The organism is Novosphingobium sp. ZW T3_23 (assembly GCF_044987305.1).
In the GTDB taxonomy this organism is placed as follows: domain Bacteria; phylum Pseudomonadota; class Alphaproteobacteria; order Sphingomonadales; family Sphingomonadaceae; genus Novosphingobium.
Genome location: NZ_JBJDRF010000032.1, coordinates 1 through 57,671, shown reverse-complemented (window position 1 = coordinate 57,671; position 57,671 = coordinate 1). Strand labels below are relative to the sequence as shown.

General features: G+C 65.8%; 36 protein-coding genes and 1 riboswitch. Of the genes, 17 read left to right on the top strand and 19 right to left on the bottom strand.

Annotation, left to right across the window (positions count from 1 at the left end; translation table 11 throughout):
- Nucleotides 1-22: 22 nt before the first annotated feature.
- Together ACI3K3_RS16340 and ACI3K3_RS16335 are read right to left on the bottom strand one after the other, a co-directional pair.
- On the bottom strand, nucleotides 23-2,308 hold the full coding sequence (locus ACI3K3_RS16340) for a DPP IV N-terminal domain-containing protein (protein WP_404915508.1): 2,286 nt from the start codon (nucleotides 2,306-2,308) through the stop codon (nucleotides 23-25).
- Between the two features lie 125 nt (nucleotides 2,309-2,433).
- Nucleotides 2,434-2,730: a hypothetical protein gene (locus tag ACI3K3_RS16335; RefSeq protein WP_404915506.1), complete on the bottom strand. Its 297-nt coding sequence runs from the start codon at nucleotides 2,728-2,730 to the stop codon at nucleotides 2,434-2,436.
- Here ACI3K3_RS16335 and fumC point away from each other — a divergent pair.
- Entirely contained in the window at nucleotides 2,729-4,108 is a 1,380-nt protein-coding gene (fumC, locus tag ACI3K3_RS16330) for a class II fumarate hydratase (protein WP_404915504.1), read from the top strand. The genes ACI3K3_RS16335 and fumC overlap by 2 nt on opposite strands.
- Nucleotides 4,109-4,174: 66 nt before the next feature.
- Here fumC and ACI3K3_RS16325 read toward each other — a convergent pair whose 3' ends face one another.
- On the bottom strand, nucleotides 4,175-5,287 hold the full coding sequence (locus tag ACI3K3_RS16325) for an ROK family protein (protein ID WP_404915502.1): 1,113 nt from the start codon (nucleotides 5,285-5,287) through the stop codon (nucleotides 4,175-4,177).
- A 153-nt stretch (nucleotides 5,288-5,440) separates the two neighbouring features.
- Between ACI3K3_RS16325 and ACI3K3_RS16320 the strand changes: the two genes are divergently transcribed.
- The 3 genes from ACI3K3_RS16320 to ACI3K3_RS16310 are packed head-to-tail and all read left to right on the top strand — an operon-like array spanning nucleotide 5,441 to nucleotide 10,136.
- Nucleotides 5,441-7,930: a TonB-dependent receptor gene (locus ACI3K3_RS16320; protein WP_404915500.1), complete on the top strand. Its 2,490-nt coding sequence runs from the start codon at nucleotides 5,441-5,443 to the stop codon at nucleotides 7,928-7,930.
- Nucleotides 7,930-9,108: a YdcF family protein gene (locus ACI3K3_RS16315; protein WP_404915498.1), complete on the top strand. Its 1,179-nt coding sequence runs from the start codon at nucleotides 7,930-7,932 to the stop codon at nucleotides 9,106-9,108. Before ACI3K3_RS16320 ends, ACI3K3_RS16315 begins: the two co-directional genes overlap by 1 nt.
- A gap of 23 nt (nucleotides 9,109-9,131) precedes the next feature.
- Nucleotides 9,132-10,136 carry a nuclease gene (locus tag ACI3K3_RS16310; protein ID WP_404915496.1) on the top strand — a complete coding sequence of 335 codons (1,005 nt, stop codon included), beginning with the start codon at nucleotides 9,132-9,134 and terminating at the stop codon, nucleotides 10,134-10,136.
- On the opposite strand, the gene ACI3K3_RS16305 is transcribed toward ACI3K3_RS16310, so the two are convergent.
- Both ACI3K3_RS16305 and ACI3K3_RS16300 read right to left on the bottom strand, forming a co-directional pair.
- Nucleotides 10,057-11,577, bottom strand: a complete 1,521-nt coding sequence (locus tag ACI3K3_RS16305; RefSeq protein ID WP_404915494.1) for an MFS transporter — start codon at nucleotides 11,575-11,577, stop codon at nucleotides 10,057-10,059. The two genes, ACI3K3_RS16310 and ACI3K3_RS16305, sit on opposite strands and share 80 nt — an antisense overlap.
- 105 nt (nucleotides 11,578-11,682) lie before the next feature.
- Complete coding sequence (locus ACI3K3_RS16300) at nucleotides 11,683-13,473, bottom strand: ABC transporter ATP-binding protein (RefSeq protein WP_404915492.1); 1,791 nt, start codon at nucleotides 13,471-13,473, stop codon at nucleotides 11,683-11,685.
- A gap of 597 nt (nucleotides 13,474-14,070) precedes the next feature.
- Here ACI3K3_RS16300 and ACI3K3_RS16295 point away from each other — a divergent pair.
- Nucleotides 14,071-15,378, top strand: a complete 1,308-nt coding sequence (locus ACI3K3_RS16295) for an MFS transporter (protein WP_404915490.1) — start codon at nucleotides 14,071-14,073, stop codon at nucleotides 15,376-15,378.
- A gap of 77 nt (nucleotides 15,379-15,455) precedes the next feature.
- Nucleotides 15,456-16,967, top strand: coding sequence for an alginate export family protein (locus ACI3K3_RS16290; protein WP_404915488.1), 1,512 nt, complete (start codon nucleotides 15,456-15,458; stop codon nucleotides 16,965-16,967).
- A 54-nt stretch (nucleotides 16,968-17,021) separates the two neighbouring features.
- On the opposite strand, the gene ACI3K3_RS16285 is transcribed toward ACI3K3_RS16290, so the two are convergent.
- The 4 genes from ACI3K3_RS16285 to ACI3K3_RS16270 form a co-directional block, all read right to left on the bottom strand.
- The gene (locus tag ACI3K3_RS16285) at nucleotides 17,022-18,425 is read right to left on the bottom strand and encodes an aldehyde dehydrogenase family protein (RefSeq protein ID WP_404915486.1); all 1,404 of its coding nucleotides are present in this window, start codon (nucleotides 18,423-18,425) and stop codon (nucleotides 17,022-17,024) included.
- An 83-nt stretch (nucleotides 18,426-18,508) separates the two neighbouring features.
- Nucleotides 18,509-19,090, bottom strand: coding sequence for a cysteine hydrolase family protein (locus ACI3K3_RS16280; protein ID WP_404915484.1), 582 nt, complete (start codon nucleotides 19,088-19,090; stop codon nucleotides 18,509-18,511).
- A gap of 35 nt (nucleotides 19,091-19,125) precedes the next feature.
- Entirely contained in the window at nucleotides 19,126-19,764 is a 639-nt protein-coding gene (locus ACI3K3_RS16275) for a GntR family transcriptional regulator (protein WP_313436691.1), read from the bottom strand.
- A 43-nt stretch (nucleotides 19,765-19,807) separates the two neighbouring features.
- Nucleotides 19,808-21,049, bottom strand: a complete 1,242-nt coding sequence (locus ACI3K3_RS16270) for a CaiB/BaiF CoA transferase family protein (RefSeq protein ID WP_404915482.1) — start codon at nucleotides 21,047-21,049, stop codon at nucleotides 19,808-19,810.
- A gap of 186 nt (nucleotides 21,050-21,235) precedes the next feature.
- Here ACI3K3_RS16270 and ACI3K3_RS16265 point away from each other — a divergent pair, with 186 nt between their 5' ends.
- Nucleotides 21,236-21,361 (top strand): hypothetical protein, encoded by a 126-nt coding sequence (locus ACI3K3_RS16265; RefSeq protein ID WP_404915480.1) that lies wholly within the window; start codon nucleotides 21,236-21,238, stop codon nucleotides 21,359-21,361.
- 5 nt (nucleotides 21,362-21,366) lie between these two features.
- Here ACI3K3_RS16265 and ACI3K3_RS16260 read toward each other — a convergent pair whose 3' ends face one another.
- Both ACI3K3_RS16260 and ACI3K3_RS16255 read right to left on the bottom strand, forming a co-directional pair.
- Nucleotides 21,367-22,065: a glutathione S-transferase gene (locus ACI3K3_RS16260; protein WP_404915478.1), complete on the bottom strand. Its 699-nt coding sequence runs from the start codon at nucleotides 22,063-22,065 to the stop codon at nucleotides 21,367-21,369.
- A gap of 80 nt (nucleotides 22,066-22,145) precedes the next feature.
- The gene (locus tag ACI3K3_RS16255; protein WP_404915476.1) at nucleotides 22,146-24,260 is read right to left on the bottom strand and encodes a transglycosylase domain-containing protein; all 2,115 of its coding nucleotides are present in this window, start codon (nucleotides 24,258-24,260) and stop codon (nucleotides 22,146-22,148) included.
- Between the two features lie 338 nt (nucleotides 24,261-24,598).
- Here ACI3K3_RS16255 and ACI3K3_RS16250 point away from each other — a divergent pair, with 338 nt between their 5' ends.
- From ACI3K3_RS16250 to ACI3K3_RS16225, 6 genes are read left to right on the top strand one after another with little or no spacing between them, the layout of a single operon-like run.
- Nucleotides 24,599-26,086 (top strand): aspartate aminotransferase family protein, encoded by a 1,488-nt coding sequence (locus tag ACI3K3_RS16250; RefSeq protein ID WP_404915474.1) that lies wholly within the window; start codon nucleotides 24,599-24,601, stop codon nucleotides 26,084-26,086.
- Between the two features lie 2 nt (nucleotides 26,087-26,088).
- A complete protein-coding gene (locus ACI3K3_RS16245) occupies nucleotides 26,089-27,675 on the top strand; it encodes a glycosyltransferase family 39 protein (protein WP_404915472.1) in 1,587 nt (528 codons plus the stop codon).
- Nucleotides 27,676-27,710: 35 nt separating this feature from the next.
- Entirely contained in the window at nucleotides 27,711-28,736 is a 1,026-nt protein-coding gene (locus tag ACI3K3_RS16240) for a UbiA family prenyltransferase (RefSeq protein WP_404915470.1), read from the top strand.
- Nucleotides 28,726-29,445, top strand: a complete 720-nt coding sequence (locus tag ACI3K3_RS16235) for an HAD family hydrolase (RefSeq protein WP_404915468.1) — start codon at nucleotides 28,726-28,728, stop codon at nucleotides 29,443-29,445. Before ACI3K3_RS16240 ends, ACI3K3_RS16235 begins: the two co-directional genes overlap by 11 nt.
- Nucleotides 29,438-29,866: a hypothetical protein gene (locus ACI3K3_RS16230; RefSeq protein WP_404915466.1), complete on the top strand. Its 429-nt coding sequence runs from the start codon at nucleotides 29,438-29,440 to the stop codon at nucleotides 29,864-29,866. Before ACI3K3_RS16235 ends, ACI3K3_RS16230 begins: the two co-directional genes overlap by 8 nt.
- Nucleotides 29,863-31,305 carry a GMC family oxidoreductase N-terminal domain-containing protein gene (locus ACI3K3_RS16225; RefSeq protein ID WP_404915464.1) on the top strand — a complete coding sequence of 481 codons (1,443 nt, stop codon included), beginning with the start codon at nucleotides 29,863-29,865 and terminating at the stop codon, nucleotides 31,303-31,305. Before ACI3K3_RS16230 ends, ACI3K3_RS16225 begins: the two co-directional genes overlap by 4 nt.
- A 22-nt stretch (nucleotides 31,306-31,327) precedes the next feature.
- Here ACI3K3_RS16225 and ACI3K3_RS16220 read toward each other — a convergent pair whose 3' ends face one another.
- The 4 genes from ACI3K3_RS16220 to ACI3K3_RS16205 all read right to left on the bottom strand — a co-directional run bounded on the left by ACI3K3_RS16220 (nucleotide 31,328) and on the right by ACI3K3_RS16205 (nucleotide 35,276).
- The gene (locus ACI3K3_RS16220; protein WP_404915462.1) at nucleotides 31,328-31,840 is read right to left on the bottom strand and encodes a hypothetical protein; all 513 of its coding nucleotides are present in this window, start codon (nucleotides 31,838-31,840) and stop codon (nucleotides 31,328-31,330) included.
- Nucleotides 31,841-31,981: 141 nt separating this feature from the next.
- On the bottom strand, nucleotides 31,982-32,995 hold the full coding sequence (locus ACI3K3_RS16215; protein WP_404915460.1) for a lysylphosphatidylglycerol synthase transmembrane domain-containing protein: 1,014 nt from the start codon (nucleotides 32,993-32,995) through the stop codon (nucleotides 31,982-31,984).
- Nucleotides 32,995-33,657, bottom strand: coding sequence for a response regulator (locus tag ACI3K3_RS16210; protein ID WP_404915458.1), 663 nt, complete (start codon nucleotides 33,655-33,657; stop codon nucleotides 32,995-32,997). Before ACI3K3_RS16210 ends, ACI3K3_RS16215 begins: the two co-directional genes overlap by 1 nt.
- Nucleotides 33,654-35,276: a sensor histidine kinase gene (locus ACI3K3_RS16205; RefSeq protein ID WP_404915456.1), complete on the bottom strand. Its 1,623-nt coding sequence runs from the start codon at nucleotides 35,274-35,276 to the stop codon at nucleotides 33,654-33,656. Before ACI3K3_RS16205 ends, ACI3K3_RS16210 begins: the two co-directional genes overlap by 4 nt.
- A gap of 473 nt (nucleotides 35,277-35,749) precedes the next feature.
- Nucleotides 35,750-35,861, top strand: a riboswitch (SAM-I-IV-variant riboswitch).
- A gap of 69 nt (nucleotides 35,862-35,930) precedes the next feature.
- On the opposite strand from ACI3K3_RS16205, the gene ACI3K3_RS16200 reads away from it, so the two are divergent.
- The 4 genes from ACI3K3_RS16200 (at nucleotide 35,931) to ACI3K3_RS16185 (ending at nucleotide 42,329) form a co-directional block, all read left to right on the top strand.
- On the top strand, nucleotides 35,931-36,992 hold the full coding sequence (locus ACI3K3_RS16200) for a threonine aldolase family protein (protein ID WP_404915454.1): 1,062 nt from the start codon (nucleotides 35,931-35,933) through the stop codon (nucleotides 36,990-36,992).
- A 160-nt stretch (nucleotides 36,993-37,152) separates the two neighbouring features.
- On the top strand, nucleotides 37,153-39,708 hold the full coding sequence (locus tag ACI3K3_RS16195; RefSeq protein ID WP_404915452.1) for a PepSY domain-containing protein: 2,556 nt from the start codon (nucleotides 37,153-37,155) through the stop codon (nucleotides 39,706-39,708).
- 251 nt (nucleotides 39,709-39,959) lie between these two features.
- Nucleotides 39,960-41,606 carry a YbaL family putative K(+) efflux transporter gene (ybaL, locus tag ACI3K3_RS16190; RefSeq protein ID WP_404915450.1) on the top strand — a complete coding sequence of 549 codons (1,647 nt, stop codon included), beginning with the start codon at nucleotides 39,960-39,962 and terminating at the stop codon, nucleotides 41,604-41,606.
- 213 nt (nucleotides 41,607-41,819) lie between these two features.
- Nucleotides 41,820-42,329 (top strand): hypothetical protein, encoded by a 510-nt coding sequence (locus tag ACI3K3_RS16185; RefSeq protein WP_404915448.1) that lies wholly within the window; start codon nucleotides 41,820-41,822, stop codon nucleotides 42,327-42,329.
- A gap of 47 nt (nucleotides 42,330-42,376) precedes the next feature.
- Here ACI3K3_RS16185 and ACI3K3_RS16180 read toward each other — a convergent pair whose 3' ends face one another.
- The 4 genes from ACI3K3_RS16180 to ACI3K3_RS16165 all read right to left on the bottom strand — a co-directional run.
- The gene (locus ACI3K3_RS16180; protein WP_404915446.1) at nucleotides 42,377-43,588 is read right to left on the bottom strand and encodes an HlyD family type I secretion periplasmic adaptor subunit; all 1,212 of its coding nucleotides are present in this window, start codon (nucleotides 43,586-43,588) and stop codon (nucleotides 42,377-42,379) included.
- Nucleotides 43,585-45,741 (bottom strand): type I secretion system permease/ATPase, encoded by a 2,157-nt coding sequence (locus ACI3K3_RS16175; RefSeq protein ID WP_404915444.1) that lies wholly within the window; start codon nucleotides 45,739-45,741, stop codon nucleotides 43,585-43,587. The genes ACI3K3_RS16180 and ACI3K3_RS16175 overlap by 4 nt, the downstream gene beginning before the upstream one ends.
- The gene (locus tag ACI3K3_RS16170; protein ID WP_404915442.1) at nucleotides 45,734-47,215 is read right to left on the bottom strand and encodes a TolC family protein; all 1,482 of its coding nucleotides are present in this window, start codon (nucleotides 47,213-47,215) and stop codon (nucleotides 45,734-45,736) included. The genes ACI3K3_RS16175 and ACI3K3_RS16170 overlap by 8 nt, the downstream gene beginning before the upstream one ends.
- A gap of 39 nt (nucleotides 47,216-47,254) precedes the next feature.
- Nucleotides 47,255-57,671 (bottom strand): Ig-like domain-containing protein (locus ACI3K3_RS16165; RefSeq protein WP_404915440.1); only part of this gene is annotated, 10,417 nt, incomplete at its 5' end.

Here is a 57,671-nt window from a genome sequence, read left to right as displayed (position 1 = left end):
GAGTGGACTTACAACACGCCCCTCATTGCAGGCTGCGGATGAAGAATTCCGACAGGCGGCGCGTCACATAGTCGATCGGCCCCGTCGATCGGCCAACGCTGTGTTCGCCGCCGGGCACGACCAGAAGGTCGAAGTCCTTGTCCGCCTTGATCAGCGCATCGGCTACCTGCATCGTGGAGGCAGGATCGACGTTGCTGTCCTGCTCGCCTACGATCATGAACAGCTTGCCCTGGAGCCGCGCGGCATTGGCCACGCCCGAGGCATCGGCATAGCTCTTGTCGACCGGCCAGCCCAGCCACTGCTCGTTCCAGCTGATCTTGTCCATGCGATTGTCGTAGCAGCCGGCCATGGCCACGCCCGCCTTGTAGAAGTCGCCATGGAACAGCAGCGCGTTGAGCGTGCTCTGCCCTCCTGCCGAGGCGCCGTAGATGCCGACGCGGCTGATGTCATAGGCCCTGTCCTTCGCCGCCAGCGCCTTGTGCCAGAGGATACGGTCGGGGAAACCGGAATCCTGGAGGTTCTTCCACGCCACGTCCTGGAACGCCTTGGAGCGGTTGGCCGTGCCCATGCCGTCGATCTGGACGACGATGAAGCCGAGATCGGCCAGCGCCTGCATGCCGATCACCTTGTCGCCGCCGGAGTGGTAGCCGAAGGGCCAGAAACTCTTGGGCACGAAGCTGTCGTGCGGCCCGGCGTAGATGTTCTCGATCACGGGATACTTCTTCGCCGGATCGTAGTCACGCGGACGGACCACCAGCCCCCAGATGTCCGTCTTGCCGTCCCGGGCCTTGGCGGTGAAGACTTCCGGCGCGCGGAAACCCGCCGCGGCAAGGCGCGTGATATCACCCTTGGCGATGGTTTGTACCAGCGCCCGGTCGCTCGTCCGATGGAGTTCGCTGACATTGGGCATGTCCACCCGCGAATAAGTATCCACGTAGAACTGCATGTCCGGCGAGAAGCTCACGCTGTGATCGGCACGCTCGGGAGTCAGGGGCGTCAGGTTCCGGCCATCGAAATCGACGCGGTAGTAGTGGCGGAAATAAGGGTCTTCCCCGGAGTTCACACCGCTGGCGGCGAACCAGATCTGGCGCTTGTCGTCATCGACCTTCACGACGTCGCGCACCACCCACTGCCCGCTGGTGATGCGGTTCTTCACCTTTCCGGTCCGTCCGTCGATCAGGTAGAGATGGTTCCAGCCATCGCGCTCGGAAGCCCAGACGATCTCGTTCCCAAGGCCCTTAACCTCGTGCGAGAAGCGGCGATCGGCATAGACGAAAGTCTTCGCATCCTCGGTGACGGCGGCATGGGCAGCGCCGCTCGCGGCATCGACCGAGACGATCCGCGCCTGCCCGAAGCCGCGCCGTACATAATCGAAAGCCACGCTCTTTCCGTCCGCGCGCCAACGCGGGGCGGACAATTCGTAGGCGTTGGGGAAAAGCGTGGGCTCCACCACGGTTTGACGGCGCGCCGCCACGTCGAACAGGACCGGCTGCTCCTGATCGATGGCATCGCCTGGCTTGGGATAGAGCTGCGTGCGCAGGCCCGGCTGGCCCTTGCCTGCCGGGGCCGCCTCCACGCGCAGCACTTGCCGCGCATAGCCGGGGCGGACGCGATAGATCATCAGGTGGCGGCTGTCCGGCGACCAGGCAATGGTTTCGGGATCGTAGAAGTTGCCCGACGAGCCATCGGTGCTGAGGCGGATCGCTTCCTTGCTCCCGACACTGCTCTCGGCCGGGCGGACGATCAGGTTGTCATCCTCGACCAGCGCCTCCCACTTGCCGTCCGGCGATAGGCGCGGGTGATTGTCGGCGGCGACCGAAAGATCGCGAACGACCCCGAAGCCGCGCGGACGGCGCGGGTCTTGCTGCTTTTCGCAGACGTAGTCCGTCAGCGTGCAGCGCCAGCCATCTTCGTCGAGCCAGAACTGGATGGTCTGCCGGTCTCCCGCATAGTCGAACTCCGCGAAAGGAAGGCGCAGCGGTGCGACCGGACGGCCCAGCGCCTGCGTCAGCGTCGCTGCCAGACGCTGCTGGTCGAACGCCGCACTGCGCGCCAGCGACCGGGCTTCGACGGTCTCGAAAGCGAAGCCGCCTTCCACGGTCTTGCGATAAGAGAACGCCTGCCCGTCCGGAGTCCAGTGAGCCGGCCAGGCGACGTCGCGGGTGAGGTATTGCCAGCTTTCCCGCAATGCGAGCGAACGGTCGATATCCGCCCGGCTCGGAGCCGCACTCGCCGCGACCGAAGCCAGGGCCGCTGCGCCTGCCATCAACAGTCCGCAGATACGTGCACGGCGAGCGATAAGCGACATGGGAACCGACCTCGATATAACTGAACGACAGGATCGTATACGGTATTACCTGTCACACGCAACCAGTGCGTCCGCCGATTCCGTCATCCTGAACTCGTTTCAGGATCCATTTCTGACCATCGACGTCAGTCTGCTCGGCAAAATGGATCCTGAAACAAGTTCAGGATGACGGCTTGGGGGACCACGACGATCCAGCGGTGATGATAGCCAGGGCAGACCCACAATATCCAATCGGACGATGCGAAAAGCGCGAAGCTCAAGGCAATATTTGCTAATGCGTCGCATATGCTTTTACTCGATCGCAAGCCATACAGGCGCTCAAAGCGGCACGATGATTCGCCGCCATTGAACCCTTCCGGGGGAGATCCTAGGTTCAACATCGGGCCAGCGTGGCCCGCCAACGAGGAGACGGTCACGGCCATGGAAATTCGTCGCGAAACCGACAGCATCGGTGAAATCGAAGTTCCCGCAACCGCGTACTGGGGCGCCCAGACCCAGCGGAGCATCGAGAACTTTCCTTTCGCCGCCAGCGAACGCATGCCCTTGCCGATCGTCCGCGCCCTTGCCCGCGTGAAGCTGGCCGCTGCCCGCGCAAATCGCGCTCACGGCCTGGAAGCGAACCTGGCCGACGCCATCGAGAGCGCCGCGACCGAGGTGGTGGAAGGCAAGCTGGACGATCAGTTCCCGCTCGTGATCTGGCAGACCGGCAGCGGCACCCAGAGCAACATGAACGTCAACGAGGTCATCGCCGGCCGCGCCAACGAGATCCTGTCCGGCCAGCGCGGCGGCAAAAACCCGGTCCATCCCAACGATCACGTCAATCGCGGGCAGTCCTCCAACGACAGCTTCCCCACTGCCCTTCACGTAGCGGCAGTCGTTTCCATCGAGGAAGTGCTGGTCCCGGCGCTCGATCGCCTCACTGCGTCGTTGGATGCCAAGGCCAAGGCCTGGACGGACATCGTGAAGATCGGCCGCACGCACCTTCAGGACGCGACGCCGCTGACCCTCGGCCAGGAGTTCTCCGGCTACGTTCAGCAGCTTCGCGACGCCTACCAGCGCTTGCGCGACGCCGAAAAAGGCGTGCTGCGGCTGGCGCAGGGCGGCACGGCCGTCGGCACCGGGCTTAATGCGCCCGAAGGCTTCGGAGAAGCGGTCGCCGCCGACCTTGCCGAGCAGACCGGCAAGGCTTTCGTCCAGGCACCGAACACTTTCGAGGCGCTGGCCAGCAACGACGGGCTGGTCCAGCTGTCGGGCACGCTTTCCACCCTTGCCGTGGCGCTGACCAAGATCGCCAACGATGTCCGCCTGCTCGGTTCCGGCCCTCGCTCGGGCCTTGGAGAGCTTGACCTGCCGGCGAACGAGCCCGGCAGCTCGATCATGCCCGGCAAAGTCAATCCCACCCAGTGCGAGATGCTGACCATGGTTGCCGCCCAGGTTATCGGCAACCACCAGGCGGTCACCGTGGGCGGGCTTCAGGGCGCCTTCGAACTCAACGTGTTCAAGCCGATGATCGGCGCGGCGGTAATCCGCTCCATCGAACTGCTCGCCACCGGCATGACCAGTTTCGCGGAACGCTGCGTCGATGGTATCGAGCCCAACCGCACCCGCATCGCCGAACTGGTGGAGCGCTCGCTGATGCTGGTCACGGCCCTGGCACCGGAAATCGGCTACGACAATGCCGCCAAGATCGCCAAGCACGCCCACGGCAAGGGCCAGACCCTGCGCGAAGCGGCGCTGGAACTGGGACTGGTGGACGATGCCACTTTCGATCGGCTCGTCCGCCCTGAGACGATGATCTGATGAGCCCGACCTTGCGGCAAGCCATTGGCCATGCCGCAAGGTCGATCGGTCGGCGGTTGATCCGCCCTAACCCTCCATCGCCAGCGCATGGATCGGCAAGAGCGCGGCCCCTAGCGTGATCGGCGATCCGCCGAGGCCCGATACGCGCACCGGCGGTCGGCGGCTCTCGACGGTGGTGACCAGGGGCGCGCGCGTCAGTCGATGCTCCAGGCCCCGCAGCACCTCTGCCGGCAGCGGCCCCGCCAGCACTATGGCGCCGGGATCGATCCAGGCGAAGGCCGTGTTGCACACCGCCTCCAGTTGCCCGGCGGCCCGGTCCATCCATGTTTCGATCGTGGCCCGCTGCTCCGGCGCGGCGTAGTCAATTTCCGCAACGGACGTGATCGCACAGCCGTCCGCCCGCAGGCACGAAAGCAGGTCGAGAGGGCTTGGCCGGGGACGATCTATCGGGAACAGGCACCCCACTTCCCCCGCAACGCCGTACTCCCCGCGCATGAGCCGCCCGTCGACGATCACGCCGGCGCCGATCCCGTATCCCAGCAGAAGAACCACGACAGTGGAGAAATCCCCCATCAGCCCGCCGAGGTAGAACTCGGCCAGAGCCGCCGCGTTTGCATCGTTCTCCAGCCATAGCGGCCATCCCAGTTCCTGCGAAAGGAAGGCGTGCAGCGGAGCGCCCCGCCATCCGGGCAGGGCATCGACCACACTCCACTGCTCCCCATCCATCGACAGTGCCGGGCCGGGAACCGCCACGCCCATGCCCAGCATTCTCCTTCCCAGCAGGTTGTGCCCATCCACCAGTTCATGCGTCAGCACGCGCACCTTGCGGGCGAACTGGCGCGGATCGATGGCTTCGATGGTTTCATGATGGGTGGCGATGGTACCACCGGCAAAATCGACCAGCGCGATGTCCAGCATCCCCTTGTGCGCGGTGGCGCCAACGGCATAGCCGCCCCCCGACGCCAGGCGCAGCGGCACGGCCGGCCGCCCGCGCGCGGCATGCGTGGAATCGTCCGCTTCCTCCACTACCCCCAGCGACAGCAGCGAGCGGGACAGCTTGGTCAGGGCGGCCGGACTGATCTCCAGCCGGGCCGCCAGCGACGAGCGCGACAAGGCGCCCGACTTGCGCAGTTCCTGGATGATCCGGCGCTGGTCCTTCTCGAAAACGGGCAGATGCATCGCCGGGTCTCCACGAATTCACAGGCGTTCGGACTGCCTTTGAACCGTCATAATTAATTATTTTATGAATAATAATTAAAATCGTCATGTAAGACCGTCAAGGGCCTCCCCGTCGCTCCGCGGAACGACGCACAACGAAATGAGGGTCCCCCAATGCTCAAGAGCTTCCTTGCTTCCGGCACGGCGCTTGCCGCCGTCTGCACCGTTTTCATCGCACCCGCCGCCGCCCAAACCGCTGCGCCTGCTCCCGCCGACGCCGGTGAGCAAGCCTCCGGGCCGGACGATATCATCGTCACCGGCTCGACCCGCGCGCAGCGCCGCTTCGACGTTTCCTATGCGATCAACACCGTGTCGCAGGAAGACATGCAGAAGATCGCCCCGGTCAACTTCGCAGACCTGATCGGCCAGCTTCCCGGCTTCCAGACGGAAATCACCGGCGGCGAAGTGCAGAACATCTACCGCATCCGCGGTCTGCCCAACGACGGCGGCTTCGTGAGCTTCCAGCAGGACGGCCTGCCGCTGTTCCATGAGAACGACGGCGTGTTCTTCCGCGGTGACGCGATCCTGAAGCCCGACCTCATGACCGAACGCGTCGAAGTGGTGCGCGGCGGCCCGGCGCCGGTCTACGCCAGCTATTCGGGCGCGATCATCAACAACATCACGGTCGAAGGCCGTGAACAGGCACGCGGCAAGGTGCAGGTGACCCTTGGCGACACCGGCCTCTACCGCCTGGACGCCTACCAGGCCGGCAAGCTGGCCCAGAACACCTATTACGCAGTCGGCGGCTTCCTGCGCCATCACGACGGCTATCGCGACAACGGTTTCCCGAACGACAAGGGCGGCCAGATCCGTGCCAACATCAAGCACGAGCTGGACAACGGCTTCATCAAGTTCAACGTCAACTACGTCAACGATCACAACGTCTTCTACCTGCCGATCCCGACGAACGATCCGCGCGATCCCAGCAAGTCGCTGAACCAGTACATCGACTATTTCACCGGCACGATGAACTCGCCGGCGTTCCGTCACGTCAATCTCAAGTACCGGGACGGCAACGGCGTGATCCAGAGCCGCAACAGCGACCTGTCCGATGGCCGCCACATGCGGATGCTGAACTTCGGCGCGCACTACGAAGGCGATTTCGACGGCTGGCTGGTCACCGCAGCAGCGGGCTATACCCAGGGCAAGAACGACTTCACTGCGTTCTATTCGACCACCAACCCGGTGGACGGCAACGTCTTCGCCAACGGCTATCTCAACCGCCAGGGCGGCGCCCCGTTCGGCGCGACGCGCTTCGGCTATGTCCTGGCCGGCACCAACACCGTCTACGACCCGTATTCCGCTTCCGGGCTGGTGATGCAGGGCCAGTACCGCGACATCCACTCGAAGTTCTATTCCGGACAGGCCAATCTCTCGGTCGCCAAGGAATTCAACACCGGCATCGGCACCCACGACGTAAAGGTTGGCCTTTACGGCAGCCTCTACGGTGAAGACAGCCGCACGCTTTACCAGAACTACCTGATCGAGGTGGCGGGCACGCCGCGCACGCTGGATCTCGTCGGCTACAACGCCGCCGGTGCGGTGGTCGGCCGCGTGACCGACAACGGCGTCCTCAACTACGCCGCCACGCTCAACCAAGGCGACAGCGACGCCAAGATGTTCGCGATCTACGCGAACGACACCTGGGAAATCGTGCCCGGCCTGCGCATCGACGCGGGCATCCGCCACGAGCGCTACAGCTACAAGGGCTGGGCCGCGCTCACCACCAGCGCCAACCTGGGCGACGCCACCACGCTGGCAGACGACTCCACACGCGCGTTCACCGGCGTGATCCTGAACCAGAAGCTCAAGCCCACCGCCACCAACTGGACGGTCGGCGCGAACTACGACTTCTCTAGCCATGTCGGTGTCTACGGCCGCGCCTCGCACCTGGAGACGCCGCCCAACGTGCAGACGGTGATGAGCATCAATCCCACGATCATCAAGACGGTAGCGGACCAGTACGAAGTGGGCCTCAAGCTAGCCTCGGGCCGCTCGTACCTTTATGTCACGGGCTTCTACACCAACTTCGACCCGCTCAACGCCTCGTTCCTGGCGTTCGATCCGTCCACCGGTCGCAACGACGTGAACGTGCCCTTCATCGGCGAAGCGCAGGTCAAGGGCGTCGAGTTCGATGGCGCCTGGGCCGTCACCCCTTGGTTCACGCTGAACGGCGCCCTCACCGTCAGCGATCCCAAGTACAAGAACTTCCAAAGCTCCACCGGCGCCGATCCGGAACAGGCCGAAGGCAACCAGATCGTCCGCCAGCCCAAGGTCTACGGCAACATCCGCCCGAGCTTCAACTTCACGACCAGCGACACCGACATCTCGGTCTATGGTCGCTACACCTACATGGGCAAGCGCTTCGTCGATCTCTACAACAATACTGCGCTTCCGGCTTACGGCACTATCGGCGCGGGCATCACCGCCACGCACGGCACCTGGCAGCTGCAGGTGGTGGGCGACAACCTGTTTAACGCCCATGGCCTGACCGAGGGCAATACGCGCACGGACTCCCTGGCCGGACAGGGCAGCGCCGAGGCGATCTACGGCCGCCCGATCTTCGGCCGCAACTTCCGCCTCGTCGTGAGCAAGTCCTGGTAATGCGCCGAAAAGCGTACCGGATGGCGGCACCGCTGCTTGCTGCCGCCATGCTCTCGCTCGCTTCCGTCCCGGCTTCGGCCGGGGCGGTTCGCGACCATCGCAGCGAGGCGCTTTCCGCCCGCCTCTTCCCGCTGTTCGACGCGCTGGGCCGAAACCCATCCGCGTTGGAGGCATTGAAGGCGCAGCCGGACGTAGCCGCCATGCTTCGCGCCCGGCAGGAGCGCAGGAACGCCTGCGCCTCCGATCTCGGCTGCCTGGCCCAGGCGATGATCTGGACTTCGAGCGAAACGAGCCTCATCGCCGGCAAGGCCGTCCAGCCCTCGGGCCATCGTGATGCCGACGACGGCACGGCCGCACAAGCCACGCGCGAGATCGAGGGCGTCAATGCCATAGTCCGCACTTTCGGTCTGGGGCAGGTTCCGCCCTACCCGCAGATCGACGGCGCGGGCACGATCGACCCGCAGGAAACCCGCGCGCGTCTCCAGGCCGCCGCATGGCTCGCGCAGACCCCGCGCACGGCGTCGGCGCAGGCGCTCGATCCCGGCTTCGACTTCGCCCTGGCCCTGCTCGACGGCAGCGACCGTGCCGACGCCATCGGCTTCGAACCGCTGACCGGCAGGCTCAACGCGCCTGCCATGAAGCGCGCGAAGGGGATCGACTGGAAGCGGTTCCGCTACAGCGCGATGATCGTCACCGGCGTCGGTCCCGAAGTGCCGGACATGGCGATCAGCCCTTTCGGCAAGTATCACTTGCGCCTTGCCGCCAGTCGCTTCGCGGCCGGGGACGTGCCTTTCATCATCGTCACCGGCGGTCGCGCCCATCCCCGCGCCACGCCCTTCACCGAGGCTGAAGAGATGCGCAAGGCGCTGATCGAGCGCTATGGCGTCCCCGCCGAGGCCATCGTCATCGAGCCTTATGCCCGCCACACCACCACCAACTTGCGCAATGCCACGCGCCTGCTGATGGCCATGGGCGCGCCGCTCGACAAGGACACGGTGATCGTCTGCAATCCGGGGCAAAGCGCCGCTATCGCAAGCCCCGCCTTCGTGCAGCGCAACATCACGGAGCTGGGCTACGAGCCGGGCAAGGTCGGCCGCCGTATCTCCCCCACAGAGCTGGAATTCCGTCCCTCTGCGCAGTCCGCCAGGGTCGATCCCAGAGATCCCCTCGATCCCTGATGCGTCTTTTCAAGGAACCCGCCATGCGCCTCCTCCTGTTGGCCGCCGCCGCGCTTCCCACGCTGGCCGCGCTCGCTCCCACAACCGCTCTCGCCTGGGGCGGCACCGCCCATGCCGTGATAGACCGCGCCGCCATCGAGGCCATCCCCGATAGCGGCCCCACCTTCCTGCGTCGTCATGTCGACTACATCGCCGGATCCGCCTCGCTCCCGGACGGCTGGCGCGGTGACAGCGAACCGTTCTCGAAGATGGAGGAAGACCCCAATCACGGCTGGTTCAAGGAACAGTTCGCCTTCCTCAAGCCGATCCCGCGTTCCCGCCACGAATTCGTACTGGCGCTCTACAAGCATTACGAGGCGATCAAGGACAAGGATCCCGCAACCGCCGCACGCACCAATGTACGCTGGACCGGCACGCTTCCGTATGCGGCCATGGAATCCTACGAACGCCTGATCGCCTGCATGCGCCAGTTCCGCGCACTCCAGACTGCGGGCAAGGACACCAGCTTCTCCGAGCAGCATTGCGCGTTCCAGGTCATACGCCTGGGCCATTACATCGGCGACGGCGCGCAGCCTCTGCACGATTCCGTCAACAGCGATGGCTGGCGCGGCGACAACCCCAATGGTTACACGCGCGATCGCACGATCCACGGCCGGTTCGAGAGCGAGTTCGTCGACGGCATCGGACTGACCGTGAAGGACATCGCTCCCCGCATCGGCGCCCCCGGCCACCGCGACGGCGACATGTTCTCGGCGGTGCTGGCCTTCCTCGACGATGCCTCCAGCCGGATGGAGCAGGTCTATGTCCTCGAAAAGCGCGACGGTTTCGCCAACTTCAAGGACAAGGACGTGCGCGAGATGGTCTATGCGCAGACGGCAGGCGGGGCCGAAATGCTGCGCGACATGATCTGCCGGGCCTGGGCCGAAAGCGCCAGCAAGCCCCAGCCGCTCACGCCTTCGCCGCTAGATCCCGCCAACCCCGCCTACAATCCGGAGACCGGCTCCGCCCCGGCACAAGTCGGCGCCTGACCGACTGCTCCGAACCGCCCGCCTGCTGTCCGCGCTTTCGCCCACCGGCGAGCGCCGCGAGCAGGCGGGCGTGGCGGGCATGGCCGATGTCGAAGCGGCGCAGCATGACGATCGCGGCCAAGTTTCCGGCAATCGGCACGCCCAGTCCCAACACGACGATGCCGATCCGCACGGCCGCCGTCTGCTCCACTCCGGCCACGTATCCAAGCGCGCCGAGACACGATCCGATCGCGACGTTCGCCGCCGCGCCGCTGGCCTTCACGATCACCAGATAGAAGGCGAAGAGCCCGGTCTCGTAACGTCGACCGTGCCTCCAGGCGACGAAATCGACGCTATCCGCCAGCAGCCCCCAGGGCAGCATGAACACGCATGTGAAAGCGATCCCGATCAGCACCGCGCAGGCCAGCAGCAACACCGGAGAAGCCAAGCAGAGCCCGAACAGCGCGAGACTGATCGCGCAGAGCACATGTCCGGCAGCCAGCAGGCTGCTCTTGTCGTGCCTGCCCGTCAGCGAGGTCCAGAACAGCACACCGACGAACTGCCCGATCGTTACCGCGATCAGCAGGGAGCCGACCATTTCGGGACGATCGAAGACATAGGCCCCAAGGTAGAGCAGCATTCGCTGGAAAGTGGGCACTGCTAAGCCGGTGATCAGCGCCAGTAGTGCCATGCCGAGCACCAGCCTGTCCCGCATCGGCACCGCGATGCCGTCCCCCTCCCCGGCGCTTTCGGCAGGTGCAATGCGCGTTGTTTCGGCCTCTTCGTCCCGCCCGGAAGCCAGGGCGGAAAAGGCGAGGGTCACGACGAAAAGCAGGGCCGCCGAGAGGCCGGTCAGTGCCAGAACCTCCAGCGTCCGCGCGGCGACGGCGTGCTGGACGACGGGCGTCAGCAACGAGGCGACCGTCAGCGAAGAGGCCGTGCTGAAGAACAGGCGATAGCCCGAAACCCGCCCACGCGCGCGGCTGTCCACGGTCATGCGGGCCATCAGCGCATTGTGCGGCACATCGACAAGAGCGTAGGCGCCGCGAAACAGCAGGAGCGCGGCGGCCACCATCCAGATCCGCTCTACGCCAAGGGATGGAAGGCCATAGAGCAGCGCAAAGCCGACCGCGCCGGGTATCACGCCGGCAAGGATGAGCCAGCGATAGCCCTTCCCCGCGCGCCGCATGCGGATGACCAGAAGCGCCGCCAGCAGATCGAACACGAGATCTCCCACCAGCGCCACCAGCATCAGCAACCCCGCCACCGATCCCGGCAGCCCGAACAGGTCGGTCAGCAGATAGAGATATGTGACGTCCGCCCCGGTGAACACCAGGTGCTTGCCGTAATTGCCGCTGGCATAGCCAAGCAGCCGTGCCTCAGCCTTGAAGGACAGGCCGCCCGTGCCCGCGCCCGCCCGCTTTCCTGCGGAAGGCGCGGATCGCTGCGGTTGCGCCTGCATGTCAGGTCACGAATGGAGCATTGAGGCGAGGAACCATGCGGCGGCCCCTAGCCTCCTGCCATGTCAGTTTCGAGACGGTTGCACCCTTTACGGCCCAAGGCTTAACTAGTGGATCTCGGCCAGCGCCGTGCCCGCCTGCCGTTCGAACAGCCGACGATACTGCCCCTGTTCGGACTCCAGTAGCGTCTCGTGGGTGCCATCCTCGACGATGTGCCCGCGATGGAACACCAGAATGCGGTCCAATGCTCGTACGGTCGAGAGCCGATGGGCGATGACGATCGCGGTGCGCCCCACCATCAGCCGTTCCATCGCATCCTGGATCGCGGCCTCGGATTCGGAATCGAGGCTGGAAGTCGCTTCGTCCATGATGAGGATCGGCGCATCAGCAAGAAAGGCACGGGCGATGGCAATGCGCTGGCGTTCCCCGCCCGACAGCTTCACGCCCCGCTCTCCCACCATGGTGCGATAGCCCTTGGCCAGGCGCATGATGAAATCGTGCGCATTGGCGAGCCGCGCCGCCTGCTCGATCTCTTCCATCGTTGCGTCGGGGCGGCCGTAACCGATATTTTCGGCCAGGGTGCGATGGAACAGCACCGGCTCCTGCGGCACGATGGCGACTTGCCGCCGCAAAGAGCCCTGCGTTGCCAGGGCCACGTCCTGGCCATCGATCGCCACCCGGCCCGCCGCAACGTCGTAGAGCCGCTGGATCAGCTTGACGAAGCTGGTCTTGCCTGACCCCGACGGCCCCACCAGTCCCACGCGCTGACCGCCCGGGATCGCCACGTCGAGGTGCTCGAACAAAGGCTTCTCCTGGCCGCCGTAATGGAAGGTCACGTCCTCGAAACGGATCGCGCCGTCGACGATGGCGATCGGGCCGGCGTCGGGTCGGTCGGCCACGCCCAGCGGCTCGTCATGAAGCTGGACCAGTTCCTCCATCTCGTTGACGGAGCGCTGGAGCATGTGGACGTGCTGGCCGATGTCGCGCAGGTAGCCGTTGAGCACGAGATAGCTGGTCAGCACATAGGCCACGTCGCCCGCGCTGGCCTGTCCCCGCATCCACAGCCACAGCGCGGCGGCGGTAACGGCAGCCCGCACCAGCCAGAGCAGGCTGCTCTGCCCGGTACCGGCCCAGGTGAAGGCCATCCAAGTGCGCCACGTCCGGCGGCGCCACTTGGAAACCGTCTTGCCGAGCAACGCCTCCTCGCGCTCTTCGCCGCCGAAAGCCTTGACCACGGCATTGGTGCCGATCGCGTCGGCCAGAATGCCGCCGATCCGGGTGTCCCACTGGTTCGAAAGTCGCGCGATCGGCGCCAGCACCCGCACCGCCAGCCCGACCGTCAGCGTGATATAGGCCAGCGCACCAAGGGCCATCACCAGCCCCAGCACCGGCCAGTGCATGGCCAGCAGCACCACCGTCGCGGCCAGCACCGTCAGGGAAGGCAGCAGCGAGAGCAGGAGCACGTCGTTGAGCGTATCGAGCGCCCACATGCCGCGCGTGATCCGCCGCACGGTCGATCCGGAGAAGGCGTTGGCGTGCCAGTCCGTGGACAGGCGCTGGACGCGGGCAAACGCTTCCTGCGTGACGTCGCGCATCATGTTCAGCGTCAGGGGAGTGATCGCCCACCAGCCCAGGAACCGGAACACCACCAGGCCCACGCCCAGGGCCGTGATCGCCGCGAATGCGCGCCAGGCGTCGGACGCTATACCGGCGCCCACGGCGTCGATCATGCGCCCGGCGTAGACCGGCACGAAGACCTCCGTAACGGTCGCCAGCATCATCGCTGCACCGCAGGCCACTGCCAGCAACGGTGTCCGGCGCCAGTGGGCGAGGGTGAAGGAGAGCACCTTGCGCAGAACGGCGGCGCGCGGGAACAGGTCTTCGTCTTGATCGGTCATCGGGAGATATCCGCAGGGGCCTGCGCAGAACGGGCTGCGCGATTTCTATCTGGGCGTCGGTTTCGACAATCGGGGGGAACGGCCGGGGAAACGAGCGACCGAGCCGAGCTTCGGTCGACTGGCGACCGCTAGTTCGGAATGCGTGCCCGGAAGGCAATATACGGTTGATACATCGTCGCCCTCCTGCGCCCTGCACGGCCTGATGCCCTGCAATCACGCCTCCATAGCAGACCGCCCATGCCGAAGCCACCCGCCAGGGCAAAATCGGACCTTGCCGAAGAAGCGCGGGACATTTTCGTTTTCCGCCGCGGGCCGCTTTTGGATTATAGTCGAACCGGAATCGACGGGCCTGGGGCGCGGATCTCCTGAGAGGAACACCGAAGGCGGGAGTTCGCTCATGCAGCTTCGGCAGCTATCCAATTTCGCTATTTATGCCTCAATAAGCGCCGAGCCACTTGAGGAGTCCACGAAGACCCGCGACCAGCAGGCAATATTCGGTGGCAGCCAAACGCAGGACGACCTGAGCCGCCACGACGAGTGTCGCCAATAATGTCTGCCCCACAGCAAAGAGAAAGGGGTGGATCAGAGGAGAAGTGCATGGAAGACCCCCGCGCCCTGATCGCGCGCGAGCCGATGCATTACCGGCAGGTAATCGCCATCGGCATCGCAACGGCGCTCAACGCCCTCGACGGCTTCGACGTCCTGTCGATCAGCTTCGCCGCGCCCGGTATCGCCAAGGATTGGGGCATCGATCGTGCCGCGCTGGGCCTGGTGCTGTCGATGGAACTGTTCGGCATGGGGATAGGCGCCTTCGTGCTGGGCAACCTGGCCGACAAGGTCGGCCGCCGCCCGATGCTGCTGGCCTGCCTGGTCATCATGGGCATCGGCATGGCGCTGGCCTCTACGGCGACCACCGTGCCGATCCTTTCCGCCTATCGCCTGTTCACGGGTCTTGGCATCGGCGGAATGCTGGCAGCGACCAATGCCGTGGTTGCCGAATGCTCCAACGCCCGCCGCCGCAACCTGACCGTCGCCATCATGGCAGGCGGCTATCCGATGGGCGCCATCGTCGGGGGATCCGTGGCATCCTGGCTGCTGGCCACCACCGGACGCTGGGAATCCGTGTTCCAGTTCGGTGCCGTGATCACGCTCTGCTTCATCCCGCTGGTGCTCTGGCTGGTGCCGGAGACGATGGCTTTCCTGCTGCTGAAGCGACCCGCCGGCGCGCTTGAAAAGATCAACCGCACGCTCGTCCGTCAGGGCCGCCAGCCGCTGCCGCACATGCCGCCGGTCGATCCGGTCAAGCAGAAGACCAGCGTCGCCGCGCTTTTCGCGCCGGGTCTTTCCAGTGTCACCGTGCTGCTGACCACCGTCTGCTTCTTCCACATGATGACCTTCTACTTCCTGGTGAAATGGATCCCGAAGATCGTGGTCGATCTCGGCTTCGCACCGGCGGCGGCTGGCGGTGTGCTAGTCTGGGCCAACATCGGCGGCGCGATCGGCTCGGTCGCCGTCAGCCTGCTCAGCCAGAAGATCGGCATCCGCCCGCTGGTAGTGGGCTCGATGATCCTGGGCGGGGGCGCCGTCATGCTGTTCGGCCAGGGCTTCTCGACGCTCGGCGGCCTGTCGCTGATCGCCTGCATCGCGTGTTTCTTCACCAATGCCGCGATTGCCGGCTTCTATGCCGTGATCGCCCAGAGCTTTCCGGCCGCGTTGCGCGCCGGGGGCACCGGGCTGGTCGTCGGCGTGGGCCGCGCCGGGGCCGCGTTTGGTCCGATCGTTGCCGGGCTGCTGTTCAGTGCGGGTTGGGGGCTTGCTCCTGTCGCGATGACGCTGGCTTGCGGCACCCTGCTGGCCGCCGTCGCGCTCTCGCTGGTGCGCTACCGTGAAAGCGCGATTGCGTGAACGATTAGGGGGCGACCGCGACCGTTCGCGCCGCCTCCCGCCTAATATAAAAACGATTTCAAATGAGGATTCCTGCCATGCGCCCCCGCGCAACGACCCTGCTTGCCTGCGGCACCGCCATTGCCGCTTCCCTAGCGGCGCTTCCCGCTGTTGCGCAATCGGTCCCGCCCGACAGTGCCAAGACGAACGAGGCCGGCACGTTGTCCACGCAGGCGCCTCCCGGCATCCGCCCTCCCAGATCGCAAGCGCGTCCCGCCGAGGCCATGCCGGGCGGCAACCCCGGCCCCGCCGGCCTGCCCCAGAACATCCGCTGGACCGAGGACTGGTCGAAAAAGCCGGAAGCCGATGCGCCGCTGCTGGAAAGGATCAAGCACATCCCGATCGCCGGCGACGACGTCTATCTGACGCTCGGCGGCGAAGCGCGCGTCTACTACACGCGCTGGCACCATTCCTCGCTGGGCCTGAGAGCCAACGACGATAACGATCCGGTCCAGTCGCGACTGCGCCTGCTGGCGGACCTGCATGTCGGCCCCAATCTGCGCGCCTATCTGGAACTGGGGGACAACCGCGAATTCGGCGAGCAGTTCGTCACCCCGCCCAATCGCGACAAACTGGACGTCTATCAGGCTTTCGTCGACGTAACGGTTCCGCTGGGCGATGCCGGCAAGATCACCGTGCGCCCCGGTCGCTTCGAGATGCCGCTGGGCAACGGCAAGCTGGCGGGCATTCGCGAAGGGCTCAATATGCGCTTCACCTACCAGGGCGTGCGCGCCACCTACATCCTGCCCGGCAAGGTATCGGTGGACCTGTTCGCGGTCAGGCCGGTCCAGATTGACCCTGGCACGTTCGACGACGGGCCGAACCATGCGCAGGCGTTCCACGGCGTCTACATCAGCGCCCCCAACCGCATCGCCGGTTTCGGTACCGACCTCTACTGGTATGAATTCAAACGCGACCGCGCCACGCTGACGGCGGGCATCGGCAGGGACGACCGCAACAACTGGGGCGCCCGCCTCTGGAAGCGCGGACCGCGCTGGGATCTCGACCTCGAAGCCACCCACCAGAGCGGTACCTTCATCGACAAGGACATCGATGCCTACGGCGTCATGTTCGAGGGCGGATATACCTTCGGGCAGGCAACGATGAAGCCGCGACTGGGCCTGCGCCTCAACTACTTCAGCGGCGACAGGGATCCGGACGACGGCAAGATGGGCACTTTCGTTCCCGCCGCCGCCCGCCTGCCGCTGATCAGCGAGGCCGCGTTCTTCAGCTTTTCGAACCTGATGGACATCTACCCTTCGATCACGGTGAAGCCCGCGCCGTCGATCACCGTCATGGCCGGACCCGACTTTCTCTGGCGCGCGCGCAAGGCCGACGGCGTCTACATCGGCCCCTCGGGCTCCAGCTTCGCGCCTTACGCATCGAGCCGGTCGATCGGCACGGACCTCAACCTGGAAGCGTCCTGGCAGGCGACCGATCGCCTGGCCTTCCGCCTCTGGGAGACCTACTTCGCCGCCAGCGATTCCTTCCAGGCCCATGGCGGCAAGAACGGCAACTACTTCGGCCTGATGGCGAACTACCGCTTCTGACGACACGCCTGCGCCTCGGCCGGACCGAGGCGCAGCGCGGTCAAGAAATCGGCTTCACGCCAGGGCCGCGTTGACTATCCGCGCCTGGGTGAACTCCTCCATGCCGGCCAGGCCCTGGTGCCGCCCGATGCCGGAATGCTTCGCGCCGCCGATGGGAACCTCGAACGGCAGGCTGAAGACGCGGTTTACCCAGACCAGCCCGCTCTCGATCCGCGAAGCGAGCGCGATGGCGCGCTCGGCGTCGCCGCTCCAGACAGAGGCGCCCAGCCCGTATTCGCTGTCGTTCGCCCGCGCCACGGCTTCATCCAGGGTGTCGTAGGCAAGCACCGGCACGATCGGCCCGAACTGCTCCTCGCGCACCAGCCGGGCCTGATCTGGCAAATCCCGCACGATCGTTGGCGGCACGAACCAGCCGTCTCCCGCCATCGCCCCACCACCCGCGACCACCCGGCCCAATGCCCGGCTCTCTTCCAGCAATCCCGCCAGCCGCGCATGTTGCGCCGCATTCTGGACCGGGCCAAGCGTCGTCGCCGGATCGAGACCGTCACCCGGAACGGACAGGCGTGCAAGCTCTCCCAATGCCTCGCAAAGTGCATCCACCTTGGCACGCGGGGCATAAATCCGCTTGATGCCAAGGCACACCTGCCCGGCATTGGACATGGCGCCTTCGAACAGCCGAGGCGCGATGGCGCCGATATCCGCATCGTCCAGCACCAGTGCGGCGTCGTTTCCGCCCAGTTCCAGCGTGAACCGCTTCAGGCTGCCGGCAGCCGAAGCCATGACCTTGCGGCCCGTCGCCGTCGATCCGGTGAAGCTCACATGGGCGATATCGGGATGCGCCGCCAGACGGGGCCCCAGAGCGCCATCGTCGCCTAAAGTCTGGAACACGCCGGGCGGCAGCAGGTCTGCGGCTGTCTCGCCCAGCAGAAGTGCGGTGAAAGGGGTTGTCGGAGCGGGCTTCGCGATCACGCAATTGCCCGCGGCCAGGGCGGGCGCCAGCTTGAGCACCAGTAGCAGCAGGGGAAAGTTCCAGGGCACGATCGCCGCCACGACGCCCAGCGGATAGCGCTGTTCGACGATACGCTCATCGGCGCCGTCCACCAGCAGGCGGTCTTCCAGCCGCAGCCCGGCATGGTAGCGCAAGGCCGCGACCGAGGCATCGACTTCGCCCCTCGCCTCCGCCAGGGTCTTGCCCTGTTCCCGCGTCAACAGCCGCGCGAATTTCTCCGAATTCCGCTGCAAGGCGGCCGCCAGCGCCTCCAGCGCCGCGCCGCGATGTTCCGGCGACGTGCCCCGCCATGAGCGAAACGCCCGGCCTCCGGCCGCGACCGCCTGCTCGACCATGGCATCGTCTGCGCACCAGCTCGCCCCAAGCGGCTTGCCCGTGGCGGGATTGATGACGTTCAGGGTGGAGGTGCCCTCGCAAAGGCGGCCGTCTATGAGCATTCGGAACTGCATGGCCCGGCCTCTAACGCCGAAATCCCAAGAAATACAGGTGCGCATTCAGACCGGACAGCGGGGAGAAAACCGCCGCCCCTTGTTCAGCCCTGCCAGTCGAACTCGTCGCTTTTCACGATGCGGGCATAGCGATCGAGGCAGGCCAGCGCGTGCATGTGCTCGTCGGCCGTGGCACCGGCACAGCAGTCTTCGAGGATCACCACTTCGTAATCCCGGTCATGCGCTTCGCGCGCGCCGGAATGGACCACGCCATTGGTGGAGACGCCGCACATCACGATGCGCTCGATCCGGTTGGCGCGCAGGATGGGCTCCAGAGACGTCGCGTAGAACGGACTGACCCGATGCTTGACGATGTCGAAATCGCCTTCTTCCGGCGCGATCGCAGGGTGGACTTCCGTACCCGGAGTGCCCTCCTTGAATATGCCGTTCTTGCGTGCGCCGGAGAAAATCGGGGAACTTTCCGGAGCCTCTCGATAGTCGGCCGAAAAGCAGACGCGGACATAGCCGATCCTGGCCCCTGCCGCCCGCGCGGCGGCGATGGCGGCGCGGGTATTTTCCAGCACCCGGCGGCCGCGCACTTGCGCACCGTACGTTGCGCCACTGAAACCGTCCTCAGCGACGAGGTCGTTCATCATGTCCATGACGAGGAAAAGCGTGTTCTTCATGAGGTTATCCTTCGTTCCGGCAAGACCGCATCCGCTCACACCGATTCCCGCAATTCGCGGAAGCCGGTCTCGATGTGCTGCCGGGTCGCCAACATGGCGGCGGCGGCATCGCCGGCGATCAGCGCCGCGAGCATGTCGTCATGCTCGTCCGCCGCCCGGCTGACGCGGCCTTCCAGTCGGTTGATCAGATCGAACGGATAGCGCGCCCAGAGGATCTGCACGAAGTGCAGGGTCTGCGGCATGGCCGCGATCTCGAACATGCGATGATGGAAACGATAGTTCGCCGCCCGCGCGGCTTCGTTGTCCCCGGCGGCGAAGGCAGTAGCGAACTCCGCTCCGAGCACTTTCAACTCGGCGATATCCTCGCCCCGCACCTTCTCCACGGCGCCGCGCACCAGTTGCGTCTCCAGAAGAATGCGCAAGTTCAGCACTTCGCTCGACGCCTCGATGTCGAACGGCGCGACTGTCGCGCCGCGATGGCTGTCTCCCGTAACGTAGCCTTCGGCCGAGAGCAGCTTGAGCGCCTCGCGAACGGGCGTGATGCTGGTCTTCAGCAGGGTTGCGATTTCCTGCTGCTTGAGCCGGGATCCGCGCGCTATCCTTCCGGAAATGATGCCCTCACGCAGAAAGTCGGCGACTTGCTCTTCCTTGGTGCGGTACGGCATCATCGACATCGGCATTCCTCTTCACTGGCCTTCCTTCCGGCCATACATGGCATCATGCCTTCTCGCGTACCGGAGCCCAGGCAAAATCGCCGGGTTGATAGGCCTTCGCCGCGCCAGATGCCAGCAGGCCTGCGATCTCCTGTGCGTCATAGCCCAGTTCCGCAAGCAGCGCCTCGGTATGCTCACCGATTTCGGGCGGGGGTAGGCCGGGCTCCGACGAAGATCGACCGGCGAACTCCGGCACCTCGAACTGCAGGCCTCTGAATTCCACATCGCGCAACTTGCCCGGCACGCGCGCCTGCGGCGCCTCCAGCACCCGTTCGAGAGGCATGACTTCGTTGAAGCCCAATCCCGCCCGATCGAGACGATCGGCCGCCTCGTCATAAGTGAACCGCGCCAGAGCCACGCGCACCGCTTCCTCCACGTCTTCCCTCGCCTTCTTGCGATCCCGCAGCCGGGCGAATTGCGGCGCGTCGTGTTCGGGCATCTCCAGCGCGCCGGTCAGCCGCGCCCAATGCGCATCGGTCAGGACCAGAAGATAGATCCAGCGCTCGTCCGCGGTCAGATAGGCGCCATATCCCGGCATCGAGAACTCACCGCCGCCTTCCTTCTCAAGCCGCCCCAGCAACTGGGTCTTGAGCTGCATCCCGGCGAGGTCGCGTGCGGCGAGATGAAGCCCCGTCTCATAGAGACCCACCTCGATCCGGCGCGTCGCTTCGTCCGCTTGCGGATCGAGCAGCGCGGCGAGCACGCGGATCACGGCATAAGTTCCCGCGAACTGATCGTGATAGGAAGGCCCGAACCGCGTAGGACGCCCGTCCACGCGATGATCGTCCATGGCGCCGGTCGCCGCTTCGGCAATGGGGTTGGTCATCAGCCCTTCGGCCTGCGGCCCTTCTGTATAGCCCTTGACGTGAACGTGGACCAGGCGCGGGTTCACCGCCATGCAATCGTCGGCCGTGACACCCAGCTTCCGCGCCGCCGAGGGCGCCAGGTTGTGGACCACCACCGCCGCACCGGCCACGAGACGGCGGAACACCGCCTTTCCGTCTTCCGTCGCCAGATCCAGGCAGATCGCTTTCTTGGAATGGCTATAGGCGATGATGGTGCCCGAAGGCCCGCCCCGCACCAGCGACCGCGTGGTATCGCCGGCCGGAGGCTCGATCTTGATGACATCCGCCCCCAGTTGCGAGAGGATATGCGTTGCAAAGGGCGCCGCGATCATCGTGCCCAGTTCGAGCACGCGCATTCCCGCCAGCGGCCCGTGTTCCTTGGTCATGTGTTCCTTGGTCATGCTCTTTCGATAGGGATAATGCATTATCCATCAAGCAAGGGTGCATCCGTCGGGCGATATCGCCAGGGTCTCTGCGCTGCCTTACCGCGCGCGATCGAGGAACAATTCCCCGCTATTGCCGTTGATTAGATGAGGAAGTTTAAACGCGGGGGGTGCGTCGGGGTGGTAAGGCAAGGAGCACCAGCCATGACAGGCCCATTCACCGGTGTCGTACCCGGACCGGAAATCCGCAAGCTGGACCTTTTCACGATAGCCGGGCTGACAGTCCTGCTCTGGGCGGCCATCATCGGCATGACGATGATCGTTCTCTAGCCCCCTCAGGTCGCCACCTTGCGCAGGGACTTTTCAATCTCGCCCCCGCAATAGGCATCGCCATAGCGCTCCGCCGAAGTCTTTGCCAGGCGCGCGAGTTCAGGCCGTTGCATGGTCCGTCTCGTCAGGCCGGCGATGCTCGGGGCTGTATTCTCAAGGAGCGCACCGATTGCTGGGAGGCGCTTGGTCATGGTTGACCACAGGACGGCCGTCACCACGTCGGCCATGCCCGCCTCCGCCGAGCCGAGCATCGTTGCGCCGGCTTCTTCAAGTCCGTTGGCCCGGCCAAGCGCTTCCCAGATTCCCATCCAGCGCTGGAGACGCGGCACGAATTCCTGCCACTTGGCGTCGGTCCACATCTCCCGGCCCCCATCCAGAGTGAGTTCGTCGATCACGTCGTTCGCATCGTTGACGATCTTCATCGTCAAGGCGCGGCCCTGCGGGGTGCCGGGAAGCAGGTCCAGCGTTTCGCCCAGGTAAAGCGCGATCGCGGGCATCTGCGCGATGGCAAAACCGTTCGACCGGTCGATCAGCAGCGGCGGCCCCATAAAGGGTACCGGCTGGCTTTCGGGCGCCTCGCCCATGACGGCCGCGATCTCGTCGCTGTCATGTTCGGTGCAGGTCTTCCCTGCAAAAGCAAGGATCGCGCGGATGAACTCTCCACGAAACGGCACCGGCCAGTAGTAGAGGTCGTAGTCGGACATTGCGCAAGGCTCCTCGGGCAGGTTCCTCAAGCGAAAGCCTCAGACGGCCGATCGTTCCTGCTTCGGAGTTTGCGCGTCGCCTAAGGTTGCGGCGGGGGAGGTTCCGTCGATCGCTGAACTTGTTCGGCCCTGCGCGGGGGCGGGGGCGACACGATCTGCTCGATCACCTTGCGCCCGTCGATCTGGAGGCCGTTCTGGTCCAGCTGCACGTCCACCGGGGCCCCGTTGATCTGGGTGGAGAGCACGGCCCGCCCCTGCTCCACGCGCAAGTCGGTGTCGCCCAGCGGCATGTCGCCCAGATCAGGCACGTCCAGCGGCTGCACCGGCCCTTCCGGATCGGGGCTTTCTGTCGCCCGGGGACGCGGTGCCGCCCGTTCGCCCAGCGCCTGCTGCATGAAGTCGCGCCAGATCCGCGCCGGGATCGTGCCGCCCGATACGCCCTTCAGCGGGGTATTGTCGTCGTTGCCCACCCATACGCCGACCACCAGACCCTTGGCATAGCCCACGAACAGCGCATCGCGGTTCTCCTGGCTCGTGCCGGTCTTGCCGTAGTTGGCGGCCTGAAGCCTGGCACCCCGTCCGGTGCCGCGATTGACCGCGCCTCGCAGGAGCGTCTCGATGTTCTCATGAACGCCGTCCGACAGGCTGCTGCGGCCGTTGATGAAACCGTCGAACCAGCCCTCGTCCTTGACCTTGAACGCCGAGGGCACGACCGGGAAGCGGTTGCCCGCCACGCCGGCATAGGCCGCCGTCAGTTCCATCAGGTTCATCGTGGAAGTGCCCAGAGCCAGGCTCGGATCGCCGTTCGGCAGAGGGGCGGTGACGCCCAGCTTGCGAGCCATGTCGATGACCTTCTTGTCGCCCACCTTCTGCAACAGGCGCACGGCGGCGACATTGCTGGAATGCGCGAAGGCATCGGCCAGGGTGATGGTCTGCGAATAGGCCCCGCCCGCGTTCTGGGGACGATAGTAGCCGATCTCGAAAGGCGTGTTCTCTATGGTGTCGGTCGGTTTCCAGCCATCCTTGAGGGCGGCGAGATAGACGAACAGCTTGAAGGTGGAGCCCGGCTGGCGCTGCGCCTGCGTGACGCGGTTGAACGGTGACTTGGCATAGTCCCGCCCGCCGACCATCGCGACGACCTCTCCGTTTGGCCGCATGGCGACCAGCGCAACTTGCGCCGCGCCGAGCGGCGCTGCCTCGATCGCACGGCGGGCAGCGGCCTGGAGGCGGGAGTCCAGCGTGGTCTTGTAGGTATGGGCGGCGTAGCTCGCCTCATCCAGCCCGCGCGCCTGTGGCAGGGCCCAGTCCGCGAAGTAGGTGCCGGTCGGAAGATCGTTCCGCGAACGCACGTCGAGCCTTGGCGCGCGCGTGGCGCGGGCCTGGACCGGGGTCATGTAGGCCGCGTCGACCATGGCCTGGAGCACCACCCTCATGCGCTTTTCGGCAAGCTCGTAGTTGTTGGTGGGCGCCAGGCGCGACGGGGCCTTCATCAGCCCCGCCAGCATGGCCGATTGCGCGGCGTTGAGATTCTCCGGCCGCCGGTGGAAATAGTGCATGGCGGCGGCGCGCAGGCCATAGGCGTTATCGCCGAAGTAGGCGTTCGAAAGGTAGCGTTCGAGGATCTCGTCCTTGCTCAGCCAGGCTTCCAGCCAGAACGCAATCAGCACTTCGCGCGCCTTGCGTGTCAGGCTGCGTTCGGAGGTGAGGAACGTGAACTTGGCAAGCTGCTGCGTGATCGTGCTGCCGCCCTGGGTGCTGCCCCCGCTGACATTGCTCCACATGGCGCGGGCAATGCCGCGCGGATCGATACCCCAGTGGCTGTAGAAGCGGCGATCCTCGATGGCGATGAAGGCCTGGGTAACGTGCGTGGGCAGTTTCCGCACTTCGACCGGCGCGTCGACGATGGCACCGTTGCGCGCGATCGGCGTGCCGTCCGCGGCCAGCAATGTGATCTGCGGCGGCGAAATCGGCTGCAACGATTTCGACAACGGCGCGGTGACGGCAAGCCAGCCGATCGTCACGATGAACAGCATGAGCACGGCCGCCACCCCGCGCGAGAACCACCACCAGCGGGAGCGGCGCTTGCGAGACGGTTCCCCGCTGGGAGGAAGCGGATTGCGAGGATGCGGGGAAAGGTCGTCCCGACGGGCGTCGCCCTCCGGCGGACCGTCTAGATTCTCCAACGTCAAGGCCATGGTCCTCGGCTTCGCCTGCAATTCCCGTCGATCTGGCCCACCCCGGACCGGATTTCGCCAATACGGGGTTCGTTGACGCGTTGCGAGGCAATTGTTGTCGCAGAATCGACGAACGGCATATTTGGCCCGATCGCCATCCCGCCAACCCGCCGTCCTGCCGTGCCAGGAGCGTGACGAAACGGGTAATCCGGCCTACTCCCCTAGGGGTGGTGCGAAGCTCCGTCGGGCTAGAGCGTGCGGGGCCGTCCCTGGCATTCGGTATTATATGGTCCTGTAGATACATATGCGGGGCGAGGCCCGGTACCCTCCTTCCATTCCGCTTGAAGGAGGGAACGAGCGTGACCGCATTCTCGAAAATCGAAGCACCGGACCGCGACGGCCCGCCGAGCCGTGGATTGCTGACGCTGGAGCAGAGCCTCGCGCTCGACAGCCGCGGCGCGATGAACCTCTATGCCGCGCATCTCAACAAGTACATGCTTCAGGTCTTCGATATTCTCGGCCTGGCGGACATGGATATCGTGAGCGCCGAAGGGGCTGAGATCACCTTGCGCGACGGGCGCAGGATCATCGACTATTCGGGCGGTTTCGGAGTGCTCGGCCTGGGCCACAACCATCCGCGCATCATCGCCGCCGAACGGCTCTGCCATGATCGCAAGGTGCTGGACTGCATCAAGATCGCCCCGCACAAGCTTCAAGGGGCGCTGGCCTACAACATCTCGCGCTTCCTGCCGGAGCCGCTGAAAGTCTCGTTCCTGGCGGTATCTGGCACCGAGGCCAACGAAGCCGCGATGAAGATCTGCGAACGGGTGCAGACGCCCAAGGGCAAGACCAAGTTCCTGTGCTTCAAGGGCGCTTTCCACGGCAAGACCCACGGGCCATTGTCGCTCACCACCGCCACTGACGTGCAGAGCGGCTTCATCATGGGCGTGCCCAAGGAGAACGTAGTCTTCGCGACATACGGCGATATCGCCTCGGTCCGCGAGGCGATCGCTCGCGAACGCTCGGAAGCCATCGGCTCCGCCGGCGGCAACCGCATCATCGCCGGCATTATCGAGACGATACGCGGCACCTCCTGCCATGTCCCTGATCCCGGTTTCCTGACCGCGTTCGCGCAAGTCTGCCGCGAAAACGACATCCTGACCATCTTCGACGAAGTGAAGGTCGGCATGGGCCGTACCGGCAGGTTTTGTGCCTTCCAGCACGAGGACGTCGTTCCCGATGTGGTCACGCTCGCCAAGACGCTCGGCGGCGGCAAGCGGGAACTGGGCGCCATGGTCACGTCGCAGGCGCTGTTCGACAAGGCTTATGGCAACAAGAACGATTGCAACCTGCACAGCTCCAGCTTCAGCGGCATGGGCGAGACATGCGCCGTGGGCATCGAAACCCTCAACGTGCTGGAAGAAGAGCGCCTGATAGAGCGCGCATCCAGATTGGGCAGCTATTTGCGTGGCAGATTTGAGACATTGCATGAGAAATATCCGCGCAAGATCGTGTCGCTGCGAGGCAAGGGATGCTTTCAGGCAATCGAGCTTAACTTTGGACAACAAATAGCTGAAAAAGCTATAGATATACGAAAGAACCCGCTGTTCGTCACTTATGAGACGGTGTTGATCGGCGCCTTGGCTCGCGAGCTGTACGAGCGCCACGATATCCTTGTGCATTTCCAGCCCGGCGCGCGCGATCTGTTGCACTTCATGCCGCCCTACGTGGTGTCAGAGGAGCAGATAGACAGGCTGGTCGATGCTCTGGACGATGTGCTGGGAAGAGGCGTTGCCGATGCGACGGTGCGCTTCGTGGTCAAGAACATCAAGCGCGTGCTCGGCTGATCATGGCCACCCCCGCCGATAGGCTCTCGCCCGCCGCCCGTCGCCCCGGCCGCCCTTTCCTCTTCCTTCCGGAAGCGGACAATGCCTCCGCCGGATGGTTCTCCTGCGCCGCGCTGGTGCTGCTGTCGCTGCTGCTGTTCCAGCTCAATAGCCATTACGGCATGATCGTCCTGCCCGACAGCACGCGCTACATGGGGATCAGTCCGATCCCCTACGATGCCCCCGTCTACCACTGGATGCTCGTCCTACCCCATGCACTGGGCGTACCATTGCTGACCGCGGCCGAGATGTGGGCCATGATCGCCCTTGCCGTGAACGTGGCCCTCGTTTTTGCGCTGATCCGGCGCACGACGGAAGACTGGCGCTATGCCGCCGTCGGCACTGCGCTCATTGCGCTGGCGCCGCAGTTCGTATCGCTCCACGCTGCCGTCCTCTCGGAGCCACCGTTCATTGCATTCGTGCTGCTGACTCTGTGGTTCACCCTGGACTACTTCGAGCGCGGAGCCCGGCGCGATCTGGTCGTGGCTTCGCTCATGCTGGGCATGGCCACACTGTCGCGCTTCACCGCGCCGCCGCTGGGTGCCGCCATCGTTCTGGTCATCCTGGCGGACTCTCGCCTAAGCTTCGGCCGCCGCATGGTGGACAGCGCTCTCGTTGCCCTGCCCGGCGCGGCGCTGTTCTTCGTCTGGGTGGCTCTGAGTACTCTGACCGTAGGTCATTCGATCGGACGCGAGTTGCGCTTCTACGGCAACATGGGGCCGGCGCAGTGGTGGGCGAACCTTGAAACAACGGCTGCGTGGATCCTGCCTGACGCGGTGCCTCTGGCTGTCCGGATCTGCCTGCTGGTAGCCGTGCTCGCTTTCGCCATCTGGCAGTTCGCCCGCCAGTTCTCCGCCTGGCGCCAGGCCCGCCTCGATCGCTCATGCGAGCAGCGCATCGTCTTCTCGCTCATGCTGGGGCTGTTCTTCGTCGGCTACCTCGCCTTCGTCTGGCTCTCCACGGCTTTGGAAGCGAACCTCCAGTTCGTCGGCCGCTACGGCTTTCCCGCCTATGTCGTGCTGGTCATGATGGTAACGACGCAGGCGAGCGGGCTTGACCGGAACCTGCGCGGCATCGGCACGATCTGGCTCGCCCTTGGCGGGCTGGCGGCACTGGTCCTGGCCAGCCATGCCTTGCGCACCAGCGTACGCACCCATCAGGTCTTCCGGGAGGGCAACGGCTACCTGAGCCGGGATTGGCAGGCATCGCCCACGATCGCGGCGATACGAGCGCTTCCGGCCAATGCCGTAATCTATTCCAACGGGGCCGACGCTCTGGCCCTGTTGACGGGGCGGTCCACCCGGATCGTGCCGCAGGAGCGGCAACTGCGCACCAACCGGCCCGATCCGAACAACCCGGCCGAAGCCCAGATCGCGAAGATGAAGGCCGAGGCGAATGAAGGCCTGCCGGTCTACCTGATCACGCTCGATCGCATCGACTGGCGCTTCTACCTGGCCAGCGAGGATCGGCTCAGGCGCGAACTTCCTCTCCTGCCCGTCGGCAGCTTTTCCGACGGCCGCATCTATCGCGTCGCGCCAGCCGCACGGTGAACGCTCCAATCGCTCCGCTTCAGGGGAAACCGGAAATGCCAACGCCCGAACTGACTTCGTCCCCGATCGCGAGAGCGGAAACCCGCCATCGCAGGACCGCGCGGCTCCGCGACTACCTGAGCCTCGCCCGGTTCGACCACGCGACGAAGCACGTCTTCGTCATTCCCGGCCTGATCCTGGCTTATGCCCTGCGCGAACCCTCGCTGCTGGATGCGCCGCCACGGATCGTCATCGGCTTCGTGGTCGCCATCGCGATCGCATCGGCCAACTACATCATCAATGAATGGCTGGACCGCGAGTTCGATGCGCACCATCCCAGCAAGCACCATCGCACTGCGGTTTCCCTGCAATTGTCGCCGGGGCTGGTCTATCTGCAATACACCGTCTTCGCGGCATTCGGACTGATACTCGCGGCCACGCTGGGCCCGGCGTTCTTCGCGGTTTCGGCCGTGTTCCTGATCTCCGGCCTGGTCTATAACGTCCGGCCGCTGCGCTCCAAGGACCGCCCGTTTCTGGACGTGATTTCGGAATCCGTGAACAACCCGATCCGCCTGACGCTGGGCTGGCTGATGATGGACCCTTCCAGCATGCCGCCTGCCAGCCTCCTGCTGGCATATTGGGCCGGCGGCGCCTTCCTGATGGGGTCGAAGCGCCTGTCCGAATATCGCGACATCACCGCGCTCGTCGGGCTGGAAACACTGACCCGCTACCGCAAGTCCTTCGCCGGCTATACCGCCGAGAGCCTGGTGGTCAGTTGTCTGGTCTACGCCATGCTGTCCTCGTTCTTCCTCGGGGTCTTCCTGATCAAGTACCGCGTCGAATATATCCTCGCCTTCCCGTTCATCGCCGGTCTGTTCGGTTGCTATCTCTGGCTGTCGATGCTGCGAGACTCCATCGCCCAGCGGCCAGAGCGCATGTTCCGCTCGCGCCGCCTGATGACGACGCTGGGCATCACGGTGGGCGTATTGCTCTCGCTTTCCTTCATCGACCTGCCCAGCCTTGCCAGCCTTACCAACCGCAGCTTCACGCCGGTGGACATGCTGCCCCGCCATGCCAAGTAGAACGGTGGAAACGGTGACCGGGGTGGCCTGGGGCAAAGTGCGGCTCGTGGTTTTCGACCTCGACGGTACGCTTTACGACCAGCCCCCGCTGCGCCGCGCGATGGCACTGGAGCTTGTCAGGCACAGCCTGCGCCGCCGCAGCCTGCGCACGGCCGAGATCCTGCGCGCCTATCGCCGGATCCGCGAAATGCTGGGGACGGTACAGGGCGACGATTTCACCAACGAGCAGTTCAGCCTCACCGCCCGCCGCCGGGGCTGCTCGGAAGGCGAGGTGCGGGCCCTGGTGGAGGAATGGATCGAGCGCCGCCCGCTGGTTCACCTGCCGCGCTACAAGGCCCAAGGGATCGACGACCTGTTTTCGGCGCTGCGGGCTACCGGACGGCGGATTGCGGTATGGTCCGACTATCCCGTACAGGCCAAGCTTGCCGCGCTCGGCCTGAAGGCGGATCACGTGATCTGCTCAGGCGATCGGGCAGTCGGCAGGCTCAAGCCCCACCCGGCCGGGCTTGAGGCTTTGCTGGAGCAGGCCGGCGTCACTGCCGAGGAAACGCTGGTGATCGGGGATCGGGCCGATCGCGACGCGGCAGGCGCCGCCGCCATCGGCGTGCCTTCGTTGATCCGCAATTCCCAGGGCATCGGAAAGACCACCTTTCGCCGGTTCGACGATCCGGCGTTCGCTCCCATCCTGGCGGAAGCGCTCCATGTCTGAAATGGCCAAGCTCAAGGCGAGGCACATCGCACCCAAACCGCAGGAACGCGGCGCCACCCGGCGATGCGTCGACGCCCTGGTGGACGTGCTGATCGACGAATGCCGCCCCGGACTTCCCGCCGACGACCGCAACGTGGTGAAGGAATACGTCAGCGCCACCCTGATCGGCATGCCGGACTATTTCCAACTCGGCTTTCGCATCCTCGCGCTCGCTTTCGACTTTTCCGCGCTGCCGGTTCACGGGCACCGTTTCACCCGGCTCTCTCCCGCCAGGCGCTGTCGCCATGTGGCGGCCTGGCGCGGCTCACGCATCGGTTTTCGTCGGGCCATGATCGCCTTCTACACCACCTTCGCCTGCTATGGCCTCTATTCGCTGCCCGCCCCGCAGAACGCCGCCTCCCCGGAAAGGATCGCGGCATGAAATCCGGAAACGAGATCCAGACCGACATCCTGGTGATCGGTTCCGGCCCCGGCGGCGCGGTGAGCGGGACGCTTTTCGCCGAGGCGGGGCAGCAGGTCACCATGGTCGAGGAAGGCGAGCATCTGCCCCTGGAAGCCGCCCCGCACTTCTCGCGTGAGGAGATGCTGCTCAAATATCGCAATGCCGGTGTCGGCGTGGCGATGGGCCGTCACAAGCTGGCCTGGGTGGAAGGGCGCTGCGTCGGCGGCGGCAGCGAGGTAAATCGCGGCCTCTACCATCGAACTCCCGGCTACATCCTCGACGATTGGCGCAGCCGCTTCGCCGTGCATGAACTCGACCTTGCGCGAATGACACCCCATTTCGCCGCCTGCGAGGAAGTGGCGCGGGTGGAATACGCCGGAAACGCCGCCTCCGAGATGTCGCGGCGGCTGCAACAAGGCGCCCAGGCCCAAGGCTGGCTGGCAATCGAGGCGCCGCGCCTCTACCGATACGATCGCGACCAGGGCAGCGGCGTGAAGCAATCGATGTCGGCCACTTTCGTCCGTCGGTTCCTGGCCGCGGGCGGATCGCTCGTGCCCGCGACCCGGATCGCCCGCCTGCGCCGCATGAACGGTAACTGGATCGCGGAAGGAACCCGGCGCGGTGAGGATGGCTTGCGCCGTCCGGTGACTTTCCGCGCGCGCACCGTGGTGGCCGCCTGTGGCGCGGTGCAGACACCAGCCCTGCTGCGGCGCTCCGGCATCTCGCACAATGTGGGCAACAGCCTGCGTTTCCACCCCATGGTCAAGGTCGTCGCCGAATTCGATCGCGACGTGAACCGCCCGGACGACTTCGATCCGGTTCACCAGGTCAAGGAATTCGAGCCCCGCTTCGGCATGGGTTGCTCCATCAGCACGCCGGCCATGCTGGGCGTGGCTCTGTCGGGACGGCCCGACCACTGGGAGTTGGTGGCCGAACGCTGGCGGCGAATGGGCATCTACTACGTCCAGTCGAGCGGCGGCGCTGCCAGTGTGCGCAATCTTCCCGGCTTCGAGGATCCGATCGTGCGCGTCCGCTTCTCGCAGGGAGACCTGTCCGTATTGGGAGAGGGGCTTCGCCGCCTTTGCGAAGCCCTTTTCGCCGCCGGCGCCCGGAAGATCTATCCTTGCCTCGCCGGTTATCCGGATCTGGAGTCTCCCGGCGACCTTCCCGGCCTGCCGGAACTGCTCCGGGCCGGTGACGGCAACATGACCTCGGTCCATGTCTTCTCGTCCTGCCCGATGGGCGAGGACAACCGACGCAGCGCCGCCAATTCCTTCGGCAAGGTCCATGGCACCGACGGCCTCTACATCAACGACGCATCGCTGCTCTGCGGGCCCACTTCGGTAAACCCGCAAGGCACGGTCATGGCCGTGGCCCATCGCAACGCCACCGAAGCGCTGACCCGCAGATTCCGCTGATCCGCAGATCTGCGCCGGAAAATCAGGCGATCAGCCAGGTACCGTCCGGCTCCTCGTGAACCACGGTCGTCCAGACATAGCTCTCGCCGCTGTCGTCAGCGGTGAAGAGAATGTCGAAGCTGAATTCGTTGGCCGCGACGCGCTTCCAGTTCTGGATCCGCGTGACGCTGAGACAGCCGACCATGTCGTGGCTGCGGATGCGCTTGCCGGGCGACATCGCGCCGGCCCAGCCATTGAACATGCTGGTCCCGCGTGAGCCGACGAATTTCGAGATCAGGCCCTGGGTGGCCCTGTCCTCCTGTACGCACATGAGGGTTACGACATAAGGACGAAGCGTCGGCAATGCAGCACCGACATCCGCCTTCAACACCTGCGGTGCGGAGGCAAGCGCCTTCTCCACGGCCTGAACCTGTGCGGGTTCGGGCCGTGCCAATGCCGGTGCGGTTGCGGCGTGCGCCGGAAAGCCGATCGAAGCAGAAGCCGCCAGCAGAAGACCGGCCGAAAGACCCGGGGCGAAAGATCGGCTGTGAAACATCTCGAAAACCTCATCATGGCGTAAACACCGGAGGCGGCCCCCTCTGCACCGTCAGTCCCGCTGAAACAACCGGCTCGATGATAATTACCGATAAAGTTCATAGTCTTGCGTGGACCGCAGGCGGGGGGCACAGGCCAGCGACTAAAAGGGTTTCAGCGCCTGCAGTGGAGATTGCCGCCGAGTGGCGGTCAACCAGCCCAGCGCGAAGAGACCCGTCGGCAGCCAGAGCAACAGATGGGCCAGCAGGATCGTGGCGGTGGCCTGCTCCGCTTCGACGCCGACCGCGCGATAGGACAGCAGGCCGAACACCTCATAGGAACCGAAATGCCCCGGCAGGGCCGGGACCAGCGTTCCCAGCGTGGAGAAGGCGAAAGCCACCAGCGGCTTCAGCCAGTCCCCCATTCCGCCGCCCAGACTGACCCAGGCCCCCAGCATGACGAGGCTTTCCAGCAGCCAGAGGGCGAAGGACAGCAGGACCATACCCAGGATCCGGCGCGGACTGCCGATCCCGCGCACGGCCTGGGCCACCGACCGCGCGGTTTCGGCGATCAGGGCCACGAGCTTCGACCGGAACGCTCTTTCCGCCCACCCCGCCACAGCCTCGATCGCGCGTGGCGAGAACAGGACAAGCAAGCTGGCGCCCGCCGCCACCGCCAACACCAGACGAAACTGGGCGATGATCTCCGTGGGCAATGCTGCGTCGACCAGGAACAGGGCAAGCCCCGCGACCATGAGGATCGACACCAGATCGAGCACCCGCTCCACGACCATGGCCCCCAGCACCTGCCCTACCGGCAGCGAAAACCGGCGATGGAACCAGTAGACGCGAAATACGTCTCCGAGACGGAACGGCAGGATGTCGCTGATACCGAAGCTGGCGACGAAAGGGGCGACACTGGGGCCGAATGGCACGCGCCGCCCTGCCGGGTCGAGAAGCATCCGGAAGCGCCAGGCCCGAAGCACGAAATCCACCCCATAGGCCAGTAGCGCCACCAGCACCGGCGGCAGGCTCGCCCGCGTCAGCAGGGCGCCCACGGCGGCCATGTCCACCGAAGTCCAGAGCAGGACGAGAAAAGCCGTGCCGAAGAGCATGCCCAGCCAGAACCGTGCCCCGCTTCCTCGTTCGCGAACACCGGAGCCCGGCCGGCTGCCCATCACGCCTGATCGCTGATCTGGGATTGATACTGCACGAAGAGCGTCGCCAATGTGGTGCGGCTGGATATGTCGAGCTTGCGGTAGATGTTATGCAGGTGGATGCTCACCGTGCCCTCGGTCGATCCGACCATTCCGGCGATGGCCTTGTTCGAGAAGCCCCGGCAGACCAGGGCGCTGATCTCCTTTTCCCTTGGGGTCAGGCTGGCGATTTCGCCGCCGATGTCGACGCCGCCTCCGCGCCGGGCCTTGCTCACCAGCTCCTCCGGCAGCCACTTGCGACCGGCGATCACTTCGCGCAGGCAGTCCAGCAGCGAATCCGAGGCGTAGTCCTTGAGGAGCAGGCCCCAGACGCCCAGCCCGATGGCTTCGGCAATCTGGCGGCCGGTCATCGTCGCCGAAAGGAAGATCACCCGCACCGGCAGGCCGCCCTCGCGCAGGGCGCGCAGGATGGCCAGGCCGCCCACGTCCGGCATCGACACGTCCAGCACGGCAATGTCGGGGCGCTTCTCGCGGATAGAGGCCAGGGCGCGGGTGCCGCTACTGGTCGCCTCGACCAGATCGACCTCGCCCGTCGCCTGAAGCAGGTCGGCCAATCCCCGCAGCAGCAGGGGATGATCGTCGGCCAGCAGGACGCGGCAGGCCTGCGATTCGGTCGCGGTCATGCGGCCTCCTCCAGTGGAATGACCATGGTTACGCGCAGACCGTCCGGCCGGTCATCCAGCGCGATCGAGCCGCCCAGCTGGATCGCCCGGCTCCGCAGGGAAACCGGACCGACGCCGCTGGCGGTGCGGCCAAGTCCGTGGCCGTTGTCCGACACGCCGAGTTCCAGTGCGCTCCCTACCCGGCGCGCCTCCAGCGCGACGCGCGTGGCAGCGCCGTGCCGCACGGCATTGGCGGTGGCCTCGGAAAACAGGGCGATCACTTCCTCGACGATGTTGCGCGGCAGATGTGTGGAGCGGCCGTGCCAGTCGAACGCCACCGTGACGCCCCACTTCTTTTCCAGCAGGTCCGCCTGGCGGCGCAAGTCGGCCGCCATGTCGATGGGTTGCTCGGCGTCGAAATCGCGCTGCTTTTCCACGAAGCGGCGAATGCGCCGCTGCTGATCGATCACCAGATCTTCGATGACCTTGAGATCCTGGGCCACCTCGGGCTGGCGCGCCGCAAGGCTGCGCAGCTTCAGGCTGGTGGCCGTGAGGTCCTGAAGAACGCTGTCATGGAGATCCTGGCCCAGACGGCTGCGTTCCTCGGCCCTGGCGCTGTCGGCGCGGCGCGCCACCAGTTCGACGTGTTCCAGTTCCGATCCGGTGCGCGCGGCGATGATCTCGGTGAGCGCCAGGGCATCCTCGGGGCGCCCGGCCGGATCGACCACGATCAGCGCGCCGCGAAAGCGTAGACCGGAAAAGCCGGAGCGCACGGCATAGTCGTGCGGCAGCGGACGCGGCAGGTCCAGCGCGTCGAGCACCTGGGTAAGCCCTGCCATCTCATCCGGCTGGAGCAGGCTGGCGCGGGTGCGATCCATGAAATCCAGCCGCGCCTCCGCGAAGATGCTGCGGAACGTCACGGGATCCAGCGGTAGCAGACGCAGGCCCTCCTTGCGCCAGTGGGCGATGAACCCGGTTGGCTCGTCCTGCTCGCGCCAGATGAGGATCAGGCTCTCGCACCCCGTAACCGCTCCGGAATGCCCGCAGAGTTCCGTCAGCCAGCCCCTGCGATCACCGACGCCCGCGTCCATCGGCCAGCTTGCCAACCGCGCCAGCCGTTCACGGCTGCTTTCGCGATAGGCTCCGAAATAGCCGAGCATCACCGCGCAGACCAGGAAGTAGACGGTGCGGATGATCAGGAAATTCAGTTCGGATTCGCCATCGAGGATATCGGGAATGCCGATCGCGAAAAGCACGCCCTCCAGCATCACCGCCCCGATCATCGCCCCCATGAAGCCCCAGCGCACCGTCATCGCCAGCAAGGTAAAGGGAAGAAACGAGAAGAACGGGCTGGTCAGCTCATTGGTCAGGAAAGCCAACCAGCCCAGGATCACGGTGTCGAGAACGTGAACCGCGAAATGAACCGGGCTGTCCACCGGCCGCCGGATCGGCAAGGCCACCAACAGGATCGCGAGGGCCAGGTAAACCGCGAGAACATCCTGCGCTTCGGTGCGGTAACGGATCGGCTGGGTGGGATCGAGATAGATGGCGATAACCGCGAAAACGGCCGTAATCAGGCGTCCATAGCTGATCAGCCGATTGGGGTCGGTGATCAGCAAGGCGTTGCGCGCCCGGCTCAAACCGGATGTCGTAGCTTCAAATGTCCGCCTCATCTCGTGTCCAGTCCCCCCGCCGCAGGCATGAGGGCCGCAAGCGCCGAAAAAGACTACGAAGCTGCTGCATTTTCGTCGAGTCAGCCTTCCTGCTGAATGGCCAGCGCAAAGGGGGGACCGGCCCCAGGGAGGGTAGCCCTAGGCCGTAAACTCATAATTGGCACCATCGAGGCGTCCAAATGGCAAACAGCTCGGGCCGAAGCGACCGCCGGGCGGGCTGGTTGCCCGTCCAAGGTCGGTTCGGTTCGAGATGGAAGCCATTTGGACGTCCTTCGGATTTGACGCAAAATGGCCCATCGCTGCGTCGGCAGGACTTGAAATATCGACATATTCCTACGCCCTGCCTTCTGGCGCTGAGCCATTTTGCCTCAAACCTCGATGGTGCCATTTATGAGTTTACGGCCTAGATTGACGGCATCCTGTCGTTGCCCTAGAGCCCTTCCCAGCATCAAGAGTCGGGATCGTGCCCGGCACCAACCTGCTCCCGAGCAAGGTGGTACCTTCGCAGACATGCGAAGGGATGTGGCCGGACCGGCAACAATCGGGTTTTCCAGCTGCATCGCCGTCGTTTCGCTTCCGGCCCGTCGCGCCTCGCCCATTGCGCCTGGAAGGAAAGACCGCATGACCGATTCCCTGCCCACCCAACAATTTGCCAGCGACAATTATGCCGGAATCTGTCCCGAGGCATGGTCCGCAATGGAGCAGGCGAACCGGGGTTCGGCCACGGCCTATGGAGAGGACGCGTGGACGCTGCGCGCCGCCGACGCCTTTCGAGACCTGTTCGCGGCCGACTGCGACGTCTATTTCGTCTTCAACGGGACGGCCGCAAACTCGCTCGCGCTCGCGGCGCTGTGCCAGTCCTACCACTCGGTGATCTGCTCCTCGTCCGCCCACGTCGAAACCGACGAGTGCGGCGCGCCGGAGTTCTTCTCGAACGGCTCCAAGCTGCTGGTCGCCCAGAGCAAGGACGGGAAGCTGACCCCCGAATCCATCCGCGCGCTCGCCACCGGCCGTTCGGATATCCACTTCCCGAAGCCCCGCGTGGTCACCATTACCCAGCCCACCGAAACCGGTCAGGTCTACACCCGGGCAGAGATCGCCGCGATCTCGGCGACGTGCCGCGAACTTGGACTTAAACTCCACATGGACGGCGCCCGCTTCGCCCATGCCTGCGCCACGCTCGGCTGCACGCCTGCCGAGATCACCTGGCAGGCCGGCGTCGACGTGCTCTGCTTCGGCGGGACCAAGAACGGGATGGCGGCTGGCGAGGCTGTGATCTACTTCGACCGGACCCTGGCGGAAGACTTCGCCTATCGCTGCAAGCAGGCAGGGCAACTGGCTTCGAAGATGCGCTATCTTTCCGGGCCCTGGATCGGCGTGCTCGAAACCGGCGCCTGGCTGGCCAACGCACGCCATGCCAATGCCTGCGCGCAGCGGCTTGCCGCGGCCGTGACCGATGCGAAGGGCCTGGAGCTGATCTTCCCCGTCGAAGCGAACGCCGTCTTCCTTGCCGCCCCGGAAGCGGTGCTGGACGGGCTGAGGGCACGCGGCTGGCGGTTCTACACGTTCATCGGCGGCGGCGCCCGGTTCATGTTCGCCTGGGACGCCGACCCCGCCCAGGTGGACCGACTGGCATCCGACTGCATTGTCCTGGCACGGGAAAGCGCCCTCGTTCCTGCGTGAGGGAGAAGGTTAGCCCCTACGCTCGGCAGAGGTTGCTATTGCGAGTGGATATCATTAACGGGTTTTCACAGGAGAGACTGGCGTAAGTTTCGGATGCCGATCGGCACCTGCTTCGCGTGAAAGCGATGGGTAGTGCCATCAGGTTCGGGGTGCGAGACGAGTGACGCGGCAGGTATTATTTCAGATTCATTGGTTCCTCGGCATCACCGCCGGGTTCGTCCTTGCCGTCATGGGCGTCACCGGAGCTACGCTGAGCTTCGAACACGAAATCATGAGTGCGCTCAGCCCCGGCGTGGTGACGCTGGGAGGGCCGGCGGCGACGCCGCTTTCGCCTGACGAAGTGGTCGCCCGCGCGGCGGCGCAGCGTCCAGGAATGACGGTCGAGCGCCTCAGCGTGGAGAGCGATCCCGAATCGGCCTGGACCGTGCAGTTCGCGCCTCGCGACGGCGAACGCCGAGGAGAGCGGAGCTATGTCGATCCGCGCAACGGCATGTTGCTGGGCCAGGCGACTGGCGCCGGCGTGTTTCGCACGATCGAGAACCTCCACCGCTGGCTCGCGCTTCCAGGCGGCGGCAACGGCATCGGCCGGCAGATCACGGCCTTTTCCGCCATCGCGCTGGTTTTCTTCGCAATCTCCGGTCTTTACTTGCGCTGGCCTCGCCGCACTTTCGACTGGCGCGCCTGGCTGGTGCTCGACTTGCGGAAAAGCGGCCGCAACCTGTACCGCGCTCTCCATGCCGTGATCGGCGGCTGGGTGGCGCTGGTCTATCTTCTCAGCGCCCTGACCGGCCTATGGTGGTCTTACGACTGGTATCGCCAGGGGGTGCTCTATACGCTGACCGGCAAGACCTCGCGCGAGGAAGGCGGCCCCAACGGGGGAAGAGGGGGCGGCGGAAACCAAGGCGCCAAGTCCGAACCGCTCGCCGGTCCCCGTCTGGCTCGCGCCTGGCCCACCGTGTTGACCGCCATGGACGGCCGGTACCGTTCGATCTCCGTGACGCTGCCGAAAGACGGGGAACCGGCCACCTTCCGCGTGTTGCTGGCCGATGCGCGCCACGATCGCATGACCGACGATCTCAAGGTGGACCTCGCCACCGGCAAGCTGGTCAAGGCCGATCGCTATGCCGATCGCAGCATCGGCAAGGTCATCACCACCAGCATGTACGAATTGCATCGCGGCGCCTTTTTCGGAATCGGCGGGCGCATCCTCCTGCTGCTCACCAGCCTGACGATGCCGCTGTTCACCGTCACCGGCCTGCTGCTCTATCTCGCTCGCCGCAAGCGCAAGCGGGCCCTGGCAGAGGCGACGGCGGATTTTCCCCAGAACCCGGAAGTCGGCGATGCCTCCGGCGACATGCTGGTCGCCTTCGCAAGCCAGACCGGCGGTGCCGAGCGTCTTGCGCGCCAGACCGCCTCGGCCCTGGGCGGCGCCCGCGTGCTTCCGCTTTCGGCAGTGGACGAAGGCGTGCTGTCCGAAGTCGATCGCGCGCTCTTCGTGGTGAGCACTTATGGCGAGGGCGAGCCGCCCGATCCGGCGCGACGTTTCGCCCGTCAGGTCATGACCGTGCCGCCCGGCGCGGGCCATCTGGAATATGCCGTGCTGGCGCTCGGTGATCGCGAGTACCCGGAATTCTGCGCCTTCGGCCATTCGCTCGACCGCTGGCTGCATGAAGGCGGCGCCCGCCGATTGTTCGACATGATCGAAGTGGACGGCGACGATACCGACGCGCAGCGCCAATGGCAGCAGCAGCTCGCCGCCCTCGGCGCCGAACCCGACCTGCCGGACTGGGAACCCGCGTCCTATGGCTCCTGGCGCCTGGTCTCGCGCCGCCTGCTCAACCCCGGCAGCGCCGGCGGACCGGCGTTTCTGGTCGGCCTTGAGCCGGGCGAAGGCGTCGAAGCGAAGTGGCGGGCCGGTGACATCGCCGAAGTGCTGCCCGGTATCAACGATCCGGCGCGTGTTGCCGCCTATCTCGCCGCCTGCGGGCTGGATCGCGGACAAGTGGTGGATGGTGCGCCTCTGGCGGAGCATCTCGCCTCCGCCCTGATCCCCGATCATCCGGTCGAGAACGGTGCCGAACTGCTGGCGGCGCTCCGCCCCCTGCCCCACCGGGAATATTCGATCGCCTCGATCCCTTCCGACGGCAGGATCGACCTGCTCATCCGGCAAGTCGAGCGAAGCGACGCCACGCTGGGTCTCGGCTCCGGCTGGCTCACCCGGTTCGCCCCGCTGGGCACCGAGATAGCCCTGCGCCTGCGGCCCAACAGCGGCTTCCACGCACCACCTCCCGGCCCGACCGGTCCACGACGCATGATCCTGATCGGCAACGGCACCGGTCTGGCGGGTCTGCGCGGTCATCTGCACGCATCGGAAGCGGAAGGGCATGGCGGACACTGGCTGCTGTTCGGTGAACGCAGCCGGGAGCACGATGCCCTCCTTCCGGACGAAATCGAGCGCTGGCTTTCGCGCGGCACCTTGACCCGTCTCGACCGGGCCTGGTCGCGCGACGTCGATTGCGGCCGCTACGTCCAGCACCTTTGCAGCGAAGCGGCGGCGGACTTGCGCGAATGGGTGGAGAACGGTGCGGCGATCCTCGTCTGCGGCAGCCTTCAGGGCATGGCGCCTGCCGTCGATGAGGCCTTGCGGGCCGCGCTCGGCGACGACCGGCTGGAGGCCATGGCCGAAGCCGGTCTCTATCGCCGCGACATCTATTGAAGGCCTCCTCCGCCTCGGCAACATTTCCGACATCCAAGAATGGTGGACGGCAGCCGCTTTCCTCAGCACTATGGGTCTGTCGGCACAGGCGTGAAGGAACCGGCGATGAGCCGCAGGCGTAGTATTGCTCCAAGGTGGCTGTTGCCGCTCCTGTTGATGGTATCGATGGTCGCGGCGGGTATCGCCGTCGCGCTCGTCGCCAGCCTGGAGTGAAGTGCCGCAATCGTTGACGCGCACGCCAGGAGTACCGTTTGCCGCATACCACGCCCCTCGTTGCAACCGTCGTCGCCGGCCTGGTAGCCGCTTTCGCCATGGGCGCGCTCGCCCATAGATTGAGGATATCCCCTGTCGCGGGATATCTGTTCGCGGGTGTCCTGGTGGGACCGTTCACGCCGGGCGTCGTCGCCGACAGCGCTCTGGCGAACGAGCTTGCGGAGCTGGGCGTCATCCTGCTCATGTTCGGCGTCGGGCTGCACTTCTCGGTGAAGGACCTGATGTCGGTCCGGAAGATCGCGCTGCCGGGCGCGGTCCTGCAGATCGCTTTCGCCACCGCCCTGGGGGCAGGCATCGCCGCGTGGCAGGGGTGGTCCATGGCCGCCGGCCTCGTCTTTGGCCTTGCGCTGTCGGTTGCCAGTACCGTCGTACTGCTGCGGGCGCTCCAGGTCGGCAACCTGATGGACACCGAGCGAGGGCGGATCGCCGTGGGGTGGCTGATCGTGGAAGATCTGGCCATGGTTCTGGTGCTCGTCCTGCTCCCGGCGCTCGCCGGTCTGGCGGCCGGTCGCGCGCAGTCGAACATCGACCTGGCGTGGACGATCGGATTGACCCTGGCCAAGGTCGGTGGCTTCATTGCCCTGATGCTCATCGTCGGCAAGCGCGTCATTCCGGCGGCGCTGCACTGGGCCGCCCATACCGGCTCCCGCGAACTGTTCCGCCTGGCAGTCCTGGCCATCGCCCTGGGCGTAGCGTTCGGCGCCGCCTACGTCTTCGATGTGTCCTTCGCGCTGGGGGCCTTCTTCGCCGGCATGGTCATGGGCGAGAAGCAACTCAGCCGGCGTGCGGCGGAAGAGACCCTGCCGCTGCGAGACGCCTTCGCCGTGCTGTTCTTCGTTTCGGTGGGCATGTTGTTCGATCCGTCGGTCGTCGTCGAGCACGGCGTGGCGGTGCTGGCCACGCTCGTGGTCATCGTCGTCGGCAAGTCTCTCGCGGCGGTGGCCATCGTCAGGTTCTTCGGGCATCCGCCGCAAACGGCGCTGGCGGTGGCGGCAAGCCTCGCACAGATCGGTGAGTTCTCGTTCATGCTGGCCGCGCTGGGCGTGCAGCTCGGCATCCTGCCGCAGGAAGGGCGCGACCTGATCCTGGCCGGCGCCATCTTCTCGATCCTCGCCAATCCCCTGATCTTCCGCTGGCTTGCCGGCAGACACAGCATCGTCAAGTCGGTAGCCGTCGCCGAGCAGGAGCGCCGGGCGAAAGAAGCCGTTCCCGCCGCTGGAGAGCGCGTCGTGCTGGTGGGCTACGGCCGCGTCGGCCGGTTGGTGGCGCAAGGCCTGGCCCAAGACGCCCGCAGCCTCGTCATCGTCGAAGAACGGCCCGATCTGGTGGAGCGCGCGCGCGAGGCGGGGCATGAGGTGCTCGCCGGCAATGCCTCCGAAGTCGAAGTGCTCGATCGCGCCGCCATACGCGACGCCACGCGGCTTATGATCGCGATCCCGGAAGGGTTCGAGGCCGGCGTAATCGCTCAGCGGGCCCGCCAGCTCAATCCCGGCATCGAGATCCTGGCGCGCGCCCATTCCGACGAGGAAGTCGATCATCTGCGAAAGGTCGGCGCGGATCATGTCGTCATGGGGGAACGGGAAATCGCCCGCAGGCTGCTGGAGTTGCAGCGCTCTCCCGCATGATCAGAGGACTCCTCCATTTTGGTATCATCGGAGCGCGTCTGGTGAATTTTACCTAAGCTGACCGGAACCCTTGTACGCAAGCGTGTTAGTTTTCGCGAACATACGGCGTAGCGTCCGGATCATCAGGAGAAGCACGGACCACTCTCAAGAGCGACTTACCAGCGCGGCCTGTTCCTGTACTTTTGAAGCGGGGGCAGAATGCGGAGATAAGTCATGGAAAAGCCCGATGTCTTCTTAGGCGCTGACGGAGAGAGCGACCGCCGCTCCTTCCTGACGGCCTGCGGAAAATATTCGCTGCTGGTCCCGCCGACCATGACCATGCTTCTCTCCACCACGTTAACCTCACCCGCAATCGCGAAGTCCGGAGGACAAGGAGGCGGGGGCGGAAGCTCGGGCGGTGGGAGCGGAGGCTCCGGCGGCAGTTCAGGCGGAGGTGGAGGTGGCGCCGGCGGCTCGGGCGGTGGCGCAGGCGGTTCGGCAGGCGGGGGCGGCCTCGCGCGCGCCGAGGACATCTGCAACACGGGCGAAAGCTCGACCGAAACGCTGGGTGATCGGACTCAGCTGGGCGCGGGACAGGATGCCGAACTGCGCGCCCGTACCTGGAAGGCCACATGTTGCAGCGACCCGGAACCCAAGGTCCGCAGGCCGTTCCTCGCCCGCGTGCAAGCCAAGCTGGGCAAGACAAGCGGCCAAGTCTCGAATTCGGCCTGCCAGCGCGTATAGTGCGTTTTCTAATGAGGTGGGATCACCTGGCGCGTTAGGCCAAAGCCCTAGCGTTCGCGCATCGCCTCCTTGGCCTTGTTGATCGGCTTCATCAGATACTGAAGGATCGTCTTGCGCCCGGTCCTTACTTCCACCGTCGAAACCATGCCCGGCATGATCGCATATTCATGACCGTTCTTTGCGCGCAGCGTCGAACGCTGCGTTCGCACATAGACCCTGTAGTAGACCTGATCGCGATGGACCTCGTCCTGCAAGGTGTCGGGCGATATCCTGTCGACCGTTCCGGCCAGGCTTCCGTAGATCGATGGATCATAGGCCGTGATCTTGACCGTGGCGGGCTGACCGGGGCGGATGAAGGCGATGTCCCGTGGTGAGATGCGCGACTCTATCAGGAGCTGGTGCTCCAGCGGCACGATCTCCATCAGCGAGCCGCCCGGCTGGATAACGCCGCCGATGGTCGTAACTTCCAGGTTCTTCACGATCCCGCGCACCGGCGAATAAAGCACCGTGCGATCGAGCTGATCGCGGCGACCGCCGATCACTTGCGCTACCTGATCCAGTTCGGCGCGCGCCTTGGCATAATCAGCGCTGGCATCGATGACATACTGATTGCGCAACGAATCCAGCTTGGCCTGGATCTCGTTCTCCTGCCGGCGCAGCTGGATGATCTCCACCTGGTTCGCCGCACCCAGTTCCACCAGCGGCTCGGTCATGGCAAGCTGACGGCGCGTGAGGGCCAGCGACTGGCGCAGGCTGGCCGTTGCGACGTCCAGGTTCTGTCGGCGCGAGCGCATCAGCTCCATTTCGCGCGCCATCAGGCCCGGTGTAGCCTTGACCGTCGCCGGAAAATTCGGACTGCCGCCGTTGATCTCCGCTTCCAGCCGCGCCGCCGTGGCTTCCAGCGCCCGCGCCTTGGCTTCCGCCTCGCCCAGCATGGAACTGAAGCGCGCGCGGTCAAGCGTGGCCAGTTTCTGGTGCGGCTTCACTATATCGCCTTCGTGGACGAAGATGCCGTTGACGATGCCTCCTTCCAGGCTCTGGATGACTTGAGAGCGCGACGGCGGCGTGACCTTGCCGGGACCCACCGCCACTTCGTCGAGCACCCCGAAATAGCTCCAGACGAGGAAGGCCAGGATGCCCACGGAGAGGATCGGAATGATCCGCAGCCGCCCGACCGTGCGCAGCCAGCGGCTGTCTTCCTCTCCCCGAAGGCCTTCCAGCAGGCCGCTTCCGGCAGGTGCCTGGGAGACTCCGTTCATGCCTGTTTCTCCCGAATACCCGGTCCGGGGGCAGCCGGTCCGGCGAGAGTGCGAAGCACCTGCTCCTTGGGTCCGTCCAGCGCGATCCGGCCGGAATCGATGACGATCACGCGGTCTACCAGTTCCAGAAGCCCGGGCCGGTTGGTGGTCACGATCAATGTTCGGCCTCGCAACCATTGCCCGAGATTGGCGACCAGGGCCCGTTCGCTGATATCGTCCAGCGGCGCCGAGGGTTCGTCCAGCAGGAGGATATTGCTGTTGCGCAGCAGCGCGCGGGTGAGCAGCAGCGTCTGCCGCTGCCCCCCGGAAAGCCCCGCACCGCCCTCCTGAAGCAGAAGATCCAGGCCTTGCGGCTGGTTCTGGACAAGGGACAGCCCCCCGGTGACTGCCAGGGCGTGAAGTATCTGCTCGTCGCCGATCCCAGGCGCGCCGATCATCAGGTTTTCCCGGATCGTGCCCAGGAACAGTTGCGCGCCCTGGCCGAGGTAGGCGGTGTCTCTCCGGACATCGACGGGGTTGATCAGGGTAAGATTGGTGCCGTCCAGCAGAACTTCGCCGCTCGTGGGCCAGGCCAGCCCCGAAAGCAGCCGCAGCAGCGTGGACTTGCCGGCACCGATCCGCCCGAGCAGCGCAACGCGTTCTCCTGCCCGGATCGACAGCCGGTCGACCTTCAACGCCAGCGGCCCCTCGGGCTCGTAGGCATATGTCAGATCTTTCACTTCGTAGTAGCCATTCAGCGCCGGGCGGCGCAGCAGCCCGCGTTCGGGATCGTGATCGACCGGCTTTCCGAACAGGTCCTCCAGCCCGATCATCGCCACCCTGGCGTTCTGCCAGCGCGTGAAGATCTGGCCGAACGGCACGAACAGCACCAGTGCCCGGCTGGTGAGGATCGAGCAGGCGATCAGCGCGCCCATGGTCATGTTGCCTTCCATGACCTGGAATGCCCCCGCCACGACCACGGCGGTATAGGCAAGCTGTTGCAGCGTCTGGGTCCAGTTGACGAACAGCGCGGAGAGAAAACGCTGCTCGGCCCCGACGCGGGTTCCGGCCAGGGTCAGGCGTTCCCACAAGGACTGGAAGCGGGCTTCGGCCTGGGCGGACTTGATTTCATCGATGCGCTCGATCGATTCCACGAGAATGGCGTTCCGCAGCGCGCCTTCGCGCATACCCTCGGTCGCCAGTCGCGCCAGCGGGCGTTGCAGCAGCAGGCCGGGTAGCAGGATCAGCGCCGCAGCCCCGATCAGCACGAAGGTAAGCTGCCCGGCCAGGAAAGCGAACAAGACCAAGAACAGCAGGATGAACGGAAGGTCGATCATCGCCGAGACGGTGGTGGACGTCAGCATTTCGCGAATTTGCTCGACATCGCGCAGTTGCGAGATCAGCGCACCCGTCGATCGCGGCCGGGCATCATTGCGGATATCCAGGGCGCGGGCGAAGATGCGCGAGGAAATGGCCATGTCCGCCCGGCGGCCGATCCGGTCCACCAGTTGCACGCGCGCGGTGCGCAGCATCAGTTCCAGGAACAGTGCCATGCCCGTGCCAAGGGCCAGCACCCAAAGCGTCGGGATCGATTGCGCCGGAATTACGCGATCCCACACCTGCATCGCGAACAGCGAGGTGGCGAAAGTCAGGAGGTTGCCGAAGACCGATCCCAGCACCACTTCGCCATAGCCGCGCCGGTCGGCCATGATGATATCCCATAGCCACGAACGCGTCGGAGCCCGCAGGAATTCGTCCAGCCGCGCATCGCGAGAGCGGGTGGACAGGGGTTCCACGAAGCCAACCCGGCCGGTGAGGCGGGCCCGGAACGTTTCGAGCGGTATTTCCTTGGGAGCGTCGTGCCGCATTCCCGGCATCGAGACCCTGACGCTCTCCCCGTCTCGAGAATGAAGTATCGCCGCGTTCTGGTCGTTCAGTTCCACGATCGCCGGGAGCAGGATCTGCGGCACATCGTCTATCGCCATGTTCACGATCTGGAAGTCCAGGCCGGAAAGACGGGCGGCGTGGACCAGCGTCTTCTCCGCATCCAGCCCTTCGGACCAGTAGAGGCGGTTCGCCAGTTCCTGCGCGCCCACCGGCACGCCTTTCAAGGTGCCGAGGGCGGCGACCGCGGCGGTCCAGGGGGGCTGGACGATATCGGCACTGTCAGCCATCGATGTCTTCCTCTTCACGCAGACGGGCAGGCAGGCCGAGCGAGGGCCGCAAGGTGCCGCTGACGTTCTCGAACCGGACGCGCGCTTCCATGATGTCGTATTCCGCGACGATGCGGGCGCTGGCCGCGCGGTAGATTTCCAGCTGCGTGTTCAGCAGTTCGGTCAGCGTCCGTTTGCCCAGCTTGTATTCCTCGAAGAAGATGCGGCTGGCGGTGACGGCCTGCTCTTCCTGATGGGCATAGGCCGAAATCCGGGCTTTCCCCGCCCGGATTTCCTGCCGGGCGGAGAGCGCCCTGCCCCGTGCTTCGAGCACGGCAGCATCGCGCGTCGCTTCCGCCGCGCGCCGGTCTTCCTCGGCCGCTTCGATCAGATAGTGGTTGCCCCGGCGATAGAGGTCGCCGGTCACGGTCACCATGCCAGCGAAGGAATTGTCGCGCGTGTTGTAGGTATAGTTGTTGCGCGTATAGCCGAGCTGAAGGCCAAGCCGGGGATAGCGTTCCGCTTTGGCCTGGCCGATCTTGGCGGCGGCGGCCTGCTCGGCCTGTTCGGTGGCGACCACGGCGGGGAGCTTGTCATAGTCGGGCTCGTCATCGCCCGTCTCGAAGCGGGAGACTTGCGCGGCCGGGTCTTCGTAGCTCTGCGGCAGATCGCCGATCAGGTTGAGCAGGCCGGACTGGGCGACCGCAAGTGCAGTCTCTGCCTGGATCGCTTCGCCGCGCGCGCTTTCCACGCGCACGTCGGCCAAAAAGAGGTCCGACTTATCGGAAACGCCCGCGTTCACCCGTAGCCCGATCAGGTGGCGCAAGTGTTCGAGTTCCTCCACCTGCTTGCGCGCTTCGATCGAGAGCAGTTCGAAACGCTTGACCTGAAGGAAGGAAAGAGCGCCCTGCTCGGCGAGTTGATCGGCCACCGATTCCAGTTCGTACCGCCGCTGCCGCATGGTGGAACGGGCTGCGCCGATCTCTCCCTTCGAACGTCCGAAATCCCAGACCTGCTGTTGGAGATAGACGCTGGGACCGGCCATATTTTCATTCAATCCGGATGTATTTCTGCCGGACAGCATATTCGGGCCCAGGTTGGCCTGATAGGAAACCTGCGGATACCAGGCGGACTTTGCAGCGCCGAGGTCAGCCCGCCCCCTGGCCAGTGCAGCGTTCGCCCTCGAAACTTCGGGGTGACGCAGCAAGGTGAGCACCACCGCATCGGACAGGTCGAGCCGTGCCGGGACTTTCGGAACGTCTGTTTCCTCTCCTTCCAACGCCATGGTGGATGGCGGCACCGACGCGGGCGCAATGGGTTCAGGTCCCGCCGGAACGCCGGGCGAAGCCGCCGATCCTGTGCCGAGCGGCGGAAGTTCGCCCGAGGCGATCACCTCATTTCTGTTGTCCAGTTCCTCTGCGTGACATCGGCTTCCCACAATTCCCAGGACGGCTATTCCCGCCGCCCCGGCGACCTTCCACTCCGTAAACGCCATGCTCCCCTTTCATAACCAGATCGGTGGCAGCAACTTCGATCAGACGACGACCATCACCGGGTGATCCACGAAGATGTTGGTCGTGCCCAAAGAGTAGTGATTGTAAGCTTCTCCGTTGATGAGGGTCTGTCCCTGGAAGACCGCGCCCGTCATCGTGACGCTGTCGTTGGCATCGCCGTTGATCGTCAGCTGGTGGCTGCTTTCGGTAGCGCGGATGACGCCCGCTTCCGTCAAGTTGATGCGTCTTCCCGCATCGCCGATGCCCAAGTTGATCACCTCTATATTGCGGATGTTGGTGGCCGTTCCCAAGTCCAGCACTTGTCCGGTGCCGCTGTCGATAAGAAGTGTATCCGTTCCGGTTCCACCATCGATCAGCGTGTCCGCCGCGTCATAGACCAGGGTATCGTTCCCCGCGCCGCCGTTCAGCGTATCAGCACCGGCCCCGCCGCGCAGGAAGTCGTTGCCGTTCCCGCCGTTGAGCGTGTCGGCTCCGGCATGGCCATAGAGGCGATCGTTGCCCGCCGTTCCGTTCAGCGTATCGTTCCCCGTCCCGCCTTCGATCACATTGGGCGAACCGCTGGCGTTCAGCAGACTAAGGTCGAGCAGTGTTCCCGTGGACGAGGTGGAGGTGCGATCCGTCGTGTCGGTGGCTGTGATGCTGATCGAATTCAGGAGGTCCACGCCCAGCGTCGATACGTTCTGCTGGAAGTGTACCGTGTTCAGCAGTTCGTTGACCGCCAGGTTATCGACCGTGCCGCCGCCGATGGCGGTGATCGTCAGGGTCGAGGTCGGCGCGATGATACCCAGCAGCCCCGCCGTATTGCTGACGGAGATCTGCAGGCCCAGCTCCGCCGCGAGCGCCGTCGAGGCAGTCAGGGTATAGGCCCCCAGGCTCAGCGCTAATAGCGGCGCGTAGCGGACCTGCACGCTTCGCAGGTTGTTGTTGGGATCGACAGCCGTCAACGACTGGGTGTTGAGATCGATCAGGCTGAGCGCCTCGACGCCGATCAGCCCCAGCAGTGAAGTGCCGCTGGCCTGGACGATCGGCGCCTGCGCCGGGACGGCCGCTATGCTGACCGTCTGCGAGGCGCTGTTGCCGATGTTGCCGGCAGCATCCACCACGCGTGCCACCACGCTGTGGGAACCGACGCCCAGCGTTCCGGCGCCGTAGAACCAGGTCGCGCCCGAGGAACCGGCATTCACCCATGCGCCGCCGTCGATCTGCACCTGCACCTGTTCGCCGCTTCCGAGGGCAGCGCTCAACGTGCCGCCGATGGTCGGGGTGGTATCCTGAGTGCTCCAGTCACCCCGCGTGCCGGTGTCGGTGGTGAGCGTGGTGATGGCGATGGTCTGGGCCGGAGCCGCCGCATCGACGGCCAGCCCGTAAGTGTTGGACGAAGCGCTGGCATTGCCCGATGCGTCCACCGCCACGGCCGTGAAGCTGTGCGAGCCATTGGCGATCGCAGCGCCGGGCGTGAAGTTCCAGTTGCCCGACGCATTGGATGTCGTGCTGCCCAGCAGGACATTGCCGTCGTAGATCAGGACTACGGTATTGGCCGAGGCCGTTCCGGTGAGTTGCGGAGAAGTGTCGTTCGACAGGCCGCCGTTCGGAATGACTCCGGTGTTCTGGGGCACATCGTCCAAGATGCTGGTGATCACAGGCGCAGCCGGACCCGTGAGATCCACCGTTATGGCAAACCCGGCCGAGGGGGCGCCGGGGTTTCCGGCCGCATCCGTCGCAACGGCGGTGAAGGTGTAGGTGCCTTCTGTAAGAGCCGTGGCCGGGCTGAAACTCCAGTTGCCGGTGGCATCCACCTGGGTGGTGCCGATCGCGGTTCCATTGGCCAGGATGGTCAGGGTGGATCCTGCCTCGGCGGTTCCGCGAAGGAGCGGCACTGCGTCGTTGGTGGTGCCGCCGTTAGCGATGGGGCCCTGCACCGTGCCCACGTCGTCGGTCACGCTGGCGATCACCGGAGCACCCGGTCCGGTGGTATCGACGCGTACCGTATAGGCCGTGGATGCGGCGCCCTGGTTGCCGGTGGCATCCGTCGCGCGGACGGTGAAGCTGTGGTTGCCTTCGCCCAGCGCCGTGGCCGGCGTGAAGCTCCAGGCGCCGGTGGCATCCGCGGTGGTGGTGCCGATCTGCCCGCCATTGTCGTAGACGGTGATCAGCGCATTGGCTTCGGCGCTACCGCTGATCGTTGGCGTGCCGTCGTTGGTTGCGCCGCCACTCGCGACCAGCCCGGTTTGAGGATTGGTATCGTCGTTCGCGGCCGTAATCACCGGGGCGACCGGCGGGGTGGTGTCCACGGTGAAGGCATAAGGCGCGGACGTGCCGCTGACATTGCCTGCCGCGTCCCTGGCGGTGGCGGTGAAGCTGTGCGGTCCATCGGCCAGGGGCGAAAGCGGCGTGAACGTCCAGGCGCCGGCGCCGCTTGCCACTGCGGTGCCGAGCAGCGCGCCGTTGTTGTAGATGGAGACGGTGGAATTCGCCTCCGCCGTGCCGCTCAGGACCGGCAGGGGATCATCGGTCAGTCCATTGGCGACAATGGCGCCGGGCACGCCGACATCGTCCACTGCGCCGGTAATGGCCGGTGCGACGGGCGCGGCGATGTCCACCGTCAGGTTGACGGACGCGGAGGGCCCGCTCTGGTTGCCCACCGCATCGGTTGCGGTTGCGGTGAGGACATGGGGGCCGGGATCGAGCGGCGTAGTCGGCGTGAAGCTCCAGGCGCCGGAGCCATCGGCCGTTGTCGTTCCCAGCAGCGTCGTGCCGTCGAAGATCGAGACGGTGGTGTTCGGATCGGCGGTGCCGGACAGGGTCGGCTGAGTGTCGTCCGTCTGCGCGTTGGCGGCAAGACCGCCCTGCACCGTGCCGATATCGTCCGAGACCAGGGTGATCGCGGGCACGGCGGGAGGCTGGATATCGACATTGACGGTGAACGGACTGGATGCCGGGCCCGCCGTTCCGGCCGCGTTGGTGGCGACGGCGGTGAGGACATGCCCTCCCTGCCCCAGTACGGACGTGGTGATCGTCCATGCGCCGCTCGCGTCGCTGACGGTCGAGCCGACTACCGTCGCGCCTTCGTAAAGCGTGACCACAAGATTCGCGCCGGCCGTGCCGCTGACGGTGGGTTGGACGTCGTCCGTGGTGCCGCCGTTGACTATGGCGCCGAGGTTCGGCGCGGCGTCGTCGACTGCGCCAGTGATCGTCGGGGCCGTCGGCGTGACCGTGACGATGTTCAGCGTATAGGGCGCCGAGAGCTGGCTGACGTTACCGAAGGCATCGGTGGCGGTGACGGTAAAGCTGTGCAGCCCATCAGCCAGCGCGGTGGGCGGGGTGAAGCTCCACGCTCCGCCCGTCGCCGTCGTGCTGCCGAGCAGGGTCGTACCATCGTAGATCGAAACGGTCGAACCTGCCTCCGCGATTCCCGACAGGGTGGGCGTGTTGTCGTCGGTTCCGCCGCCGCTGGCGACACCGCCGACCAGCCCGCCTGCATTGTCGTCGGCGTTGGTGATCGCGGGATTGGCCGGAGCGGTAGTGTCGATCGCCGCCGTGGCCGAGAGCGAGGGATTGCCCGCCGCATCGCGCGCGATCACGGTCACCGTGTCGGCATCGGTGAACGGCTGCGTGGGCGTGTAGGTCCAGTTTCCGGCACCGTCCGCCAGCGTCGTGTCGGAGCCGCCGGGGAAGCTGATGACGATGGTGGCGTTCGCTTCCGCCGTGCCGGTCAGGACGGTCCCGTTGCCGGCATCGACCAGCGGGGTCGGCGGCGCCGTGAGGTCGACCGTGAAGGCCACGGCATTGCCGCTGATGCTCTCCACGTTGTTGGCCGTCGCGGTGGCGGTGAGGCTGTGCCCGCCCTCGGTCAGTGCCGTGGTCGGGATGAGACTCCATTCTCCGGTCGCGCTGCTGGTGGTGGTGCCGATGACGTTGATGCCATCGTAGACGGTGATGACGACGTTGGGGTCGGCGGTCCCGGAGATCACCGGCAGAATTTCATCGGTCGAGATGCCGTTGACGATCGGGCCGGTCACCAGCCCCTCGTCGTCGGCGATCGTGACGATGACCGGGATGTTCGGAGGCGTCGAGTTCGTGCCGTAATCGACCGCGCCCAATCCGGGATCGGAGGCGTTACCCGCCGCATCCGTGGCGATTGCCGTCAGCTGAGCGCCATCGTTCGGACGCGTGGGCAGGGTTATGCTCCACTGGCCCAGACTGTTGGCGGTGGTCGTGTAGCTGCCGCCGCCCGGAACGGTCAGCGTGATCGCCGCACCCGCTTCGCTGTCGCCCATCACGGTGATGCCGTCGCTGGTCATGATCGTGGGGGCATCGGGAGCGTCGGTGTCGATGGTTACCGTTTGGATACCGGAAAGGCTGCTCTCATTGCCGGCCGCATTGGTGGCGGAAACGGCGATGGTATGCGGACCGTCAGGCAGGTCGGCGGTGTTGAACGACCAGGCGCCGGTCGGTCCTGAGACCATCGTGTCCACCTCCACGCCGTCCACGTAGAGCGTGATCAGCACATCGGGATCGGCCGTGCCCGAGACGAGCGGGCTGGGATCGTTGGTGGCGCTGCCGCTGATGGGTGCTGCCGTCCCGCTCTCGTCGTTCTCGATCGCGGTGATGGTGGGTGCCGAGGGCGTGCCGGTGAGCACGGTGAAAGCCAGCGCCGCGCCACCGGTGCTGGTGTTTCCGGCCAGGTCGGTCGCGGTGACGGTGATGCTGTGCGGACCGCCGGAGAGCGGGTTATCGGGCGTTGCCGTCCAGTTCCCGGCCGGGTCTGCCTGCACGGTGGCGATCAGATCCAGGCCGTCATAAATCCGGACCGTCGCATTCGCCTCGGTGACGCCTGCGAACACCGGCAGGGTATCGTCGGTGGTGGAGCCGGACACGATGGCACCGGTAAAATCGCCCTGATCGTCCGTGGCGGTGAAACCCGGGGCGGTGGGGGCGGCAAGGTCCACGAGAACGGTGGTGGGCGTGGAGCCGTTCCCGGCAGCGTCGATCGCCGTGACCGCGATTGGCGTCAGGGCCGGATTGCTGCCCGGAATGGCATAACTCCACGCACCGGCGCCATCGACGGGGACCGTCACCGGCGTTCCGCCCAGACCGATCACGATGCTGACCGATCCATTCGGTTCGGCCGTTCCGGAGAGCGTGCCAGTGCCGTTGGTGGGGTTGACGAACGGCGAGGCTGGCGGTGACGCGTCGACGGTGAAGACGAACGGCGGCGACTGCACGCTGCTGTTGCCCGCCGCATTGGCGGCGCTCACGGTGATGCTCTGCGGCCCGTCTCCGCCAGTGGCGAGTTCATAGGACCACGCGCCGGTAGGCGAGGCGTTCGCGGTGCCGACGAAAACACCGTCGGCGTAGATCGAGACGACGGCATCGGGATCGGCCGTACCGACGAGAGTCGGCGTGACATCGTTCGTCAGCCCGCCGCTGGCAAACGGATCGGTATTGCCCGGCGCATTGTCGTTGGCCTCGGTGATCGTCGGCACGCCGGGGACCGAGGTATCGACGGTGATCGCATAGCCGTCAGAAAAGACGCTGGAATTGCCCGCGGGGTTGGTGGCGATGGCGGTGAAGGTGTGCGGCCCTCCGTCGAGAGCGCCGGTAAGGTCGAGGCTCCAGTCGCCGCTGCCGTTCGCCGTGGTCGTGCCCAGCAGGGTGCTGCCGTCGTAGACGCGCACCGTGGCGTTCGCACCGGCCGTGCCGACGATCGTCGGCAGGGTGTCATTGGTCAGCCCACCGTCAGCGACGTTGACCACGGGGCCGACATCGTCGGTGACGCCGGTGATGACGGGGGTGACGACCGGGCTGACGTCCACCGCGATATCGTAGGCGGCGGAGGCGGGGCCGGGATTGCCGAGCGGGTCCGTGGCGGTCGCGGTGAAGGAATGCGGCGTTGCGGTCAGCGCCGTCGTCAGCGGCAGGGTCCAGGCGCCGTCGCTTCCGGCCACCACCGTGCCGACAAGCACGCCGAAGTCGTAGACCCGGACGGTCGAGCCCGGCTCGGCGGTGCCGGCGAGTTCGGGCAGGACATCGTCGGTCGTGCCGCCGTTGGCGACCGTGCCGGTCAGCGAACCTTCGCTATCTATGATCCTGTCGATGCTGGGTGCCTGGGGCGGGGTACGGTCGATGATGATCGTATCCGTGCCCGAGACGTTCCCGGCGGCATCCACGGCAGTGGCGATGACGGTCGCGCCGTTGTCCAGCGTCGTGCCAGGCGTATAGGTCCAGACGCCGGCGCCATCGGCCTGGGTCGTGTCGTCGACCGTCCCGTCGCCATTCAGGTCGAGTTGGATCGTCGCGTTGCCCTCGGCCGTTCCGGTCAGGATCGCTCCCGCACTCGGCGCGATGATCGGCGCGAGCGGGGCAGTGGTGTCGACCGTCAGCGTGAACGTGCCCGAAAGCCCGCTGGTATTGCCGATGGCGTCGGTCGCCGTCGCGGTGAAGACATGGGGGCCTTCCGAAAGCGCCAGGGTGGGCGAGAACGTCCAACTCCCCGCCCCGTCCACGGTCGCGAGCCCCGCCGCCACACCGTTGTCGAACACCGTCACCGTGCTGCCGACAGCGACCGTGCCGCTGAGCAGCGGATGGACGTCATCCGTGGCCGCGCCATCTCCGAGCGTGGCCAGCGGCCCGACATCGTCGGTAGCGGACAGGATGGCAGGCGGCGGCGGCGGCGTGGTCGAGACCGTAAGCTGGAACGGCGCCGAGACCGCGCTGGGAACGCCCGCCGCGCTGGTGACGCTGGCGGTGAAGTTGTAGGTGGCATTGCCCAGCGCGGCCGCTGGGGTGAAAGTCCATACGCCGAACGGGTCCGCCGTCACCGTTGCCGCGAAGGCGCCGTTCTGGAGGATCGTGACCACCGCGTTCGGATCGGCCGTGCCGGTCAGGACCGGCCGCGTGTCGTCCGTAGTCGTGCCACCGGCGAAATTGCCCTGCACCGAGCCGGTGTCATCGAAGCCCGATGTGAAGACCGGTGTCGTTGGTACCGCGCTGTCCACCGAAAGGAGGAACGGCTCGGACGGCGTGCCTGCATTGCCCGCCGCATCGGTGGCGAGGAAAACGATGCTGTTGCTGCCTTGGGGCAAGGCCCCCGGCGGCGTGAAAGTCCAGGCGCCGCTACCATCGGCACCCGTGGTTCCCAGCAGGGTGCCGTTGCTGAAGACCGAGATGGTGGCATTGGGCTCCGCCGTGCCGGTGAAGGTCGGCTGCGTATCGTCCGTGACGCTGCCGGTGACGAGCGGATCGCGTACCGCGCCGACATCGTCCGTAACCGTTCCCAGTATCGGCGCCGCCGGTCCGGCATTGTCGACCACCAGCGTAAAGCTGGCCGGATCGCTCTCGTTGCCGACCGCATCGGTAGCGGTGATGGTGAGCGTGTGGCTCCCCTGCCCCAACGGCGCCGTGGGGGTCACCGTCCAGGCGCCGGTTCCGTTCGCCTGGGCCGTGCCGATCACGGTGGCGCCTTCGTAGAGGGTTATCACCGCGTTGGGTTCGGACGTGCCGGTGAAGGTCGGCTGCCCGTCGTCGGTCGAGCCACCGTCCACGATCGGATCGCGGATGGCGCCGATGTCGTCAGCGACAGGCCCGAGCGTCGGTATGGGCGGCGCTGCGGCATCCACGGTGCCCGTCGCGGCTCCGGACGTGTTGCCGGCAGCATCGGTGGCCGTGGCCGCTATGGGCCCCGTTCCAAGCGGCAGCAGCGGCGTATAGGTCCAGACACCGGAGGCGTCGGCCTGGGTGCTCGTCTCGAACACGCCATCGTTGTTCAGATCGAGATTGACGGTCGCATTGGCCTCCGCCGTGCCGCTGATGGTCACGCCGTTGGAGGGGTTGACCACCGGCGCCGGAGGCGGCGCGGTATCGACGATGAGATCGAACGCGGGAGAGGGCTGGCTCTCGTTGCCGATCGCATCGGTGGTCGTGACTGTCAGGCTGTGGGGGCCATCGAGAAGGGGCGCGGGAGGCGCGAAAGTCCAGATTCCCAAGGCACTGGCGCTGGTCGTGCCGAGCAGCACGCCGTTGTCATAGACCGAGACGAGGACGTTAGGCTCCGCCGATCCCGTCAACGTCGGCTGCGTATCGTTGGTGGATCCACCGCTGGCGACGACACCCTGTCCGGGGGCGGCATCGTCCGTCACCAGGCCCAGGACGGGGATCGGCGGCGGGGTGGAATCGATGCTGTCGTCCACTGCAACGGTGGCCGGGGCCGTGGCATTGCCGGCCGCATCGACCGCAACCACGCTGACGGTCGTACCGTCCGGCAGGGGGCTAGCAAAAGTGACGCTCCACCAGCCGCTCGCATTGGCTGTGGCGGTCTGGTCGGGCGTGCCGTCGCCGTTGGTATCGACCAGCACGGTCGCGCCGGCTTCGGTCGTCCCGGTTAGCGTGATGCCGTCGGTCGGGTTGAGCGTGAGGGTCGCGGGCGCCGCAAGGTCGACGATGACGCCGTACGTCACCGAGGGGCCACTGACGTTGCCGGTTTCATCGGTGGCGGTGACCGCGAACTCATGGGGGCCTTCCGCCAGCGCGGCGGTGGTGAGGGTCCAGTTGCCCGAGGGATCGGCTGTCAGCGTACCGATCAGGGTGGCGCCGTCGTAGATATTGACGGTGGAGCCCGGCTCGGCCGTACCGTTGATCGTGAGCGTCGCATCGTTGGTCACGCCGCCGCGCGCGACCACCCCCGTGCCGGCTTCCACATTGTCCACGATCTCCGTGATGCCCGGAGCGAGCGGTACGCTGGCGTCCACCGCGACGGTTGCCGGCGGCGAAGCATTGCCGGCTGCGTCGGTCGCCGTCACCCAGATCACGGTGCCGTCGGGCACGGCGCTGCCGGGTATGAAGGTCCAATTGCCCGAACCGTCGACTTGCGCGAAACCGTCGGGAACACCGTCTCCGGTCGTGTCGATGCCTACGGTGGAGCCCACTTCGGCGGTGCCGGAGATCATCGTCCCATCGGTAGCGCGTACGGTGGGTGCGGCGGGCGCGCTCGTGTCCACCGTGAAGGCGAAGGGCGCGGAGGCCGCGCCGCGATTGCCCTGCGCATCGATCGCCACGAAGGTAAGCCTATGGGCACCCTCGCCCAGCGGGGTCGCGGGCGTGAAGGTCCAACTGCCGTTCGCGGCGACCGTGGCCGTTCCGATAAGGCTATCGTTATCGAAGACCTCGACGGTCGAGCCCGGCTCGGTGGTGCCGCCGAAGGTCGGCGTCGTGTCGTTGGTGGCGCCATCCGGAAGGAGCGGCGCGACCACCGGATCGGAATCGTCGCTAGCGCCCGACACCACGGGGGGAACCGGCGGCGTGGTGTCGATCGCGGAATCAACCGTGGCGTTTCCGGCTCCGGAGACGTTGCCGGCCGCGTCGGTGGCGGTGGCGCCGACCACCGTGCCGTCACTCAGCGGTGTTGGCAGAGTGACACTCCAGGTGCCGTCTTCCCGCACGGTGGTCGTAGCGTCGGCCACGCCGTCGCCATCGGTATCCACGCCGATGGTGGCGCCCGCTTCCGCCGTGCCGGAGATCGTCGTGCCGTCGGTGGGATCGAGCACTGGCGCGGCAGGGGCGGCCGTATCGATCGAGAAGTCATAGGCCGGCGAGGCAGCACCGGGATTGCCCGCCGCGTCGGTAGCCACGAACGTCAGACTGTGCGGCCCCTCGCCCAGCGGCGCGGCAGGGGTAAAGGTCCAGGTTCCATCCGGGCCGACCGGGGCCGTGCCGATCTGCGTCCCGTTATCGAAGATCGTTACGGTGGAACCGGCTTCCGCCGTGCCGCCGAATGTCGGCGTCGTGTCGTTGGTGGACCCGCCCTGGGCAAGGCCATCGGTCACCACCGGCGGTGCCGGAGGGATGGTGTCGGTCACCACGGTCACGCTGCCCGCCCCGGAAATATTGCCGGCCGCGTCGGTAGCGGTGGCAGTGACCACCGTACCATTGCCCAGCGCCGCCGGAAGAGTGACGCTCCAGGTTCCATCGGCGCCCGCCGTGGTGGTCTGATCGGCCACGCCGTCGCCATTGGTGTCCACGCCGATCACGGCGCCCGCTTCCGCCGTGCCGGAGATGGTGGTCCCGTCGGTCGTATCCAGCACCGGAGCGGCAGGTGCGCCGGTATCGATGGTCAGCCCGAAGGGCGCCGAGGCCGGGCCCTGGTTTCCGGCTGCGTCGGTCGCGGTGAAGGTCAGGCTATGCGCGCCATCGCCCAGCGGCGTCGCGGGCGTGAAGGTCCAGGCGCCGTTGGCCCCCGCCGTGGCCGTGCCGATCCGGGTGCCGTTGTCGAACACCGTGATCGTGGCCCCCGCCTCTGCGGTGCCGCTGAAGGTGGGCGTCGCATCGTTGGTCGAACCGCCGGAAACGATCGCTCCCGTTACCGGAGCCGCGTCGTCGCTCGCGCCGTTTACCACCGGCGCGGTGGGCGCCGTGGTATCAGGTGGCGGATTGGTGCCGGGA

What these genes read in the sequence shown, in the direction of transcription:
- ACI3K3_RS16170 (WP_404915442.1), bottom strand. Translation starts at nt 47,215, where the DNA reads ATGGCGTTTACGGAGTGGAAGGTCGCCGGGGCGGCGGGAATAGCCGTC.
- ACI3K3_RS16210 (WP_404915458.1), bottom strand. Translation starts at nt 33,657, where the DNA reads ATGACCGCGACCGAATCGCAGGCCTGCCGCGTCCTGCTGGCCGACGAT.
- ACI3K3_RS16230 (WP_404915466.1), top strand. Translation starts at nt 29,438, where the DNA reads ATGTCTGAAATGGCCAAGCTCAAGGCGAGGCACATCGCACCCAAACCG.
- ACI3K3_RS16240 (WP_404915470.1), top strand. Translation starts at nt 27,711, where the DNA reads ATGCCAACGCCCGAACTGACTTCGTCCCCGATCGCGAGAGCGGAAACC.
- ACI3K3_RS16180 (WP_404915446.1), bottom strand. Translation starts at nt 43,588, where the DNA reads ATGAACGGAGTCTCCCAGGCACCTGCCGGAAGCGGCCTGCTGGAAGGC.
- ACI3K3_RS16335 (WP_404915506.1), bottom strand. Translation starts at nt 2,730, where the DNA reads ATGGCCGTGACCGTCTCCTCGTTGGCGGGCCACGCTGGCCCGATGTTG.
- ACI3K3_RS16300 (WP_404915492.1), bottom strand. Translation starts at nt 13,473, where the DNA reads ATGACCGATCAAGACGAAGACCTGTTCCCGCGCGCCGCCGTTCTGCGC.
- ACI3K3_RS16285 (WP_404915486.1), bottom strand. Translation starts at nt 18,425, where the DNA reads ATGCAGTTCCGAATGCTCATAGACGGCCGCCTTTGCGAGGGCACCTCC.
- ACI3K3_RS16315 (WP_404915498.1), top strand. Translation starts at nt 7,930, where the DNA reads ATGCGCCGAAAAGCGTACCGGATGGCGGCACCGCTGCTTGCTGCCGCC.
- ACI3K3_RS16265 (WP_404915480.1), top strand. Translation starts at nt 21,236, where the DNA reads ATGACAGGCCCATTCACCGGTGTCGTACCCGGACCGGAAATCCGCAAG.
- ACI3K3_RS16310 (WP_404915496.1), top strand. Translation starts at nt 9,132, where the DNA reads ATGCGCCTCCTCCTGTTGGCCGCCGCCGCGCTTCCCACGCTGGCCGCG.
- ACI3K3_RS16255 (WP_404915476.1), bottom strand. Translation starts at nt 24,260, where the DNA reads ATGGCCTTGACGTTGGAGAATCTAGACGGTCCGCCGGAGGGCGACGCC.
- ACI3K3_RS16275 (WP_313436691.1), bottom strand. Translation starts at nt 19,764, where the DNA reads ATGTCGATGATGCCGTACCGCACCAAGGAAGAGCAAGTCGCCGACTTT.
- ACI3K3_RS16235 (WP_404915468.1), top strand. Translation starts at nt 28,726, where the DNA reads ATGCCAAGTAGAACGGTGGAAACGGTGACCGGGGTGGCCTGGGGCAAA.
- ACI3K3_RS16325 (WP_404915502.1), bottom strand. Translation starts at nt 5,287, where the DNA reads ATGCATCTGCCCGTTTTCGAGAAGGACCAGCGCCGGATCATCCAGGAA.
- ACI3K3_RS16295 (WP_404915490.1), top strand. Translation starts at nt 14,071, where the DNA reads ATGGAAGACCCCCGCGCCCTGATCGCGCGCGAGCCGATGCATTACCGG.
- ACI3K3_RS16200 (WP_404915454.1), top strand. Translation starts at nt 35,931, where the DNA reads ATGACCGATTCCCTGCCCACCCAACAATTTGCCAGCGACAATTATGCC.
- fumC (WP_404915504.1), top strand. Translation starts at nt 2,729, where the DNA reads ATGGAAATTCGTCGCGAAACCGACAGCATCGGTGAAATCGAAGTTCCC.
- ACI3K3_RS16290 (WP_404915488.1), top strand. Translation starts at nt 15,456, where the DNA reads ATGCGCCCCCGCGCAACGACCCTGCTTGCCTGCGGCACCGCCATTGCC.
- ACI3K3_RS16175 (WP_404915444.1), bottom strand. Translation starts at nt 45,741, where the DNA reads ATGGCTGACAGTGCCGATATCGTCCAGCCCCCCTGGACCGCCGCGGTC.
- ACI3K3_RS16340 (WP_404915508.1), bottom strand. Translation starts at nt 2,308, where the DNA reads ATGTCGCTTATCGCTCGCCGTGCACGTATCTGCGGACTGTTGATGGCA.
- ACI3K3_RS16225 (WP_404915464.1), top strand. Translation starts at nt 29,863, where the DNA reads ATGAAATCCGGAAACGAGATCCAGACCGACATCCTGGTGATCGGTTCC.
- ACI3K3_RS16215 (WP_404915460.1), bottom strand. Translation starts at nt 32,995, where the DNA reads ATGGGCAGCCGGCCGGGCTCCGGTGTTCGCGAACGAGGAAGCGGGGCA.
- ACI3K3_RS16280 (WP_404915484.1), bottom strand. Translation starts at nt 19,090, where the DNA reads ATGAAGAACACGCTTTTCCTCGTCATGGACATGATGAACGACCTCGTC.
- ACI3K3_RS16320 (WP_404915500.1), top strand. Translation starts at nt 5,441, where the DNA reads ATGCTCAAGAGCTTCCTTGCTTCCGGCACGGCGCTTGCCGCCGTCTGC.
- ACI3K3_RS16220 (WP_404915462.1), bottom strand. Translation starts at nt 31,840, where the DNA reads ATGTTTCACAGCCGATCTTTCGCCCCGGGTCTTTCGGCCGGTCTTCTG.
- ACI3K3_RS16270 (WP_404915482.1), bottom strand. Translation starts at nt 21,049, where the DNA reads ATGACCAAGGAACACATGACCAAGGAACACGGGCCGCTGGCGGGAATG.
- ACI3K3_RS16185 (WP_404915448.1), top strand. Translation starts at nt 41,820, where the DNA reads ATGGAAAAGCCCGATGTCTTCTTAGGCGCTGACGGAGAGAGCGACCGC.
- ACI3K3_RS16305 (WP_404915494.1), bottom strand. Translation starts at nt 11,577, where the DNA reads ATGCAGGCGCAACCGCAGCGATCCGCGCCTTCCGCAGGAAAGCGGGCG.
- ACI3K3_RS16245 (WP_404915472.1), top strand. Translation starts at nt 26,089, where the DNA reads ATGGCCACCCCCGCCGATAGGCTCTCGCCCGCCGCCCGTCGCCCCGGC.
- ACI3K3_RS16260 (WP_404915478.1), bottom strand. Translation starts at nt 22,065, where the DNA reads ATGTCCGACTACGACCTCTACTACTGGCCGGTGCCGTTTCGTGGAGAG.